Raw genomic sequence first — 55360 nt, forward strand, 5'->3', positions numbered from 1 at the left:
GGGTGCCCGTGCGGGAGCAATACCTCATCCTCGACATCAATGGTGAGGCGATGGAGACGGTGGGCGATGTCCAGCGCGCGGTGAAGAAGGGTGTGCAGACGATCACCGTCAGGAACACCCGCGGCCGCACCTCGACCTACCGCATCCGCTGATGTCGCTGTTCGAAGCAGCAGGCCTTTCCGAAGGCGTTGCGCGGCCCCTCGCGGAGAGGCTGCGCCCGCGTTCTCTCGACCGGGTTGTGGGTCAGCGCCAGTTGCTGGGCGAGGGCGGCAAGCTCCGTGTGCTTCTGAAGACTGAGGCCCTGCCCTCGATCATCCTCTACGGCCCACCGGGCACGGGGAAGACGACGATTGCGCGGCTTCTCGCCGAGGAGACCGGGCGGCACTTCGAGCAGCTCTCAGCGATCTTCTCCGGCGTGCCTGACCTCAAGAAAGCCTTCGCCGAAGCCGAGGCGCGGCGTGAGACCGGCAAACCTACGCTTCTGTTCGTCGATGAGCTTCACCGCTTCGACAAGCGCCAGCAGGATAGCTTCCTACCGCACATGGAGTCAGGGCTCATCACCCTCGTCGGCGCGACGACGGAGAACCCGAGCTTTGCCCTCAACCGCGCGTTGCTATCCCGCGCCGTAGCGCTGAAACTCGAACGTCTTGATACGGAGGATATGGCGGAGCTTCTTCGCCGTGCGGAGGAAGAGCTCGGCAAGCCATTGCCGCTCACTGACGAAGGCCGCGCTGCGCTCATTGCGATGGGTGATGGCGACGGCCGTGCGCTCCTCGGTCTTGCTGACCAGATCGCCGCGCAGGACCCCGCCGAGCCTATGGGCGCGGAGGACCTGCGCCGCTCGTTCCAAGGCAGAGCCGCCGCGGGGGACAAGGGCGGGGACGTGCACTACGACTTCGCCTCGGTGCTTCAGAAGTCGATCCGAGGCTCGGACGATGACGCGGCGCTCTACTGGACGGCGCGGATGCTGGAGGCAGGCGAGGACCCGCTCTTCATCTTCCGCAGGCTGACGGTGATTGCGTCCGAGGACATCGGCAATGCCGACCCCCGAGCGCTGCAGGTCGTCGTCGCCGCCCGCGACGCCTTTCGCCAGCTTGGCGAGCCGGAAGGCCATATCCCGCTCGGTCAGGCCGTCGCCTATCTCGCCACGGCGCCCAAATCCAACGCCAGCTATGCCGCTTTCAAAAAGGCCAAGGCGCTGGCCAAGAGCACCGGCTCTCTGCCGCCGCCCGACCATGCCCTCAACGCGCCGTCGGACTTGATGAAGAGCGAGGGCAGGGGGCAGGGCTATCGCTACGACCACGACGCGGAAAGCGGGCATGCGGGGCTCAGCTACCTGCCCAAGGGGATGGACCGGGAGCACCTCTACGAGCCCGTGGACCGGGGCTATGAGCGGATGATCGCTGAGAGGCTGGCTGCCTACCGGAGGAAACGGGGGGATTGAGGAGCGCGGTTGCGTGCTTCTTTTACTCGCTGACGCTCGTGATGGATCCTGGATCAGGTCCAGGATGACGGGTTGGAGAGGTGCATTCTCAGTTATCGCCTCCCTCTCCCTTTGGGAGAGGGATCGAGGGTGAGGGGCTTCGGCGCTCGGCGTAGAATGCCCTCACCCGAAATCTTAGATTTCAACCTCTCCCTCAGGGAGAGGTAGCCGGCGCGCAGGCTGAAAAGCACCCAACCCCACCTTTCCATACCGCAACGCACCCAACCTTTGCCCTTGGCGGCCAACTCCCCCATGCTCCCGCCCATGAAGTTCCTCGCCTTTCTCCTGACCCTCGTTGTGCTGACCGTGGCGCTCCTCTACGTTCTCGGTGACAGGCGGCAGCCCCAGACCAAGACGATCACCCAGGAGGTTGAGCTTCAGGCTCGATAAGCGCCATGAAACGCACACTTCTTGCGATTGCGCTCAGCGCCTTTGGGATCGCTTCGGCCCAGGTCGAGCGGGCCAATTTCGACACCAGCCCCTTCTCCCTCGGCACCCTGACCGAGCAGGATGGCGCGCTCCCACGCACGCTATGGGAGGGTTCGGAAGCCGCCTTCGTTCAGGAACAGCTCTTCGCTGTCCCGACGCGCTTCAACGACCCGATGAAGCGCCTTGTCCTGCGCCGGGTTCTGATGAGCCCCGGCAACGGTCCGCAGGGAGCCGATGCTCGTCTCGCAGGGATCAAGCTCCTGAAGGCTGCGGAAGCTGGCTACGTCATGGAAGCGGCTGCGCTCGCCGAGCTGACGCCGGGCCTGCCCATGCAGCCGGAGCTGACGCGGATCATCGCCATGCGCGATCTCTATCGCGGCCAGTTCGACCGGGCCTGCTCACGCGGCGCCAACCTGCGTGAGGGGCGCCAGACGCCGTTCTTCGTGAAGCTCCGCGCCTTTTGCTACATCAATGCGGGCGAGACCCCGGCCGCCGAGCTGACTATCAGCCTCGCGCGGGAAGAGGGTGTTCTGACCGCCGCTGATGAGCGGATGTACGCCGCGCTTTTCTCCGGCGAAGCACCGTCGCGCCTTCCTGAGAACGCTCTTGAGTATGCGACCTTCCGTAAGCTGATCGGCCTCTTCGATCCCGATGACATCGCGCTGGTGACGCCGCCGGTGGTTGCAGCAGTTGCCCTCGATGCAGGTCTCTCGACCGCAGCCCGTGAGGCGGCGCTGCTCCGCGCAGCACAGGACGATTTGCTCCCGGCGCGGGAGCTCGGCGATGCTGCCGCCAGCCTCGACGGCACTGTGCTTGCGAGCGCAGTCACCCGGGTCCGCAACTTGCCCGACGGCTCGCCAGAGCGGGCACAGGCTCTGGGTGAAATCCTCGTCAATTCACGGGACGAGCCCGAGAATTACCTCCTCCGCACCAAGATCTTTGGTCAGGAGCTTGCCTCTCTCCAACCGAGTGTCGCGACCGTTCCGTATGCAGCGGAGTTCGCGCTCTCCAACCTGCTCCTGCGCCGCTATCAGCGGGCCGAAGTTTGGATGCAGACCGTCGCCGCAGAGCAGACGATCGGGGCAGAACGGGCATTCCTGAACCTCGCGAAGCTCTACAGTTACCTCGCCCCGAACGCGGCGCAACGTCTTGCGGGCGCGATTGGCGAAGAGCTGCCCGAGCCGCCAGTTCCGGCCATCACGATCGGTGATGACGGCGCGGCCGATGCTGTCGAAGCAAGCCTTTCCGAGGTGACGCCCCGGGCCATTGTTGCTGCCCATTCGGGAAGCGAAGGTTCGATGCTACTCGCAGCGCTAGAGCTTTCCGCGGTGTCTGCGGATCCGCGCACGGATGAAGCGGCGAGGACTGCAGCCGAGGCGCTTCTTGATCTCTCGGGCGGTGCGGCGCTCGCCAGCGAAGCCGCGTTCCGCCAGCAGGCTCTCGCCTTCGCAGGCCGCCTGCGCGAGGAGACGATCAACAAGCAGGCCTTCATCCCGCGCCTCAAGCCAGAGCGCCCCGGCCGCCGGTGACGACGTCCGACACCCCGGCCATAGAGGCCTTCCTCGAGATGCTGCAGGTCGAGCGCGGCTCGTCCGCGCGCACCCTACGCAACTATGGGCGTGACCTTCTGAGGGTCAGCGGCTTCCTCAAGGGGAAGGGCACGAGCCTCACCTCGGCCTCTCGCGATGACCTCGCAGGCTACTTCGCGATGCTGGAAAGCGAGGGGAAATCCCGCGCTACGGCGGCGCTCTGCCTCTCCGCGATCCGCCAATTCTACGCCTACGCCTATGCCGAGGAGCTGCGCCCGGACAATCCGGCCCTTGCCCTCGAAGCGCCGAAGAAGGCCAAGCGCCTGCCCAAGGTCCTTTCGGTCGAAGAGGTCGGCGCGCTCCTCGACACCGTCGATGCCGAAGCCGCCAAGGAAGATGCCAAAGCCATGCGGATGCAGGCGCTCCTGCACGTCCTTTATGCCGGTGGGCTCAGGGTCTCCGAACTGGTCTCCCTCAAGGGTTCGAGCTTTTTCGGCGAGGAAGGGTCGATCCTGAGGGTCCGGGGCAAAGGCGACAAGGAACGCCTGGTTCCGCTGACGGAAGAGGCGGAGGGCGTCCTCAAGCGCTACATCGAGAAAGCACGCCCCAGCTTCATGGGAGGCCAGCAAAGCCCCTATCTCTTCCCCAGCCGCAGCAAGGATGGCCACCTCACGGCGGCCCGCTTCGCCCAGCTCCTGAAAGAACTCGCGGCGAGGGCCGGAATCGATCCCAAGAGGATCAGCCCCCACGTCCTGCGCCACGCCTTCGCCACACATCTGCTGGAGGGCGGCGCGGACTTAAGGTCGCTCCAACACCTTTTGGGGCATGCTGACATCACGACGACACAGGTCTACACGCATGTGCGTCAGGACAGGCTGCGCCAGGCGCTGGACGAGCATCACCCCCTGGCAGGGCCGAGGAAAGGAAACCATGCGGACGTATCTTGATTTTGAAAAGCCGGTTGCTGAACTCGAAGACAAGATCGACAGCCTGCGCAACATCGACGACGAGCGCTCTGCCGCCGAGGTGGAGCCAGAGCTGAAGCGCCTTGAGGAGAAGTCCGACAAGCTCCTGCGCGAGCTGTATGACGGTCTCTCCCGCTGGCAGAAAACGCAGGTGGCGCGGCATCCGAGCCGCCCGCACTTCCTTGATTATTCGACCGGTCTCGCGTCGGGCTTCACCGAGCTTTGCGGCGACCGCGCCTTTGGCGATGACCGCGCGATCATCGGCGGCGTCGGCCATATCGGCCACCATCGTTGCATCATCATGGGCCATGAAAAGGGCACCGACACGGAAAGCCGCCTGACCCACAATTTCGGCATGGCGCGCCCCGAGGGCTACCGGAAAGCCATTCGCCTCGTGGAGATGGCTGAGCGTTTCAACATCCCTGTCGTCACACTCGTCGACACCGCAGGCGCCTATCCGGGCCGCGGCGCGGAAGAGCGTGGGCAGGCAGAGGCTATTGCTTCCTCAACGGCCAAGTTCCTTGAAGCCAAGGTCCCCGTCGTGTCGGTGATCACTGGCGAAGGCGGCTCCGGCGGTGCGGTTGCGCTGGCGGCGGCCAACAAGGTCCTGATGCTCGAACATTCGGTCTATTCGGTGATCAGCCCCGAGGGCTGTGCCGCGATCCTCTGGAAGGACGCGATGGCCAAGGGCGAGAACAAGGCTCCCGACGCAGCGGACGCTATGAAGATTTCGGCTCAAGACCTCCTGCAGCTCGGCGTCATCGACGGCATCATCCCTGAGCCGGTTGGCGGTAGCCATCGCGCGCCAGACCTAGCTATGGCCGCAGTGCGCGACGCGATCTCGTCGGAACTTGATGAGCTCGTGAAGCTCGACGCTGGCGGCCTGGTCCAGCAGCGCCGTGAGAAGTTCCTGGAGCTCGGCCGCCAGGGCCTCGACGCCGCGGCCTAAGCGGCGTGGACTGGGGCGCAGCGGTCCAAGACTTCCGCGAGAAGGGCTACTACGTCCTCAAGGGCGCCATCAGCGAAAAGCTGCGCGAGGCCTTCTGGGGCGAAGTGCGCGGCGCTGTCGCTGGTGAGCCCGACCTGCGGCTCCTCGAAGGCAACCGCATCACGCGCAATGCCGACCGTGACCCGCCGTTCGGTCCCCTTCGTCAGGAGGGGAAGCCGACGTCGCGTATCACAGACATTGAGTTCTTCTCGGAGAAGGCGCTGGCCCTCGCTCTTCATCCCGATATCACGGCGTTCTTGGCTGAGTTTCAGGGCACGAAGCCGTCGCTGCTCCAGACCCTGACCTACGCCTATTCGAGCGAGCAGGGCGCCCATTCCGACCGGTATCTCGTGAACCCCCGCCAGAAGCCAGGCTATGACCGCGATACCCTCGCCGCGGCGTGGTTCGCCATCGAAGCGTCAAGCGATGAGAATGGTGCCCTGATCCTCTGGCCCGGCAGCCACAAGATCGAGAAGCCGCGCCTCGATCTCGACTTTGGCGATGACTACACCGCCTACACCGAAGCGCTGAGTGCCCTTCTGTCCCAAAACCAGATCAAGCCTGTCCGGTTTTATGCCGAAGCGGGAGATGTCCTGTTTTGGCACGGCGACCTCGTCCATGCCGGTGGGCCGATCCTCAAAGAGGGCACCTCGAGGCGGAGCTTCGTCTGCCATTATGGTGACCTTGGTGACCCGCCGAAGTCGGAATGGTGGCAGCGAAAAGCCGTCCCCTACGGAGACGGCTTCTTCTTCAGACGCATGAAGGCGAGCCCCCTGCGCAAGGCCCGAAACGCCGTCAGGCGGCGCCTCGGAGGCTGAGCTTACTTCTTAGCGCGACGGCGGAGCGCAAAGGCGACCGGAGCGAAGAGCAGAGCAGCTGCCGGGATCGGCACGGCTGCGACCGAGACGCTATCAACGTCAAAGCCATCGGTGCTTGGACCGTTCGGATAGTCACGCTTCGAAGCGTCGACCAGCGCGATGTAGCGGAAGACGTCATTCACGATGACCGAAGCGCCCGAGTTGGCGTCGCCATTGAACAGCGTACCGGCGAAGGTGAAGTCGCTGAGATCGCTGAAGTCATTGCTGCCGAACGCATAATCGGTGCCGTAATAGACGTCGACGCTCTCAGGATAGCTGCACGAGCCGTCCTGCTGCTGGCGGCAGTTGAAGGTCACTTCCCAGACGGTGGCCGGGCCGGTGACGACCGAAGCGCCGAAGCTAAACACGGCGAAGCCCGGGTTAGAGCCATCGGCATTGGTCAGGCCAAGCGCCAGGAAGCTGCCATCAGGTGCGCCGAGCGCATTCAGCGGGTTGTCGCGGTTGTTGCTGCTACCGACGGTGCCGTTGTTCTGCCAGTCGACGGCATCAGCGTAGATCGTGGTGGCCTGGGCTGCACTGCCCAGCGTGAAAGCTGCGAGCGCAGCGGCGATAAGGGTCTTCATAGCTTGGTCCTCGTCCCATTGTTCCTTGATGGGATGAGGAGCAATTGCCGTGCCAGCCCGGCAGTCTTCAGGCCTTGCGCCACGTCAGAGCGGTCAGGATCACGAGCACCGTCGCGGTGATCTCGATCATGACGATAAACCGGAAGAATAATGGCGAGCCGATGAGCGTCAGCGCTGCGATGATCAGATAGACCAGACCAACAACGATATTGAGCGGTCGGGCGATCATCGGTGGCAGCAGCACAGACAGAAAGATCATGCTTGCAGGCAAAGCCAGGATCGCTGCGATGAGCAGCATCTTGAGACCCGTCACGGCCCCGAAGGGCCCGAGCGAGCTCGACGCCATCATCTCGATCATGCCGGGCCAGTAGAGCATAAAGTAGTCGTTGTAGATGTAGAGGGCCATCAATGACGCCCACAGCAGTGCCAGTTTCACGGGGGGCCGCACGGCATCGGTCTTGGCTTCGGCGGGGTCCATCGCGTCCATTCGGGCTCTCCTTGGGAACGTAGTTCTCCGATCCTATCCCGTCTCAAGAGCATGAGAATTGCCAAGATTCGTCTCGCCTTCATTCAAATATGAATGATAAGCCGTCGCCATGACCTTTGACTGGAACAGGATGCGCGCCTTTCTCGCGACAGCGGAGGAGGGCTCTCTCTCTGCAGCGGCTCGGAAGCTTGGCAGCTCCCAGCCAACGCTCGGGCGTCAGGTCTCGGCGCTGGAAGACGAGCTGGGGATTGCTCTCTTTGAGCGAGAAGGGACCCGGCTCGTTCTTACCGAAGGAGGTTTAAGCCTCGTCGAGCACGCCCGGGCTATGAGAGACGCTGCCGAAAGCGCTGCGCTCGCTGCGTCCGGCCGGTCTGAGAGCATCGAAGGTTCTGTCTGCCTATCGGTTGGAGAGCTCTTCGCCGCGCATGCACTGCCATCAATCCTGCTCAAGCTGAGAAACGCTCACCCCAGGATCGACATTGATGTCGTGGCATCGAACAGCGCCAGCGACCTCAAGCGACGCGAGGCTGACATTGCCTTTCGCGCAGGGAGGCCAACGCAACCCGATCTCGTGGCTCGGAAGGTCGGAGATCTCTCGAGCGCGCTTTATGCCTCTCGTGAGTATCTCGATGAAAGACCGCGACCGGCTTCAAAGGAAGACCTGTCAGAGGCACGTTTCATCGGCTTTGATGATACGGGCTCCTACCGCGAGTTTCTCAATGGCGTTGGCTACGACTTGTCGGAAAAGAACTTCCCGGTCCGAGCCGAAAACCATCTGGTCCAGTGGGAGATGGCTCGGCGTGGTCTCGGTATCGTCACCGCGCTCGAGATTATAGGCGAGCCAGCCTCAGGGTTGGAGCGCGTGCTCAAGGAGCCATTGCTTACGCAGCCCATGTGGCTGGTCGCGCATCGGGAACTGAAGACCAGCCGCAGGATCAGGCTGGTCTTCGACTTTCTCTACGAGGAACTCCGGGCGCTATGCCTCAATCCTTTTTGAGGTTGGCGAGGACGGCGAAGGGGCTGTCTGGATCGGCCTCCTTCTTCTTTTTGGGTCCTGCGCTGAAGGTGCGAGGGCCTTTGTCCTTGGGAGGGCGCTTGCCGCCGCCTTTGCCCTTGGGCGGGCCGCCACGACGTTTGCCGTCGGCGCGCTGGTCCTGACCGCCGGGCTTGCCGCGGCGCTGCTGGCCACCACCGCGGTTCTGGCGCGGAGGCTGGTAGCGCCAAAGGGTGACGGTCTCCATCACCGGCTCGCTAGGCGCTTCAGCGGCAGGTGCCTCGGTTTCTGCTGGAGCAGGCTCAGCAGCTGCTTCCGTAACGCTGGGTTCGGTGGCAGCGGGCGCCTCGGCAGCTTCGACCGTTCCGCCGCCATTTCCGTCCTCGGGAGTTTGAGCCTCATGGGGCAGGCCGCCGTCATCGGCGGGTGCCCCGGCGATCTCGATCAGCGGAGCCTCGGCAGCTTCCTCGGGAAGCGCGCGCGCTGCAGTGGCGGCTGGGTCCTCGACAGTCTCTGCGACCGGATCAGCGACGACGGGCGCCTCTACCTTCACTTCGCGTTCGACCGTCTGCTTCTTGTAGCCGAGGTTCTTGAGGATGTCCTCGAAGGCCTCACCGGACACGCCGACGAGGCTCATCATGCGCTGGTTGGCTTCAAAGCCCTCACGGCCACCCTTCTCGCGGGCCTGACGGATCTCCTGAGCCAGCCGTTCGAGCATATCGATGCGAACGGCGCGGCTGCCGGACGGGCGATAGCCGACGGCGTACCAGAAGGCGTGAGGGATCTTCTCATCGGCTTCCACCGACGTCGCGCCAGCCTGCGGCATGGCGAAGGAGCCGGGCTCGGCCTCGCTCCACAGCGACCAGAGAAGGCCGAGGAACTGCGCGGGAGCGGGTTTCAAAAGGGCGGGCATGTGCAGCGTGTACTCGCCGAACCGCACGCCGAGCTTCCTGAGGCCAGCACGCTCGTCCTGGGTCAGCGCCTTCACCTCGTCAGCCACCGGGCGGCGAGAAATCGCGCCGAAGTTTTCGACCAGACGGAAAGCAACGCCGCGCGCGCCGGGCGACAGGGCCTCGGGGCTGTCCGAAGGACGGTTGAGGGCTGCCTGAAGCTGGACCAGCGGGCCTGCGAGGCCTTCGACGCGGTCAGCGATGAAGCCGCGGAGACGCTCCTCGATCGCGGAGACGGCGCTTGCGGGCATGTGCTCCATGGCGATGAACTTGAAATCGGGCCTGAGGGGCTGCGGGCCTTTGACCAGCTGGGCCACCGCGCCGTGGCGCCAGTGGATCATGCCCCCATCCTCGAGCCGGAACTCTTCAGGCTTCGCCGCCGCCAGCGCCGAGGCACGGGCCATCAGCTCAGGCTGGAGCGCCTTCAGCGCTGCGAAGCGCACCTGTTTCTCGTGCGGACCCTTGGCTTTCGGGTCGAGAATGAATTGGAAGCCCAAGAGCCGTCCGACGAATTCGCCTTCCACGACGACCTCTCCATTGTTGCGGACGCCCGCGAGGAGTGGGGCGTCATCCTTCAGCCGCTTCAAAAGCACTGACGTGCGACGGTCAACAAAGCGTTGCGTCAGTTTCTCATGGAGGACGTCGGAAAGACGGTCCTCAATGCGCCGCGCTTCCTTCTGGAACAGCGCCGCATGGTCAAGCCAGCCTGAGCGGTGGCTGAGATAGGTCCAGGTCCTGACGTGGGCGATCCGGTTGGAAAGGGCGTCCACATCACCATTGGGATTATCGAGGCGGCCAAGCTGCAACTCCGCCCATTCAGAGCGAATCGATCCGCGCTCGAGGAGCTGTTCGTAGAGCTCGCCAAGCATGATTGCGTGCTGATCCGGGGTGACCTTGCGGAAGTCGGGGACCTGGCAGACCTCCCAGAGGAGCTTCAGCGCCGCGCCGCCTTTTGCCATGTCACGAATATCGTGTCTGCGCGCGAGTCGCCTTAAAGCGTCTTCGTCGTCGTCCATGCGGGCCCTGACGAGGCCATCGATAGCAGGGCTTTCCTCGAGCGAGCGCAAAAGCGCCGGGAGCGATTGAAACCGAACGTTCGGGTTGCGCCACTGGAGGGCAGTGACGGGCTCGAACGTATGTTCGGTAACTTGCTCGATCAGATCTTCGTGGAAGGGCGGGCATTCGGCCGTTGAGCCCCAGGTGCCGTCCCTGACGTGCCGTCCAGCACGGCCAGCGATCTGACCCACCTCTGCAGGGTAGAGATTGCGCGCGTTCCGGCCATCGAACTTGCGGCCCTGTGCGAAGGCCACATGGTCGATGTCCATGTTGAGACCCATGCCGATGGCGTCGGTGGCGACCAGATAGTCAACTTCGCCCTCATTGTAGAGCGCAGCCTGCGCATTGCGCGTTCGGGGACTTAGGGCACCCATGACCACCGCAGCACCGCCGCGCTGGCGCCTGATCAGCTCCGCAATCGAATAGACGTTCTCGGCCGAGAAGGCGACGATCGCGGTCCGGCGAGGAAGGCGCGTGACCTTCTTGTGGCCGGTGTGGGTGAGCTCTGAAAACCGCTCTCTGCCTAGGAAACTGATGTCGGGGATCAGCCTCTTCAGGATCGGAGCCATCGTGTCCGAGCCGAGCATCAGGGTTTCGTTCCGGCCCCGAGCATGGAGTATGCGATCGGTAAAAATGCGCCCGCGTTCGGGATCTGCCGCCAGCTGGACCTCGTCTATGGCGAGGAAGCTGACCTCCCGTTCAAGAGGCATCGCCTCCACCGTGCAGACCCAGTAGCTTGGGTTCGGCGGGATGATCTTCTCTTCGCCCGTGATCATGGCCACCGCGCGCTCTCCGCGACGGGCCACCATCTTCTCGTAGACCTCTCGGGCAAGGAGCCTCAGCGGCAGGCCTATCATGCCCGTCGCATGGGCAGCCATTCGTTCCAGCGCGTAGAACGTCTTGCCCGTGTTGGTCGGGCCGAGAACGGCGGTGATCCCGCTCGGGCCCAGGGTGGGCGGAGCGGTCTGAGGGCGGGCCATGACCCCTCCGCTAGAGCAGGGTTGGACGAAGCCGTCAAAGCGGCGATAAGACCGAGAGAGATGTTGCCGTGCAGGGCAGCGGGCAAGGCCAAGAGAGGGGAAAAACCGTGAGAATCACCGCGCTGGGCATCTTTGCGCTCATGCTGGCAGCCTGCGGGAGCGAAAACGCGACCTTGGCGGAGCGTGAGACGTATGAAGCCATGGAAGAAGCTATGGCGCAGGAGGACCTCGGTCCCGACAATGGCCGCACGCCGGTCGAGATCAAGACCGCGACCTGTCTCCTCTGGCCATCAAACTTCAGGGGTGACTGTTCGTTCGAGCCGAGGGGCCGGGGCTCCTTCATGGTCAGGCTCGAAGACGGGCAGACCTTCTATGACGATGTCTTCGAGGTTTTCGTCTCCGTCTTCAAAGAAGGTCATGCCGACGTCCGCGTCATCAACAAGGACGGATCGAGCGAGATGCTGGGCGAAGCGAAGCGTTCGGAAACCTATCCCGCCTGCTGGATAGGGACGGGCTTCTCGGTCTGCGCCTACTGAGGTTTGAACCCTTCACGTCCTGAGCCGTTCGCCCGATGACGGCACTCCGAAACGGGCAAGAAACAAGGCGTTCAATGATCTTTCAGGGCGAAGTCGAGCATATCGCGATTGATGGCGAGCGCGGCCTTTCCTGCGCCCGCTATGGCGATCCGAAGGCCGAGCGGGTGATGGTCTTCGATCCCGGCAGCTTCGGTATCTACGCCGATGCTGATCACATCGCCGTCGATCTGGCGAGGCGGGGTTGGTATTGCATCCTCACCACGCGGGCAGGGATGTATGGCAGCGATCCTCTGCCAGAGGGCCAGGCTCCGCTGCCGCGCTTCCACGTTGAAGATATAGGCAGGCTCCTCGATCGGCTGGACCTCGGCCGAAAGGTCGTTTTGGCGGGCCATTCGATGAGCGGTGTCAGGCTGCACCTCGCAGGCTGCATGATGCCGGAGAGGCTGCATGGCCTTGCCTGCCTCGACGCTGTGTGCCCGTCGCTGATGCGAGGGATCAGGTGGTCTGGCTGGGTCGCCTGGGCACGGGGCATCGGTCAGGCTGGGGCGAAGGTGGCAGGAACCGCCGTCGGTGATCTCGTGGAGACGCTGCACCCAAACCTGTTGCAGCTCGAGGGGCCGCCTAGGGCGGACAAGCTCGCCTCGATCAACTCCCAGAAGCATCTGGAGACCGCGGCATGGGAAGTCGCGGTGACCGAGCGGCGGGCCCTCAAGGACCCCATCGAGCCAGCGCTCTCCCTGCCAGCCTTCTTCGCGACGGCAACGCCCGTCAGCCAGGGGACGACGTCGCTCCTCACCGAGTATGAGCAGGCGGGCACTTGGGCGCGCCGCATCCACCTCAAGAAGGATGGGCATATGTCCATGCTGACGCCGCCTTCAAGCGGGCTGATCGCTGACGGGGTCGAAGCCCTGTGGGTGCAGGCCTGAGCTGAGCGCAGAAAACGGGCTCTTCGTCGCAAGCCGGGTTCTCGCATCCTCCACTGTTCAGGATGTTCCTCCGGTGCTTAGCGAGGTGTCGGTCTTGGAGAATTGCGTTCGCTTCGGAGCAGTGGCTGCTCTTGCCATCCTCACAGGGTGCGCTGCCAAGATCGATGGCGGCCATTCCTGTCCTGCCTGCCCTGAGATGGTCCGCATTCCTGGCGGAATCTTCCAGATAGGATCGGACGCCGACTCTCCGGGGCACGTTGCAGATGAAGCTCCGCGTACGATGGTGGAGCTTGAACCTTTCGAGGCGGCGCGATTTGAAGTCACGGTCGGAGAGTTCCGCGCCTTCGTTGAGGTGACTGGGTTTGCCCAAGAGTTTCCCTGCTTCGTCATGACAGAAGGCGGCGGTTGGAACGTCGATTATGATGCCAGCTGGCGAGATCCCGGCTTTGAACAAAATGACGACCACCCCGTCGTCTGCGTGAACTGGGGAGCCGCAAATGCCTATGTGGCTTGGCTCAACGAAACTTCCGAAGGACCCGAATTTCGCCTCCTCAGTGAGAGCGAGTGGGAGTACGTCGCAAGAGCGGGAAGCCAAACCACCTTCTGGTGGGGAGAGCGTCAGGACGACTTCTGCCGCTATACCAACGGCGTCGATCGAAGCGCACGCGAAATCTATCCAACTTGGGTTCGCTCCGGCGAATGCGATGACGGCTACGTTTACACGGCTCCGGTAGGTGCCTTCGCAGCGCCCAACGCTTTCGGAGCTGAAGATCTCGTGGGGAACGTCTGGGAGTGGGTTGAGGACTGCTACGCACCCGGCTTTTCGGACTTACCGAGGGACGGGTCACCTCGGGGAGGTCAACCTTGCGAGAAGAGGGTGCTGCGCGGGGGCGCTTGGGGAGACTATGGCGCGTTCTACCTGCGGTCGGCCTATCGAGGAGCCTTTGATCCCGACTGGTCTTTTGCGATGCTCGGTTTCCGCGTGGCCAGAAACCTCGAGCCAAGGTGATAGTGACGGCGTCTGAGTTTCGTTGCATCACTCCCTGATGCCTCTTCCCCTCCGCCCATACGATCCACCGACCGATCCATGGATCGAGGTTGTCCATGCCGATGATACGCTCATTGTCCTGAGCAAGCAGGCAGGGCTTCTTTCGGTTCCCGGTCGGACGGAGCCTGATTGCCTGGAGGCCCGGGTGCGGGGGGATTTCCCCGATGCGCTGACGGTGCACAGGCTTGATATGGCGACCTCAGGGATCTTCGTGATGGCGAGGAGCAAGGAAGCGCTCGCTCACCTCGGGAAGCAGTTCGAAAAGCGCCAGACTGAGAAGCGCTACATCGCTGTGGTGGAGGGCTCGCCCGATGCTGACAGCGGCACGGTGGATGCGCCCCTGCGCTGTGATTGGCCGAACAGGCCGCTCCAGATGATCTGTGAGGAGCACGGGCGGCCTGCCGTGACCCACTGGGAAGTTCTCGAACGAGGGGAGGGGCAGGCGCGGCTGGCGCTGAGACCCGTCACGGGCAGGTCTCACCAGCTGAGGGTTCACCTCGCCTCGATCGGGCACCCAATCCTAGGCGACGAGTGGTACGGCGATGGAGCGAGCGCGCCGCGGCTCCTGCTGCACGCAGAGCGATTGGCCTTCAGGCATCCCAATGGCGGGGCGCATGTGGCGTTTGAGGTGCCAGCCCCCTTCTAGGGGAGCTGGCAGAGAGCAGCTTTCTTAGCGCTTCTTGAGTTTACGGCGCACTGCACCCGCGCCGAGGATCGATGCCATGAGGACACCTGCCGCGGGAACGGGGATGGGGTCAGGAGGTGTAACGTCCGCAGTGAACCCGAGGTTCTGGAAGTCGACCTGTCCGTTGGAACCCGTCAGGAATGCCGTGACGTAGCGAACCCCGAGCGGTGCAGGCAGGTCGATGTCTTGAGCCGTGATGCCTCCTGGGGATCCAAGATCGGGCATGATCGAAAGCTGGCCGACTTCGACGTTGTTGCCGTCATAGAAAGTGAAGTCGATGTTATCGACGTCAAAGCCTTCGCCATTGTAGTTCCAGAAATGGAGCGTCGAGATGTCGTATTCGATGAAGAAGTCGAACTCGAGCTCCAGACCGCCACCTGAGAACCAGATGTGCGTCGTCTGATTGTGAAACTCTTCAGCGTCCGCGGAAGGAGCGTCGATAACCTTGTCGATGGTCTGACCATTGTTGAACGTATTGTTCGACGTGGTTGCCGTCGTTCCTGCGCCAACCGACACTGAGATATTGTCGATGTTCAGGTAAGTTGCCGCTTGGGCAGACGGCGCAAGAGCGAGGCCTGCTGCGGTGATTGCCGCTGCTGCAAAGTACTTCATGTGGGATTCCCTCATTTTCCACCTTCGGTACAGTAAGCGGAGAAAGCCGAGAATTCAGTTCATTTTTGCAGTAACGTGTTTACCGACCTTGGCCGAGCCTTGCGGGGACATCGATCAGGAGGCGTCGCGCCAGGTATTCCGGGGCGGCGTCGATGAGGCCGTCGGCGATGAACGGCGCTTCTGAGAAATAGGCGAGCGCCATGCCGGCCTGGTAGCAGGCGGAGATCGCTGCACCCACGCGGCGCGAGGCATCGAACTTGGTGATGATGCAGCGCCTGACGCCGAGGTCGGCGAAGGCCGAGACCCAGTCGGCGTGCTCACCCACGTCACCTGACGCAGGGATCACGAGGATCATCTCTGCTCCAAGGCTCTCACGGAACGCACGCACAGCGGCGACGTCTGCGGAGGCGAAGGGGCTCACGCCCGGGGTGTCGAGGATGATGCCTTCGCCGGGGCGTTCCTGGCGCATGATCTGGGCGACCTGACGCGGCTCTTCGACAGCCCAGAAACGGGTGTCGAGGGCGTCGGCATAGGTCTGCATTTGCTCGACGGCGCCAGCACGGCCCACGTCGGCAGAGATGAACGCAAGGCTTCCGCCCTGAGCTGCGGCGCTAGCGGCGATCTTGGCAGCGGAGGAGGTCTTCCCGGCGCCGGTCTGGCCGATCAGCATGATCGGCACGTCGCGCATGATGTTCAGAGGAGCAAAGCGGAGGGTCTTGGAGAGGGCCCAGGCGAGCTGGTCGACCTCGTCGCCGCGGCCAGCATACTCATGACCTTCGTCGACGAGGGCGCGGATCAGGCGAGGCGTCAGGCCGTGACGGCCGAGCTTTTGCTCCCAGCGCTGCTGGAGCGGGTCACCGCCGCGACCACCGCGGTTCAGCTTGTCAGAGAAATCACCACGGAGAGCGCCCATCGCGTTCTCGCGGCCTTCAGGGACGATCTCAGGCTCAGCCTTGCGAGTGGGCTCTTCAGTGACACGCGGTTCACGGAGGCCGCCTAGAGAAGGGGCTGCGGCCTGCTCGCGGGGCTGCTTGCGGCCGAAGAGGCCACCGCCGCCAGAACCGCCTTCGCCCTTGAACAGGGGCTGGCCCTTCTGGACTGCACGGAGCTCCACACCGCCACCCGGCGCACGCTTCACCGACAGGACAACGCCCTCCGGACCCATGGCGCGGCGCATGGCGCGCTTGGCTTCGTCGACATTGGCACCGGTAAAGGTCTGGTAGCTCATGGGGTCAGGCGCGGCTTCCTGTTGGGCGCGGAGAGGGTGATCCTCCCGCTTGTATCGGTGCTCAGGACGCCTCTCGGAGAAGTGCCCTGCAGCGCTACCTAACGGTTCATAGCCAAGCCTTAAAGTGCTGTGCATCGATTACCCTGCGTCTCGAAAGGACGCCCCCGTCCCTTAACACAGGTTATCTTGCACAGCGCGTGCCGCGGCGGAACAGAATGGTGCACCGCGGAACGCTAAAAGTTCAGTCGAATTATCGGTACTGCTGGACCCGTGTCGCGCGCAGTCCCTGCATGCCATGCTTATCGATGGCTTTTTCCCAGGAGAGGAATTCCTCTTCGGTGATGCGGTAGCGTTCGCACGCCGCATCAAAGCTCAAAAGGCCACCACGGACGGCCGAGACAACTTCGGCCTTCCTGCGGATCACCCAGCGCTTTGTATTCGGAGAGGGAAGGTCAGCGAGCGTCAGCGGTGTTCCATCAGGACCGATGACATAAGGCTCGCGCTGCTGCCTCCGTTGCATCATTGCTTCCATTTTCTTTCCCCACGAAAGACCACCCCCACGGCGGACAATTTTGGTCAGGATCGAGGGTGAGAATACATAACGCCTTCTAAGAATGGCCTAAGGGCCGAGGTGAAGATGCGTGGAAACCCGCAGAAAATATGGCTTTTTCGGACTGCTGCCTGTTCCGGGAAGGAACAGTCGGTCCAATTCTGTCCCGTCACGGCGCAGGCATGAGCAAAGCCTGAACGCGCGGCGTTAAGGGATGAGTCAAATCCGTGAAGAGACTGAAAGAGCCTCTTCCATGAGAAAAGGGGCCTCCGAAGAGACCCCCTCCCACACACCATCGGTTATGCGTGAGACTTCAGCCCCTCCGCCTGCGCAGGAATGCGAGAACAGGAAGGAACAGAAGACCAGCGGCTGGGATCGGGATCGGATTGTCCATCCCGAGGTCAGTAAAGCGCAGCGTGTCGAGACCGATATTGCTGTCCGGGAAGGACGCATTGTTGTCGAAGTCGTCGATCACGACCCGGGCGATGTTGGTCATCGGGTTGTCGGACAGGAAGCCTGCGAAGCGAGAGCCGCCAGCGCTCATGGGCTCAAAACCGATGGGTGTGATCCGCCCGACCTCAGCCCCGGTGCTGTCATACGCCGTGGCGCGCGAGAAGAGAGCGCCATCGACCGACTGGTAGAGGATGTCGAACGACACGGCGCTCACCGCGGTCGAGAACAGGAGCTCGATGGTATCGATCTGCCGGGGGTCAGGACCCGGGACGAGGGCCGAGCCCCCCGGGGACAGGATCTGGGTGCCTGATGTGGCTGGCATGGAGTTCAGGCCACCGGGCATCTGCGGCGGGGTAAAGGTGCTCGAACCCAAAACGACGTCGAGCGAGTTGCCACTGGGGCTGACGATCAGGACACCGCCAAGATCATCGCCGGTCACATCGGTTCCCACGGCGAGGTTATCGAAGTCGACGGTCGTGAGCATGATGGCGGCTGCGTCGGCATCGAACGTCGCCTGGTCGGTGTATGTGGTCACCGCAGCCGAGGCGACGGCATTCACAAGGAACGCGGCAGCAGCTGCGCAGAGTTTACGTTTCATTGGATCCCCCTTCTTGGACCAAGGAGGCACAGCGCCCCTCTACTCACAGAAGCGTGAGGTTTGAGGAAATCCGGTCAGACTTTCTTCACCATCTGCAGCGGCAAGGGCTCAGTCGAGGTTGCTCACCACCCAGTCGCGGAACACCGGGCACTCGGTGCATTGGTAGTAGCGCGGCGCGTCTCCGCCGGTGAGGATGAGGAAGCCCGAGGGGAAATTAGGAATAGCCGAGGCGCTGCCCGTCCAACTCGACCCCGCCCACGAAGACGCAGGGCGTCCTCATCATCATGAGCTGCCACGTCGTGGAAGGAAGCTCCTCAGAGGCAGCGACGATGCGGGCGATGTCTCCTTCTTCGAGCCTGAGGGCCATGCACTCGCGGAAAAAGGGCTCGCTCTCGGCGTCCGGCGCGCTCGGCACCGGGGCAGGCTGCGCCAGGGCGCTGGTCAGGAGGAGGATGAAGCTCGCTAACATGGAAAAATCCTAGGGGAGCACGCGCGTCTCCGTCCAGCGCTTGACGCTCCCGCGCGGTCCCTTCATTGCGGGCCTTTCCAGGATTTCTCATCAGGACGACAGACATGCATCCCTATAGGTCCCACCACTGCGGCGCGTTGCGCGCATCCGATGTCGGCTCGGAAGTCCGGCTGGCCGGATGGGTTCACCGGAAGCGCGACCATGGCGGCATCCTTTTCATCGACCTCCGCGACCATTACGGCCTGACGCAGATCCTCTGCGAGCCGGAGTTCGGCCAGTTCGCAGAGGTCGACGCCGTACGCGCCGAGAGCTGCATCCAGATCGACGGCGTGGTCGTGGCGCGGGCCGAGGACCAAGTGAACAACGACCTCGCCACCGGCGAGATCGAAGTGCGGATCACCGACTTCAAGGTCCTGTCCGCCGCTGGCGATCTGCCTCTTCCCGTCTTCCAGGAGCCGGACTACCCCGAAGACATTCGGATGAAGCACCGCTATCTCGACCTGCGCCGGGAGACGATGCACAAGAACATCGTCCTACGCTCCGACGTCGTTAAGGCGCTCCGCCGCGGCATGGAAGATGCGGGGTTCACGGAGTATCAGACGCCGATCCTGACCGCTTCCTCGCCCGAAGGCGCGCGCGACTTCCTCGTTCCGTCGCGCCTCCACCCGGGCAAGTTCTTCGCGCTGCCCCAGGCGCCGCAGATCTTCAAGCAGCTGATCATGGTCTCGGGTTTTGACCGCTACTTCCAGATCGCGCCTTGCTTCCGTGACGAAGATGCGCGTGCTGACCGTTCGGCGGGTGAGTTCTACCAGCTCGACATCGAAATGAGCTTCGTCGAGCAGCACGAGGTCTGGGACACGACCGGCCCCGTGGTCGAGAACGCTTTCAACCTCTTCGCGGGCGACAGGAAAGTTGACGCCTACGCGGACTGGCCGAAAATTCCGTACGCGGACTCGATGCTGAAGTATGGCTCGGACAAGCCTGACCTCCGCATCCCGCTGGAGATGCAGGTCGTCACCGAGCACTTCGTCGATTCAGGCTTCAAGATCTTCGCGCAGATCGCCGCCGATCCGGAGAAGCAGATCCGCGCCATCCCCGCTCCGCAAGGCGGAAGCCGTGCATTCTGTGACCGGATGAATTCGTGGGCCCAGAAGGCTGGCCTGCCGGGCATGGGCTACATCATGTTCGACGATGGCGACGGCAAGGGCCCGCTCGCCAAGAACATCGGTCCTGAGCGCACCCACGCAATCCGCGACCAGCTCGGCCTTCAGGCTGGTGACGCGGCCTTCTTCCTCGCCGGCAAGGTCGAAGAGTTCGAGAAGATCGCCGGCGCTGCCCGGGTCGAGGTCGCCAAGCAGCTGCACGAGCAGGGCAAGACCATGCATGACGGCTCGCCGCTCTTTGAAGAGGACCGGTTCGCCTTCTGCTGGATCGTCGACTTCCCGATGTATGAGTGGGACGAGGAGCGGAAGAAGGTCGACTTCGGCCACAACCCGTTCTCGATGCCGCAGGGCGAGCTCGCCGCTCTCGAGAAAGCCGAAACGGCCGAGCAGATCCTCGCTCTCAAGGCGAACCAGTACGACCTCGTCTGCAACGGCTACGAGTTCGCATCGGGTGCGATCCGGAACCATAAGCCGGAGATCATGTACAAGGCCTTCGAAAAAGCAGGCTACGGCGCCGACGTCGTCGAGAAGGAGTTCGGTGGCATGCTGAACGCCTTCAAGTTCGGCGCACCGCCCCACGGCGGCATCGCCTACGGCGTCGACCGGATCGTGATGCTGCTGGCTGATCAGGAGAACATCCGCGAAGTGACGATGTTCCCGCTGACCCAGAATGCCGAAGACCTGCTCCTCGGTGCGCCTTCCGAGCCTTCGGATGAGCAGCTCAAGGACGTCCACATCCGTGTGGTGAAGCCGATCGTGGAAGCGAAGGGCGAGTAAGCTCTCGCTGCTTTTTGGGATGGATGGAGCCAGCCTTCGGGCTGGCTCTTTTTTGTTCGATGGATCCTGGATCAAGTCCAGGATGACGACGATGGAGAGGCGGACTGAAGCGCCCGACCTCTAGCGAACCGAATGGCTTTCGCTTTTCTGCATGCAGCCCCGTGAAACCGTCAGACCATTGAGACCAACCTGAACGCCGGCATCGCACGGAACCGTCGGCTCCCCGAGCTTTGCGGAAGCGAGTGTAATGCCGGCACTGACGGACTGCCTGAAGGGGTCCTCCGTGCGCGGAACGATGCCATGCACCCAGATGACATTCGTCTTCCACTCGTCGCGCTTGATCACGTGAACCTCGACATCGAGCTGACCTTTGGTTGAGCGCGCCGAGGCACGACAGGCGAGGACGAAGACCATTCGCGGGCCTTCCTGCAGTTGCTGCCACGCAGGACACTCAAACGTATCGACGGTCTCGATGGTGCCGAAGGCCTGGGTGAACGCGACGGCGATGCTCTCGAAGTCAGCGTTCTGCATGGCCAGCTCGCGGCCCGCCTCAGCCCTGATGAAACCGGGGTCCCAGCTTTCGCCATAGGTCTCGAGAACATAGCGAGCGTACTTCGCGCCTTCCTCTTCCTGATTGACCGCCGTGAAAGCGAACAAACCAATCTTCAGCGCCGTGACAACGAAGAAGCCAATCGCGAACGTACCGATGAATGCCAGAACCCTGACCATGACCCACACCCTAATCTGCCCAGTGGAAAGGTGAGCATAAGCCCCTGTCTGTGTGAAGTGATTTCGGGGCTGCTGACCTAGGTTCGTGGAGAAAGGAACCGTGCTAGGCTCCGCATCATGCTCAGCCTTCTCGCCGCGATCGCAATGACCACTGCCGCACCTGAAGACGAAGTCCTCGACCGGATCGATGACTTCTTCATCGCGCTCTACCAGGCCGATACCGAGGCGCTTGGGGCGATGATGGATGACGAGCTGCAGCTCTACACCCTGCGCAAGCGGCCGGGGCGGGCGAAGTTCGAGGAGGTGCGCGGCACCCGGGAGGGTTTCCTCGCTGGCCTTGAGGGCCAGGAGAAGAAGATCAACGAGGTCTATTGGGACGCCAAGGTGCAGATCTCGCCCGCTGGCCTCGCGACGGTCTGGGTGCCTTACTACCTCGAGTATGAGGGCGCGCCGCTCCACTGCGGGATCGATGCCTTCACGCTGGTGAAGGGCGAGGCCGGGTGGCGGATCACGAACATCCACGACACCCGCGATCCTGAGGGCTGCGAGCGCCTCGGCAAGGACGAAGCCAAGGGTCGGATGCGGCCTGCGAAGCTGGTGAAGCTTCTCAAGAACTGATCAGTTGATCGTCCGCGCTTCGTCGCAGAGCGTCGGCTCGAGGCCTTCCTGGCAGAGGAAGCGCTGGGCCTGGCGCTGCATCTCGGGATCGTTGGCGTAGACCGCTCCGAGGAGGCTCGTGGGATCGTTGATAAGGACGCAGAGTTCTTCGAGTTCTTCGCGCATGGTGTCTCTCCCGTGGGTGCGATGTCCTCTCTTTCGGAGGGCCCACGGGATCGGTTTCGTGCGCTTGGCGCAAAGCTCCGTTTCAGGCTGATGCGAGGCGCTGGAGGTTCGCGAAGGCGGGCATCACGGAGGACTGCACCCGCATCAGGATCTCGGCGCGCTCCGGCGCTTTGTTGTCCCCGCCGGCGATGAGGGACGAGCCCATGTCGAGGCGCGAGGCCGTGAGGTAGGCGTCAAGCTCGGGGAACTGCCGCCACTGCCCCTGGTTGATGAGGCCCACGAGGAGCGTCGTCATATAGTCCTCCACCGTATCGGGGAGGGGACAGGGGGAGGCGAACCGGTTCTTCTCCGCCGTGCTTCCGCCGTGGACTTCCAGCCAGCCAAGGATTGCCGCTGACAGGCTGATCGAAGGGAAGCGCAGGATCTGGCAGGTAATCAGGTCATCTTCGAAGATCGGCCGGGTCGGCTTCTTGTCGATAGCTGAGGCCGTGCAGTCGATGAAGAGCGAGTGCTCGGGCACCTGGGCCTCACCGCCGTCGAGCTTGATCTTGCCCGGCGTGATCTCGCGGACGCGTCCCATGCGGACGATATTCGTCACCTCACGCAGGATACGCCGCTCCTCACGGGAGCAGGTGGCTGCGTGGAACATGGACGGCGTGACGTCGTCATAGACGCGGAACCAGATGCCCTTCTCCTCCATCATCAAGGCGAAGTCTTGAGGGGTTTTCGCCGCCGCCGCCGCTTCGAGCTGTCCTGCGAAGCCGCCCATGGTCTTCCCGAAGAAGGCCTGGTTGTTTTGGGTCGTCTCTCGATCCCAGAGCCAGCTGTCACGGGGCATGATCCATGTGATCTGCGCAGGCTTCGCGCCCATGCGGAGGAGGTAGAGGACCGCGTCGATGCCGGTCTTGCCTGCGCCGATGACCGTGAACTGCCGATGTTCTGGCGCGCGCGCTGGAAGCTCGTTTGGCGGTATGCAGACGAGTTCGGGCGCTACGCTATAGGCCCTGCGGTGCGTTCTCGGCACGGAGTTCTGGTGATAGGCGGCGTTGACCGTCTTGCGCCGCACGTCGACCTCACGCTCCTCGCCGCTCAGAAGGCTGCGGATGCGCCCTTCTTCGGTGACTTCGTGGAGGGGCAGGAACGTCACGCGGCCAGAGGTGAGGAATTCCTCCGCCATGTGGCGCTCGAAATGGTGGAGGATCTCTGTCCCCGTGGCGAGGGTTTCGAGCCCCTTGTTGGCGCCCGTGGTGGCGAACTTCCCATCGCCAAGCTTCCGGGTCGGTAGTCCGTAAAAGGATGAAGGCTGATGAAGTTCGACGAAAGGATAGGCGTCGACCCAGTGCCCGCCAGGCTGGGCTCGCCTGTCGACGATCGTGACGGTGGCTTCGGGGTTCTGGCGGAGCAGTTCGTCCGTGAAGCAGAGACCTGTCGTCCCTGCACCGATCACGAGATAGTCGGTTTCCATGCCCTCAGCCTTCCCTCAGCGGGCGGCTGCCGGTGCCGCCTCTTCCTTTTCGAGCCTTGCGATCAGCGGAGCGAAGTCGCGCCGCCAATCCTTCTCGGTTATTGGTCCCTGGTAACGGAAGCGAATGACACCGTTCTTGTCGAGGACGAAAGTCTCTGGCGCACCGGTGACGCCGAACTCGGCGATGGCAAAGCCGCGCTGGTCGGCTCCCACCATGGTGTAAGGGTTGCCGTGACGCTCCAGCCATTGGGCTGACGCTTCCGGCGGCTCGTTCCACGCAATCCCGAGGATCGTCAGACCCTGCTCCTTCTTCTGAAGCAGGAGCGGGTGCTCGTAGAGGCAAAAGACGCACCAGCTGCCGAAGACATTGACGAGCGTCACTTCACCCATTGGCACGCCCGTATCGAACGGCCCTGCGAAGCGCGGGATCGGCTCAAGCTCGATCGACGGAGCCGGTAGGTTCATCAGCGCCGAAGGCGCAGGCTGACCGCTCTTGTCGAGAGCTCTGAAGGCAAAGACCGCGACCACGGCAAACATGATCGCGGGCAGGATGAGGATCTGCTTTTTCATGAGAGCGATATGCCCCTTCCGCGAGGGAAGCGGAAGGGGCGAGCCGCCTCAGCCTCGCTTCCTGCTCGCCGCAAAGCCGGCGAGAAGGAGTGGGACCGCGAGACCGAAGGCGGGCAGGGGCACTTGCTCAGCTGCAGCGAGGGTGAACTGCGCGTCGAAGGTCGTGGTGAAGAGGTCAAAGCTGCGCACCTGGAGGTCTGTGAGCGCGAGGACGACGCCAAAAGGGAAGCGCGCCGTTTCAAGCCCTGTGAGGTCGTTGAAGAGTACGGTCTCGCCATCGACTGCTGTCACCGTCGAGGAGGCGAGGAGCGTCAAGCCGGCGGGATTGAGAAGCTCAAAGCTCGCGAACGAGACGGTCCCAGCAGCGTCGGAAGTCACGAGGCTTTCGAAGAAGCTGCCGTTCAGGGCGACTTCCATAGAGATGCCCGGTGCATCAGAAGTCCCGTTGACCGTGCGCGGGAAACCGTTGGTCGAAACGAAGGTGGCGTCGCTGAAGAAGACGGTCGGACCGGTGGTAGCGATCGCGGCGAAGGCGCCTGAAGCCAGGCAAAGGGCCAGCATGGCACCCAGCGCCGCAAGGGCGCGTGAGGCGAGAGAAGCAGTCATTTGAGGGGCATCCTTCCAAAGGTTGTGCTGAATGCGATCGCACAACTCACGTATCCGTGATCGGAGGTTGTGGCTAGCCTTATCTGCAACTTTCAGCAGAAGGTGGCCGTCCAGCGAAAAAACATCGCCCGGAAGCAGCGGACGCCCTTGTAAACACAACCCTTCGTTCTTTTATCGAATAACGTGATGCTTACAGCATTGTTAGCCAAGGAGGAGGGCGAACAAGATGGAAGAACTGGACACCGTAGGCGCAATGGAAACCGAACGCAGGGGCGGAGGCGGCCTCTGGAAGGCGCTGCTTTTCCTGATGATCCTTGCCGTGGTCGGCGGGACCTTCGCAGTCTACCACTTCGGTGCCGACGCCAACATCATGATCAACGGCGAAACAATCGATGACCTCCAGCCTTGGGAAGTCGTTGGCGGCGTCATTCTCGGTATTCTCGGGCTTATCGTCGGACTGATCGGCGGTGTTGTTGGGATCCTGATCGGTTTAGGCGCAGCTCTTCTTGCGATTGCTCTCGCTTTCATTGGCGTTGCGGGCAGCCTCTTTATCGTCACCGGCATTGTGCTTGGCCCATTCCTTCTGATTGCTCTCGTCATTCTCATGATCCGGCGCAGCCAGCGGCCGGAAGTTATCTAACGCACACGGAAGAGGGGAGGCAGCCATGTCTCTTGGGAACATCATGCTGGGGGCAGTGCTGGTCGCTGCCGCCCTCTATGTCGGAGTTCTGGTCACGGGGATGATCGCGCTCTGGCCCTACGGAGCCATCGGGCTCGGCATCTTCGCCTTCATCGGGATCATTCTGGGCGCCACGGTCGTGCAGCGCCTGAATGACAAGGAAGGCGAGCACTACAGCCGCAATGTGAAGGAGTAAGGGGCATGCTGATTGCGACGGCGGAGTTCAATATTGGCCGCGAGGTCACGCAGGTGCTGGGCGTTGCGAGAGGCAATGTCATCCGTGCACGCCACGTCGGCAACGACATCGTGGCAGGCTTCAGGAACCTGATCGGCGGTGAGGTCAATGAGTACACGAAACTCATGGCCGAAGCCCGTGAGCAGGCCATGGACCGGATGATCAAGAACGCTGAGTCCATGGGCGCCGACGGCATCATCGGCATGCAGATCACCACGTCGATGATCACCCAGGGTGCGGCGGAGATCCTTTGCTACGGCACCGCGGTGAAGCTTGGTGAGAGCTATCGCGACATGGACGCACGTGCTGGTGCCCGTATGTCGGACGACGACATGGTGCGGCGGCGGTAGCAGGCCGGGCTGGAGCAGGGGGCGCACGATGCGCAGCGTTCTGACAGTCCTCTGCCTCGGCCTCGCCCTCCTCGCGGTGACAGCGCTCGTCATGACGCTCGGGGTGCTTGTGCCCGTGGTGCAGGAGAGCGGGGTGTCGCTGCAGGCGGTGATGGCCAGTGCGAAGTTCAAGACATTGAAAGTGGGCGGGCTACTGACCCTAGCCAGCGGCGCAGGCGCACTGATCCTCTGGCGCATCCTGAGAAGCTAGCGTCATCTTGGACTCGATTCAGGACCCATCGGTCGCACCAGCGACCGGCAGATACGAGCGCCTTCGGCGCGCGAATTCTCTCGATGGATCCTGGATCAAGACCAGGAAGACGGGAGCTGCCCCTCAGCTCACAGACCAACCGGAAAAACCCCGCGCGTCCGCGGGGTAGTCTGTTGTGGGCTTACTTGCAAATCGCCTTGGTGATGTCCGCTTGAGCGATCTCGAAGTCGCAGGAAGAAACCATCTCTCCTGCAGCCTCATTGGTGCATGTGTAGGCGTAGTTGCAGTTCGCTGGATCCTCGGTCTCGTTGAGAAGAGCGATGTTGCAGGTACACTCGTCCGGCTCTTGCACCGTGGCGAGTATGGCGTCGATCGTAGCCAATCTGTCAGCACTCTGCATAGACAGAGAGCCGGAAACGGCTGCGATCATCAGGGTCGTGAGTGTCATAGTGACCTCCATGTGCCGCCCCAAAGGGTGGGGCGACGCCCTAGACGAACCCGGGTGTCAGGTTCGCGGCTGTCGTTACGCCTCTGTTCCGCACACGGTAAGTTGCAAGCCTGTAAGCCTAAGCCGCTGATCGAGAACAATCAATCTTTAGGAGAAGGCCATGCACGTCTAGCTTGTGGGGTTTTACCGGCAAGCCCCGCCAAGCCTTAGGCTTAGCAAGCTCCGTTTACCGATGAACTATCACCCGGAGGTTGCAGTTCATGAAGCGATGGTCACGCAGACAGCCACGGATCATCGTCGAACTCGTGATCCATAAAGGTAGCTTTCTCCTCGAAAAACGCCACAGCGCTTTTCTCGCCTTCTGCATAGGCTTCGACAAAACTCATGGGTCTCCAAGGGTTGTCCCAGAGCTCGTCCCACTCCCGGATCGCCATTGAAAACCGAGCGCAATGCCGCGCCAGCGTCCTTGTGTCGAAGCCGTGACTGACATCATGTCGGATAGTCCAGAGGCTCGACGGCCGCGGGTCGATGATCTCTGCAAAAAAGCCCGGCAGAGGGCGCACCGCCAGACGCAACGCTTCCCGCACCCAAAACCGCAGATGTCCGTTCAAGGACCACAAGGCATAGACTGTCAATTCAGTTCCGATTGCACATCGGCCAGGGTAGGTCTCGGCATGGTCTTTGGCGCCCCAGCCGTAGAGGCCGCCGACGTCATGAAGGGACAAACCTCGCGGAAGGTCGTCTCGGATCACTCTGATTTTCACGGAAGGATTGCCGACTTCGAGGACGGCTTCTGCGTACGAAGATCGTAGCCGATTGGCTGTAGAATGCCAATCGGCCTAGAAGCTTTAAAGTTCCTGATTAAACGCGCCAACCTCGGGCTCGGTTGCCAGGACTTCCTTCAGCTCACCGAACATCTTGTTCCGTGCTTCTTCCGTCGCAGGGCTCTCCACCACGACCACCAGCTCTGGCTTGTTCGAGGAGGCGCGGATGAGGCCCCAGGTGCCGTCCTCGACCGTGATGCGGACGCCGTTGACTGTGTTCACGTCGACGACTTTCTGTCCGATCATCTCGGTCTTGTCTTTCAGCTTGCTGACGATCCGATCGATGACGTTGTACTTCTCTTCGTCCGAGCATTTCGGCGACATGGTCGGCGATTGGTAGGTCTTGGGCAGCGCTTCCTTGAGGTCGGAGAGTTGCTTCTCCGGGTTGCGCTCCATCATCTTGAGGATGGCGATGGCGGCGACGAGGCCGTCATCGTAGCCGCGACCGTAGGGCTCACGGAAGAAGAAGTGGCCCGACTTCTCAAAGCCCGCCACGGCATCGAGCTCAGTCGTCTTGCGCTTGATGTAGGAGTGGCCGGTCTTCCAGTAGACGGTTTCCGCCCCTTGCTCATTCAGAACCGGGTCGGTCTTGAAGAGGCCGGTGGATTTCACGTCGACCACGAATTTCGCGTTCGGGATCTGGGCCGAGAGGTCGCGGGCCAGCATCACGCCGATCTTGTCCGCGAAAATCTCGTCGCCGGTATTGTCGACGACGCCGCAGCGGTCGCCATCGCCATCAAAGCCGAGAGCGAAGTCCGCGCCGTGCTCTTTCACGGCTGCCTGCATGGCATGGAGCATCTCCATGTCTTCAGGGTTCGGATTGTATTTCGGGAAGGTGTGGTCGAGCTCGGCATCCATCGGGATGACCTCGACGCCGAGGCGCTTGAGCGCTTCTGGAGCATAGGCACCCGCCGTGCCGTTGCCGCAGGCCGCGATGACCTTCATCGGACGCTTGATCTCGACCCCGTCGGTCAGGTCCCTGATGTAGCGCTCGCGCAGGTCGGTGTGGAACTGATAGCCGCCGCCGTCACGGTTCTTGCCTTCACCGTTCAGCACGATCTCCTTCAGGCGTCCCATCTCGTCAGGGCCGAAGGTGAGGGGGGCTTCGACGCCCATCTTCACGCCGGTCCAGCCGTTTTCGTTGTGGCTGGCGGTGACCATCGCCACGCAGGGCACGTCGAGCTCGAACTGAGCGAAATAGGCGACCGGGGAGAGGGCGAGGCCGATGTCATGGACCTTGATGCCCGCTGACATAAGCCCGACCGTCAGGGCCTGCTTGATGCCTGCCGAATAGCCCCGGAAGTCGTGGCCGACGACGATTTCGGGCCGCTTGCCCAGCTCATGGATCAGTGTGCCAAGGCCAAGGCCCAGTGCCTGAATGCCGAGGACGTTGATCTCCTCGCCGAAGACCCAGCGCGCATCGTACTCACGGAAGCCGGTGGGCTTCACCTTCGGCTGGACCTCGTACTCGAGCGTGTTCTCTTTGAGGTCGGCACTGGGCTTCGGAAGCATGGTTGAAATTCCCCATCAGGTTTCGCGCGGACAGTAGTGAACCCATTTTCCTTGCCAAGCCTTACTGTCGGGAAAGTTCAGCTCTCTACGGTTTGTGAGAGGTCGCGCCCTTGATCGTGCTGTGGTAACGGCATGGGAAGTGTGGGCGGACGTGCGATTCGTTGGGACTGATGAACGCTAAGAACAACAACAGCGACAGCTTTCGCTTCGGCGATGAGAACCATCCCTTGAGGGGTGATCACTGGGACGACGAGCCCCGCAAGAAAAAGCGCGGCGGTGCCCTTGGCGGCCTGGTGCTCTTCGGCCGGATCGTCATGGGCCTCGGCATTGTCGGCTTTGTCGGCATGGTCATCGCCGTGGTCGGCGCGTTCATCTACATGCGCAGCCTCGAGCCCGAGCTGCCCGATTACACGACGCTTGAGAGCTACCAGCCCAAGGTCACGACCCGCATCCACGCTGGCGATGGCACGCTGGTGGCCGAGTTTGCGCGGGAGCGCCGTCTCTTCGTGCCCGCGGAATCGATCCCCGACACGGTGAAGCAGGCCTTCATCTCCGCCGAAGACAAGACCTTCTACGAGCACTCCGGCATCTACTGGATGGGCATCCCCCGCGCGGCCTGGAACAGCTTCAAGGCCATGCGCGAAGGCGCGCCGCTGCAGGGCGCCTCGACCATCACGCAGCAGGTGGCGAAGAACTTCCTCCTGACCTCGGACCAGCGGATCGAACGGAAGGTGAAGGAAGCCATCATTGCCCGGCGGATGGAGAAGGCCTTCACGAAAGACCACATCCTCGAGCTCTACCTGAACGAGATCTATCTCGGGAACCGCAGCTACGGCGTGGCCGCCGCAGCGCTTGCCTATTTCGACAAGCCGCTCAGCGAGATCGAACCCCATGAAGCGGCCTATCTGGCGACCCTTGCCAAGGCGCCTGCGAACTACCATCCGGTTTACAATGAGAGCCGAGCGGTCGAACGCAGGAACTGGATCCTGGGCCAGATGTGGGAGAACGGGTACCTCACGGACGAGGACCTCGAGTACTTCCGGGCCCAGCCTCTCGGCGCTGAACTGCTGCCGCCTCTCGGCGCTAGGTCGGCCGCTCTTGAGTATTTCGCTGAGGAAGTCCGCCGGGACATCTCCGGCCGTTACGGTTCGGACGCGCTTTATGATGGTGGCCTTTCGGTTCGCACAACTATCGACCCGGTGATGCAGGAGAAGGCCCAGCGAGCGTTCCGCGAAGGCCTGACCGAGTACGACATGCGCCACGGCTGGCGCGGTCCGCTCACGACCCTTGCGCTGCCCGATGACCTGACGGCGCGGACCGAGGTCGAGCGCGAAGGTGAGGAGTCGCAGTTCCTCTGGACCCTCAGCCTTGAGCAGGCCCAGAAGGCGCTGCTTGCTGACCGCTCCGTTGCGCGCGACCTGACGCCTTGGCGGCTCGCCGTGGTGCTGGAGACGACCGCCGCCGTGGCGGAGATCGGCTTCCTCGATGGCACCCGCGGCTCGATCACTCTCCCGAACCTCAGCTGGGCGAAGCAGTTCATCCAGATGAACGAACTCGGCCCGGACGTTGAAAGCGTCACGGACGTCCTTGCGATCGGTGATGTGATCCTCGCCGAGCCCATCGAGGGCGACACGTCCTATGCGCTGCGTCAGATCCCGGCAGCCAATGGCGGCATGCTGGCCATGGATCCGCACACAGGCCGTATCCTCGCGATGGTCGGCGGGTTCAGCTTCGGCATGTCCGAGTTCAACCGCGCGACCCAGGCGTGGCGCCAGCCGGGCTCGACCTTCAAGCCCTTCATCTACGCCGCCGCCCTCGACAGCGGCTACACGCCGAGCTCGATCGTCCTCGACGCACCGTTCGTGGCGCCGGGCCTCGATGGCACTTGGTACAAGCCGGGCAACTATGTGCAGGATCGCTTCTACGGCGACTCCACGCTCCGCCTCGGTATCGAGAAATCGCGGAACACGATGACCGCCCGCCTTGCGCAGGACCTCGGGATCGGCCGGATCATCGAGTATGCCGAGCGCATGGGCGTCTCGGACAAGCTGCCTCGTAACCTCTCCATTTCGCTTGGTGCGGGTGAGACCACGCTGGTCCGCCTGACCGCTGCCTACGCCCAGTTCGTGAACGGCGGTAAGCAGATCAAGCCGACGATCATTGACCGGATCCAGGACCGTCAGGGCGAGACGATCTACGCCATCGACGACCGCGCCTGCTTCGGCTGCAACGTCGAGGGCTGGGACGAGCAGCCTGAGCCTGACCTGCCCGATGACCGTTCCCAGGTGATCGACCCCCGAACGGCGTTCCAGATGGTTTCGATCATGGAGGGCGTCATCGAGCGCGGGACGGGTACGAAGATCCGCGAGCTCTATCTCGATGAGCCGCTGCCGCCGATCGCTGGCAAGACGGGCACGACCAACGACTATCGCGACGCATGGTTCGTCGGCTTCTCGCCTGACCTCGCTGTCGGGGTGTTCGTCGGCTATGACCTTCCTGCGACGCTGGGCAATGGCGAAGGCGGCGGTAACGTGGCCGCACCTATTTTCGGCCGGTTCATGAAAGACGCTCTCGTCACCGAAGACGTGGTGCCGTTCCGTGCACCGTCAGGCATCCGCCTCGTCAGGGTCAACGCGCGCACTGGCCGCCCGGCCACGGCAGGTGATCCGAACACCATCCTTGAGGCGTTCAAGGCCGAAGACGACATCTATGGTCGCTCGAACCGCTTCCGCGGCGACGGCAACCAGCAGTCGCCGGACACGGACGAAGAAATCGACTCCGACCTCGGCGTGATCTACTGATCGGCTCTGGAACACGGGACAAAGAAAAGGCGGCTCCGAGAGGGCGGCCTTTTTCGTTGGAGGGGTAGGGCGCCTAAGCGGCCTTCTTCGCGAAGCTGCCGATGAAGCCATCCATGGCGGAGAGGTCGAACCCCGCGCCCTTGGCTTTTGCGATCGCTTCCTCCAGCGGCATCCCCGCACGAACGTCCGCTGCTGTGCTGATCATCGCGCAGCGCGTTCCGGTGGCACACATGGCGAGCACCTTCCGCGCCGGAGCAACGGCTGTCGCATAGGTCTCGACATCGGCCACGCTCATCTTCGATCCTTTGAAGGGGATATGGACGAAGCGCATCCCGGCTGCTTCGATCACGCCGCGCATACGTTCTGCCGTCGGCTGCTTCTCCGCCTCGCCATCGGGGCGGTTGCTGACGATCAGGTCAAAGCCCTCAGCCTTCAGGATATCCACGTCCTTGCGAACCAGAGGCCCCGCGAGCACGATCTTCTCGTCATAGACAAAAGGCCCGAACAGCATGGCCCGCTCTCCTCACGCTTTCCGGAGGAGTGTGAAGGGAAGGAGCAAGGGAACCGTTGCCCTGGTCGGCAGCTTTTTAGCCGATTGCGGGTGGTGGGTGAGGGGATCTTGGATAAGGTCGATTTTTCAGGGGTAAGGGGTCAGTGATGAAGGCTTTGGCGATACTGTTTTTGATCGTATTTCTGGCCTGCCTTGCCTTCGTGGGCAGCCTGCTTTTCCTGACGCGAGGCGCTCATCAGACGACACTCGATGTCCGACTGTTGGGCTTTGGAGAAACCCCGCTCCAGTGCGTCGACCGTGTTCGGAAGAACTTCGAGGCGATCCGGCCGGAAATGAACGAAGTCGCGGAGATCTTTGAGGACAATCCTTCCCTCGTTTCAGCGGGGATCTTCGGAGGAGGGGAGACCGAAGAAGATGTTTTCGTCGATCAGAACGCACCCGAAGATAGCTCGAATACTCAGCTGAAAGCGAAATTTCTCCGCCCCTTGCTAGCGCTCGAGAGATCTGGCGTGGCGATCCGGCCATTCAGCTTCAACCGACGATCCGATGGGGGTGAGTTAACTGGCGTTACGATGGCCACGTGCGGTCTGACATCTCTGCAGTGGTGGGACTTCGTGTTGTCTCTGCTCTATGGCGGGCGAGCCGCTCGTCCTCTCGGTTCCGTGCAGCCAACTGCGACTACTCTCTTCGAGCGTGGCAACCTTGGCAGCGATGACCCTCGTGAGCGCTGTGGTGAGGCCCCGCCCACTCTCAACGAAGAATTCTTCGGGACCTGCGTCTCTGACCTCGGCGGAGGATGGATCGTACGTCAAGAGTGGGCTGATTGGTGCAGCCGGATGAACCTGGGTGGCTGGGAACGGCACTTGCGAGAAACCTACCTCGACCCTGAAACCCGGCGAGAGTGGGAGCAAGCGCGCGACGAGGGGCGAACGCCGTGCGGGGTCATTCCGTTCTGATCCCATGGCCGCAAGGAGGGCAAAGCCCTTCCTCATCGCTCGCCTTTTGAAGCGTGCGCGCGACGGGGAAGCATCGGATGATCTCAGGTTATGAGCCGTTTGAGCGTGCTAGGTCAGCGGGCTTCGGATAAGCTCGATACTAGCCGGGAAAGGGGGACGATGATGAAGGCGTTGACGACAGTAGCAGCAGTGCTGCTGATGCTGCTTGGGGCGGCCATCGGGGCAATCTTTCTTACGACGCCCGGCTTCCACAACACATCGCTCGATGTTCGTCTCCTCGGCGATGGCAAGACACCTCAGCAATGCATCGCGCGTTTCGAGAAGAACTTCAGTGCGATCGAACCTCACATGACTGCCGTCGCGAAGGTCATCCAACGCGAGGAGCAGCTGCCCGGCGTCAGCGGGTATGTCGATCGTAAAGGAGAGTTTCAGCTCGATTTGGGATGGGTCCAGCCCGAAGATAGCGATGAAGAGCCCGTAAGGGTTCGAAGTCTCCTGTCCGACAGCACGCTTGAGACCCTCGACCGGGAGATGGAGGCCATCACTCTCTCCCGAAACGCCTACCGACCATGGGAAATCAGCCACGATCCCAGAGACGGCGCGATTGTCGCGAGCCTCTACGCCATGTGCGGTCAGAGCATACCCGAGTGGTGGCGGTATCTCGCAGGTCGAAGCCGCCGCGCAACTGAGCCCGGCACTCCAATCGCGAGTGTGTTCCTAGTCAGAGCTTCTCTCGACCCCAACGACGAAGCGGAGCGTTGCCTCGAGGACGGCGTTAAAGTCGGACCCCAAGGTTTTGGCGTGTGCGTCCACGATACCGGGCAGGGCTGGGTGGCGCGACAGGAATGGAGCGACATGTGCGCCTGGCTGAACCATCGCGGGTGGGACGGGTTTTTCGAGGACATGACCCTGAACGACGAAAGCCGCGCGGGGTTCGAGTATCTTCGTGATCAGGGTCAGACTCCCTGTCAGGTATTGAACCGCTAGGCCCCATGACACCTTGGAAGGGCGAGGCCGCTCCTCTTGCTGCGGTGCACAAAATCCTATAGGCGCGGCGCTCTTGCACGTTTGTACGCCCGGGGCCCGTCATGACTTCCAACACCACTGCCACCCTCTTTTCCGAGGGTTTTTCGGCTGTTCGCAGCTTTGCGAAGACCACGGCTGATGACATTGGCGCGCTGACGCCTACGGTCCTGAAGACGGAGACGCTGGCTGGTTTGACCGTGGCGCTGGCGCTGGTGCCCGAGGCTGTGGCGTTTGCGTTTGTGGCGGGGGTGCACCCGCTCGTCGGCCTTTATGCAGCATTCATCGTGGGCCTCATCACGGCGCTGATTGGTGGCCGTCCGGGCATGATCTCCGGCGCGACGGGCGCGCTGGCCGTGGTCATGGTCGAGCTCGTCCATACCCATGGCGTCGAGTATCTCTTCGCGACGGTCGTCCTGATGGGGCTGATTCAGCTGACGGCAGGCGCGCTGCGGTGGGGCAAGTTCATCCGTATGGTGCCTTATCCGGTGATGCTGGGCTTCGTGAACGGCCTCGCCATCGTCATCGGTCTTGCCCAGCTCGAACAGTTCCGTGTGCCGACCGAAGATGGCGGCCATGCGTGGATGCAGGGGACGCAGCTCGTCTGGACCCTCGGCCTCGTGGCGCTCACCATGCTGATCATCTGGGGCATGCCTAAGGTCACAAAGATCATTCCGGCGCCGCTCGCGGGCATCGGTATCGTCGCCGCCATCGTGATCGGCTTCGGCATTGACGTGCCGCGGGTGGGCGACCTCGCCTCGATCGAGGGCGGCCTGCCGATGTTCCACATCCCTCAGGTGCCGTTCGGCCTTGAGACCCTCGGCATCATCCTTCCCTATGCGGTCATTCTCGCGGCCATTGGCCTGATCGAGAGCCTCCTGACCCTGAACCTCGTCGGCGAGATCAAGGGCGAGAAGGGCGGCGCTTCGCAGGAATGCGCGGCGCAAGGGGCGGCGAACCTCGTTACCGGCTTCTTCGGCGGAATGGGCGGCTGCGCCATGATCGGCCAGTCGATGATCAACGTGAAGTCCGGCGGCCGCACACGCCTCTCCGGCACGATGGCGGCGTTGTTCCTCCTCGTCTTCATCGTCTTCGCGTCAGGCCCGATCGAGGCAATCCCGCTGGCGGCGCTGGTCGGCGTGATGTTCATGGTGGTGCTCGGCACCTTCGCGTGGAAATCGCTGCAGATCCTCGCCCGGGTGCCTAAGTCGGACGCGCTGGTGATCCTGATCGTCACGGTCGTGACGGTGCTGGAAGACCTTGCCGTCGCAGTTCTCGTCGGCGTCATCGTCTCAGCGCTGGTCTTTGCATGGAAACAGGCGACCAAGATGTCCGTGGCCAACGTTACCGAGGACGAGAACGGCAAGACCTATGAGGTCGAAGGCCCGCTCTTCTTCGGCTCGACGACCAGCTTCTCGGACCTCTTTGACCCTAAGGGCGACCCCAAGAACGTCACCATCGACTTCGCCCGCGCAAGGGTGGCTGACCACTCAGGCCTCGCAGCGATCGACGCCCTCGCGTTCAAGTACAATGCCGAGGGCAAGGACCTGAAGCTCAGGCACCTCTCCCCTGACTGCCAGCGCCTCCTGACCACCGCAGGCCAGCTCATCGAACCCGCCGAGGACGACCCCCAATACGGCATCGCCACCGACTACGGCATCCGCATTGGTCGGACCGACACAGGGCACTAGGATAATGATCGAGGCAGGACTTAAGGTCTTGCCTTAATCTAAAGGCTTTGCAACCCTTACCGAAGTCTGAGGGCTTTGGGAGGGCAGAAGGGCTGATGGGGAGCGAAACGCATACGGCTCCGGGCGGAGCTTCGACGTTCGCGCGGCTTGCGGTCGGCCCTCTCGCGCTGCTTCTCGTTTCGCTGATCGATGCGTTCGGTCTCGATACAGCTTCCAGCCAGGTATCACTCGCCGTGGTGCAGAGACTTTTTGCGCCGCTCTATCCCGATGATGCGCAGGACCAGGTCCTTGTCGTGGAAATTACCGACCAGGACCTGCCGCTGTCACCGGACAGCCCGCCCGGCGGTTGGCCGGCGAAGTTCGATGACTACGCGACCCTCATCGAGGTGATTGGCGGGCAGGAGGGCCAGCGGCCACGGGCCGTCTTCTTCGACATCTTCCTCGATCGCGCGCCAACGATTGATGATCCCGTCGACCACCTGTGCGAGGTGATCGCCAACCTTGAGCAGCAGGGCGTTCCGCTGTTCTTCGCAAGCCTGATCGAAAGCCGTCAGCGCGGCTTGCCGCGGTCGCTCGCCGCCTGTCCCAACCCCGTCCGCACAGCCTCGGCAGACTGGACGGGGAGCGCCGAGAACATGACGTTTCTCGGCGTGCCCGGCGAGGGCGTGACGGATGAGCCTGTGGCAGCTCAAGCGCTCTTTCAGGCGGCAGCGACAGAAACCGTCTCGCTTGCCATGGAGCGCGCGATAGCTGCCCACCCGGAGATGACCATCATGTGGGGCTCGGCGCCGCCGGTCTCGAACCCTGACTGTGCAGACTACGATACCGAAACGCTCGCGGGCCGACTCGGCCGGAGCGCTGAACTCGTCGCCAAGAGTATCGTTCTCGATCGCGGGGCAAGAGAGACGGTTCAGGCTCAGCAGCCATGCGCCTACCACGCGCGCCTTTCGCCAGGAAACGTCCTTAGTGATAACAGCCGTATACGGTCGTTTCTCCAGCGGCAGTATTTCACGGATCGTTACGTCCTCGTGGGGGCGAGCATATCGGGCATTCCCGACGACATTCGCTCTCCCGTGCACGGAACGCTCCCAGGGGTCTATCTGCACGCCATGGCGCTGGACAATCTGCTTGTTTGGCAGGACAGGTTCGTGAGGCCCGCGCCCGACCTGCAGCTCCCCCTTGTTGATGACTGGGCAGTCTCCCTCGACACGCTCTTCGAAGCAGGCGTTCTCGCGCTCATTGCGTGGCAAATGTTCGTTGCGACCCGTCCCGCGGATCAGTCCAGAGGTTTGGCTGCCAGCATATTCCTGCGTGTACGGATGACATTGAGCCTCATCTTCATTCTGGCGGCGACCGTCGGGCTCACCTTTGTCGTCATGCGATGGACGCCCTACAACTGGGGAGGCGTCTTCGTTGCGGGCCTCGCGATGATATGGCCCTGGTCTTACCAATTGGAGGATAAATCGTGATGCGAATCTTGAAACTCATCGCCTCTGTAATCGCGGTAGCGTTTCTTTCGTCAGCAGGCGGAGAAGCTAGCAGTGATGGTGAACCCATCGGTGTGAAGAGCTTCAAGGAGAAGACGATCCTTCTCTATCACAAGCCTACGGAGAAAAGGCCGGGAAGTCGCGTAAAGGACCTTGACGGCGTCAAGGTCAGAAGCCTCGGGGAGACAGACGAGATGTTCCTCGTTTCGTTTTTTCCAGAGAATGGGCTGATCGGGATCATGACAGCGAAAGCCGGGGTTGTGATCGTCGAGCGTGATGAGGTCATCTCCACGGACGAGGAAGCGCTCGATGAGAAGATGGGCATCGAGGTTCCTCCGGGTGGCTGCATTGACGCGCTCTCAGTGGCTCGATCGAGGAACAACGGAACGAGCGGCACCACGCGCGGCATGGGTGCCTGTTAGGTTTAGGGAAGAGGACGAACGTATGCTGAAGAAACTTGCACTTGCAACCGCCACCGCCGCTCTACTAGCGTCATGCGCCAGCGTTGGGGAGCTTCCGGAAGAGCGTCGTCTCGTGGCGCTCCAATCGGATGAGCCCGATTATGAAGTCTTTAAGAAGCGACAGTCGAGAGACGAGCAGACGGCACGCTCCGTCGGCGTTGGACCCGATGGTTATCAGTATGCGCTGACGATGTTCAGCAAAGGCTGGACGCCTCTCAACGACCCGAAGCTCGAGGCGGCGGTGCTGAGCAGGTATGCAGACCTTCTCCCGGAGCTTCAGGGCGACGTTCCGCAAGGACCCATTAAATTCTCGTCCGGTGACAAGAGCCTCGACGCGCAGGCTCTCAATACGGGGATGATCATCTTCCAGAGCGGGGTCACGAAGATTCCGCGCTACTATGACGAAGTGAACTTCGTGATTGCTCACGAGATGTCGCACGTCCTCATGGATCACTACCGAAGCGACGAACTCAAAAACAGGATCTCGACGGGTCTGGCGGCGACCATGATCACCCAGGGCCGCAACCCGGGAGATCAGCAGGCCTATATTCCGATTACGGAAAATGGTCGGATTGACAAGCTGCAGCTTGCGGTGATCGGCGTCGCAGCCGTGACCAATCTCGTCTATGAGCGCCGCCGCCGCGCCCAGGAGATTGAGGCTGACCAGCTTGCGCTTGAGCTCATGCTGAACTCCGATCTCTACAATTCACCACAGGGTGCGATGAATTACATCGATCTGATGATTGAATCGACGGAGCAGGGGCTCAAAGACGCGAACAAGGCCTATGAGAGGGACTTCGAACTCTACACCGCGGAATGTGGTGAGCGGAAGAATATCGGCTCGCTGTTGCTGGGTGACGCCCTTGCCGCAGTGAAGGGCGAGCTCGAGGAACGCTCTCCGGAATGCGAGGCCTTTCATACGGGCGTTCTGCCAAGCAAGAAGGACATCAATTTCCTCGAAACGTCCCTCAAACGGGTCACCGAACGCCGGGAGCTCGTCGAACAGTACTACGATGAAAAGCTGCGCGATGTCCCCGACACACCTCCCATGACGCCCATCCTTGATGACAGGGATAGGCCGATTTCCTTCGCGGCTTCGATCTCACCGGATGGCGAGGTCGTCCGGGTTGCGGAGGCCGAGGAGGTTGAAGCTCTGGTGGACAGAAACCAGTGCAACGCTGCCCAGAGGCTCGCGGCCCGCTACGTGAGGGGCGACAATGACGGCTTCGCACCGCTTCGCTATCAGTATTTCCGTGCCGATCGGGCATGCGATACCGAGAACGCTGCGCGCCACATTCTGATTTCGGGCCGACAGACAAAGGCGTCGCTGATTCAGCTGGTGGAGGCCTTCGAATACTACAAGTTTCGCAGTGACTGGGAGAACGCCCTTGAAGCTGCTCAGCTCCAGGAGGGGGTGAACCCGCAGCCGGAGACTTTGCTACCCTCGCTCATCCTCGCAAACTTCAAGCTCGGCAACGAAGAAGCGGTTGAGACGCGGCTGGCGGAATGCCGGACCATCGAAGACCGCAAACTCCGTAATAGCCTCATTGCAGCCTGCGAGGCAGCCGCTGTGGAACCTCCGAAAGAAGAGACCAAGGTTCAGGTCGACGAAACCGACGGCGCTTCTTACGAGAACCGCAAGCAGCTTGTTGCATCGCTGTCCTTCAACGTCGTTCAAACCGCGCTGGGCAGGCCAGAATTCCGTGATCTCCTTCCGGACGGTCAGGATTATACCTTCTACATTCCGACGGACGCGGCACTGAGCCGATTCACCGGAACAGATGCCGATGACCTGCTCCGCCCCGAGAATGCAGAGCTCCTTAAACGGATCATTAGGAGCCACATCGTCCTGCCTGAGGTGGAGGAAGTCTCGCTCGCCGAGAAGAGGTTCAATCGCAACCCTCGAGGCGGCGTCCCCTTCCGCATCGAAGACTATGCGCCGATCGAGCTTTCGATCGACGCGAACGATGCTGCGGCCATACCGCTCTCACTGCCTTCGACGGATGGGCAGGCTTTCCTGACGGACGAAGTGATCGCGCTGTCGAACTAAGACCTTCACGCGCGCAAAAGAGGATCGGGCGAGGCTCAGGCCTTGCCCGATCGCGTTGGTCAGCGAGCTCTTCGGGAATGTCTCCGCTCGCGACGTCATTGTGCGGCGCAATGTGTTGAGGCCGCTGGCCAAACTGTTGCGGTGACGCTTTGTTCCCTGGTCTGAAAAGAGGGGACACCATGAAAAAGACGATCTTCCGCCTCGGCGTTGCTGCCGGGGCGATGGCTGTCGTGTCGCTTGGCGCGGCACTGGCTCAAGGGAACAATGGCTACGAGGTCTGGGCTTCGGACCAGTCCAACTCCGTCTCAGGGGTCTCGGGGAATGGGCTTTCGGGGAGCTATCTCTGGATCTGGGATTCGAATGATATCGAGGCGCAGCTCGCCGGCGGCGCTGATGCCACGCCTGTAGGCTGCGGCCCGAACAATGGCGGCAAGGCGCGGTCGAACGTCGGCCCTTGCGACCTGCTGGACGTCTTCCCGCAGGACCTTCGCGAGTTCGATGGTTCCGGCAAGCCGACCGGCAACCGGCTTTCCGACCTCAACGGCTTCGGCAGGCTCCACGGGATGCTGCCTGACCCGCAGAACCGCTACGTCACCGCGAACATCTTCGCGCCGGGCGGCGGGTATGTCGGGATTATCGACACCGAGACCAAGGAGGCTGTCGGCCTGTTCCGCGTGACCGGCACCAATGTCGGCGGCGGCACCGATGTGCGGTCCGTCCACATGTCCTTCTGGGACTCCACCGGCTCGGCCGTGATTATCGCCAATCTCAACGGCAAGGTGCTCGAGCGCATCGATGTGCGCCGTAACGGCTCCGGCAAGATCAAGGGCCTGACCTTCAACAAGGCGGCAAGCCTTGGCGTTGGCAAGGGGATGGCCGTCACGGCAGAAGCCACGGTCTTCCGCGGAAAGAACGCCCACGGACGGAAGATGATGGGAAGCGTCGCCGGCAATTATGATGAAGCTGCCTTCGCAGACCTCACGCCCAATGGTTTTTGCAAGGAGAATGGCTGCGCTGACGGCCCTGACGCGCCGTTTGGCGGTCGTCCGAACAATGTCATCATCTGCCCGATCCCGTCGGAGAACCGGAAAGCTTATGTCACCATGGGCGGCGGCGGCCTGCTCGTGGCGGATACAGATGCAACGCCGATGGCCATTGTCGGTGAGTACGACAATCAGGTGATCAACGGTGCAGGCTGCGGCGGTGGTCAGGCTGGCGACGGCATGTGGCTCAACGCTGGCGTCTCGGCGTCGGGGGCAGGGGCAACCTGGTCGACCTTCACCATGTACCGCCTCGACGACACTGCGTTCTCGCTCGAGCCGAACCCAATCAACTCACCTGAGCCTGAGGTCATCTTTCGTGACTCAGGCAACACGGCGACGGGCGGCGCGCTCGCCGGAGCGGGGCCGAACGGCTCCGGCCAGCTTCCCGGCATCTCCACGAGGCGCGATGCCCACGGCGTCGCGGTGACGGTTGATGGCGCGTATATCCACAATGTCGACCGTATCCAGAACAATGTCGAAGTCTTCGACACGGTTACGGGTGCAAGGACGAGCTATGACCTGACCTCGGCCAACGGGCAGGGCAGCGGCTTTGGCGCCTGCTTCGACAAGTCGGTGAGCGACGATGCAGGGCTTCCGGCCAATGATCCGGCCCCGGACCTTCTGGAGCGCACGCCGGACGGGAAGTATCTGATGATCGCGCTGCGCGGACCGGCTCCTGTGTCCGTCAAGCACTCCGCGCAAGGCTCCTGCCCGGGTGTCGGTATCGTGGAGCTCCTCGAAGGCGGGGCATCTGGCCGGCTCGTGGGGGTTCTCCGGTCGGTCAACACCGTGGATGACAGCCCGGTCTCCGCGCCGGGTGGCCATGCCTATACGGGCGCCGAGCGCAGCGACGTTCACGGTGCGACCGTGGTCATGAAAGGTCGCTCGAACGGCAAGAAGCGCGGCGATATTCGCGGCGCTGGCAAGAAGAAGGACAAGGGCCGCAGGTAAGCCCTGGCTCTGACGAATATGAGGACGGCCGGGCGCACTGCCCGGCCGTTTTCGATGCTATCGCGTGCGGTCGTAGGTGAAGTTCATCGTCTGGACGCCAGCGCTGGTCTTCATCTTAAGGTCCATCAGTAGGCGGTCATCTCCTTCAAAGGTGATCGTCAGTCCGCCGAAGATCAGGGTGTCTTCGCGGGCTTCTTTGAGCTTGAAGGTGACGAATTCGTCCTTCTCTTCCCAGCCCTTGAGGTCACCGTGGAAGTGCTTGAGCCGCATTTCCGGCCCTTCGCCGAAGTCGTCGATGATGAGGATCTCGGAGAAGTTCTGCTCGCCGTTGGTCACGAGCTGAAACATGCCGGTGACGCGACCATCTGGCCCCGGCATCCAACACTCCGCGACCTCGCCGCCGAGGCCTTCGCCCTCCCAGCAGCCGAGGAGCCTCTGGGCAGGTTCGCGCCAGGGGATCTCCTCGCCAGCGGAAGAGGCGAGAAGCGCGGCGGTTAGGGCGTAGGCTGCAATCATGGATTGATCTCCTTTAACGTTGCGGGCTGGGCGCCCTCAACTCCTAGACGTGCGGGGCCCGCGGTGATCGACACCACGCCCTCAAACAAGGCATCAACCCGGCCGGGTGGCCCTGACGGTGCCTGAAGTCGCTGGTCTGCGAATGCGGACGGAGTGGAGCGCGTCGTCGAAGTGATTGCCTAGCCCTGTGGCGTTCTTGATGTCGCGGATCACAGCGCCTGCGCTGCCCGCATCGACGACAAAGCTGTCGCCGCGCATGTCGGGGTCATTGAAGAACGTCACCCGCCAGTTGGGCGGTACGCAGAGCGAACTGACCCTGTCACCAAGGGAGAACTCGCCGTCGCCGATGTCTCGGTCGGAGGCTGTGTAGACGGCTCTCCGTCCACGGAGGTTGTCGTGCTCATACATCATCACCATGCCGTCCGCTTCGCTGCGGCAGGCATCGGGGACGGGGTTGGCATCGACGCTGAGAGCCCTGATGGAATGGGTGGAGTTCGAAGCGATCCTGTTTTCGCGAGAGAAAAGGTGCCGGCCAGGCCCTAGGCGCAGGCTGCCGCCCCTATAGTCAGGATCCTCGTAGAGGATGACGATCCAGCCGTTCGGCACGCAGATGGAGCCCCCGTCATCGCCCCAGCCGAACATGCCGAGATCGCGATAGTCCCCATCGATGGACAGCGTCCGTCCGCGATAGGCACCCGACCACATGACGGGAGTCGTTGCGCAATCGACTGGCGGATAGGCGCGCTTCAGCCCTTCCTTGTCCCGATCGCTGAGCGCAGTGCGGGTTCCGAAGGTCGACGAGGCGCAGATTGTTTCATCGCGAGACGAGATGACGGGCCCGGTTTCACCGGGCTTGAGAAACGCGTTCGCACCATAGTGCATGATCGACGCGCAATCATAAGGCATCAGTGTACGGACATCAGTAACATGCCGGTCAAAGTTGTGACCACGGCCGTCCTGGATCTTGTCGCGATCGATCGTGATGAACCTGTCCCGATCCGCTCTTGCTTGTTCATGATAGAAGCCGAGCGAATGGAGGATCTCGTGGGCAATCAGTCCCGCGCCGACATTGCCGTTGAGCCTGATACGGTTCTGGCCATCACCGAAGATACCTGCCTGGCGACCGACAGGTGACGACCCTCCGCTGAAGCCCAGGCCCGGATCAGCAGCAAATGTGATCCTCGCGCTATGGATATCCTCATCATAAGGAACAAATGTCAGGTGGCTGTCTGCTTCGAGCATCGCGATGGCCGCCGCGATGCGCGTCGCCGCAACCGAGCTGGCGGCAATGGTGGAGTCCAGTTCCCAAGGAACTCTGTTGGCAGGCCAGAGCGATCCCTGGTCAGTCTTCACCAGCAATGGCGCCTGGGTGAAGCTGACGTCCCGGCCGTCGCGGTTGACGGTTATCGCTGAGGAGGTCGGCTTGAACGCTTCGACCTCATTCGTCAGGTCGATGTCGCCTTCCCAGAGGGGAAAGCCCGCCGATGTGTCGTAGGTCACCTCCCAAGGGCTGTTCCGCCAGGGGAGCATGATCATCTTGGTCTCAAGCTTGAGTTTGGGCTGGATCTTCTGGCTGGGGATCAGTGGAGGGAAGGTTTTCTTTCGTGTCAGCGGTTTGGTTGTTCGCTGAAGCTCCTGCTTCTTTTCAGTTTTCTTTTGCGCAAGCGCCGCCTCGGCAGAGAAGCCGAAGACCAGCAGGGCTGTGAGCGCGCCTTTTCCTAGCCTGTTCCTCATGATGACTGTCCTCCCTCGCCCAAGAGGGTCCGAAACAAATGCGGCGTCGTCAATTGCCGCTGGCAGGTGGATGAGGCTCGCCTTGCCCCCACGTGCGCTGCGTCCTAGACCCCGCGTTCAGACTTCAGGATCACTCCATGCGCGCAGAAATTTCCCATGCTTCTGATCAGGTTGAGCAATCGCTCGCTTTGCTGCGGCGCTCGCTCGACTGGGACGTGGCGAATGCGCGGCTGAAGGAGCTGAATGACAAGGCCGAGGATCCGACCCTGTGGGATGACCCGCAGGAAGCGCAGAAGCTGATGCAGGAGCGTACGCGTCTCGAAAACGCGATCAGTGCCCTGACCGACATCAGTCAGGAGCGCGAGGATCTGCTTGAACTCGCCGAGATGGCAGAGGCGGAGGATGACACAGGCTCCGTCGATGAGGTCGAGGCTTCCATGAAGGAGCTTGCCAAGCGCGCCCAGACGGCTGAGCTGGAGGCGCTCCTGTCGGGTGAGGCTGACGGCAATGATGCCTTCATCGAGGTCCATGCTGGCGCAGGCGGCACCGAGTCCAACGACTGGGCCGGCATGCTCTACCGCATGTACACCCGCTGGGCTCAGCAGCACGGCTACAAGGTCGAGATCATGGAGGAGCAGTCCGGCGAAGAGGCTGGCATCAAGTCCGCGACCCTCCAGGTGAAGGGCATGAACGCCTATGGCTGGCTCAAGACCGAAAGCGGCGTACACAGACTGGTTCGTATCAGCCCCTTCGATTCAGCCGCCAAGCGGCACACGTCCTTCGCTTCCGTGTGGGTCTATCCGGTCATCGACGACAAGATCGAGATCGAGATCAACGAGAGCGACTGCCGCGTTGATACCTTCCGCGCATCGGGCGCAGGCGGCCAGCACGTCAACACGACGGACTCCGCCGTCCGCATCACCCACGAACCCACCGGCATCGTGGTGCAGTGCCAGTCTCAGCGCTCCCAGCACAAGAACCGTGCCGCCGCATGGGATATGCTCCGTGCACGCCTTTACGAGCAGGAGCTCCAGAAGCGCGAGGAAGAAGCCAACGCTGAAGCCGCGTCGAAGACCGACATCGGCTGGGGCCACCAGATCCGCTCCTACGTCCTCCAGCCATACCAGATGGTGAAGGACCTCAGGACCCAAGTGGAGAGCCCGTCGCCCGACGCAGTCCTCGACGGCGATCTCGACAAGTTCATGGCTGCCGCGCTGGCGCAGAGGGTTGCGGGCGACGAAGAGTAAGACGAGGGTTTCTCTGGCGGTCACGGCCTGATGGGCCTAGGGGCAGGTGATGAGCCTTCCCCGTTTCCCAATTTTTCTCTCGACCGCCCCTGGCCTCGAGCCTGTTCTTCTCGAAGAGGCGAAGAGCCTTGGCTGGACCGCTGCGAAGGAGACGCCGGGCGGGGTGGAGATTTCTGGGTCATGGCCGGACATCTGGCGGGCCAACCTTCTCCTGAGGACGGCCAACCGCGTTCTCGTCAGGCTTGGTACGTTCAGGGCGCAGCAGCTCAACATCCTTCACGGCAAGGCGGCGGAGCTTCCGTGGACGGAGTTCTTGAAGCCTGAGCAGCCCTTCACCGTCGAAGCGACGAGCCGCAAGTCCAAGATCTACCACACTGGCGCGGCCGAAGAGCGCGTGGCCAAGGCCGCCGCGACGGTCTCTGGTGCGGACCCTGCTGAAGAGGGCCTCAAGGTCTTCGTCCGCATTGAGAGCAATCTCGTCACCGTCAGTATCGACAGCTCCGGCGCGCTTCTCCATCAGCGCGGGTTCAAGGCCGACGTGGCAGGCGCACCGATCCGCGAGACGCTGGTGGCGGCGTTTCTCCGCCAGTGCGGCTATACCGGCGAGGAGCCTGTGGTCGATCCCTTCTGCGGCTCGGGCACCATCCTCCTCGAAGCGGCAGACATGGCCGCAGGCCTTGCGCCGGGCAGGGCGCGGACCTTTGCATTTGAAGACTTCGCGAGCTTCAACCCGCAGGCCTTCGATCGGGCACGGACCAAGGCGCTTGGCAAGCCGAAGGACACCGCTGTCCGCTTCCACGGCTCGGACCGCGCTATCGGTGCGGTTGAGGCCTCGCGCGCAAATTCTAAGCGCGCTGGTCTCGATGAGCTCTGCACATTCACTCAGGTCACGATCAGTGAGCTGACGGCCCCCGAGGGACCTACGGGTCTCGTCCTGACCAACCCTCCCTATGGATCGCGCCTTGGCGACAAGTCCGACCTCAAGGGCCTCTACAAGGCGTTCGGCGCGACCATGCGCGAGCGGTTTGCGGGCTGGAGGATCGGCCTCGTCACCGCCGATGAAGCTCTGGCGAAAGCGACGGGCCTGAAGCTCGCGCCAGGTCCGGTGATCCCCCACGGAGGGTTGAAAATCAGGCTGTGGCAGGGCGAAGCCTGAAGCCTGCCATCCCCACTGGCCAATCCTGATAAAACGGGAGAAGGTTCCCCAAAATGATCAGGGGAGGGCACCCATGCTCCGTATCAGTCTCGCCGCCGCCGCGCTGGCACTCGCGTCCTGTCAGCAGGCTCCAAGCGCCTCCGAACCCGCTGCCACGCCCGCCTTTGACTCGGCGCTGGTCGATGCTGCTCTTCAGGACTTGATCGATCAGGAAGCCCTTGCAGGCGGCGGCATCCTTGTGTTCCGCGGTGGCGAAGAGATCTATTTTGGAGCGGCTGGCCACGCTGACCGGGGCGAAGAGAAGCCTTGGGAGCGGGATACGCTCGCGGCCATTTACTCCATGACCAAGCCTGTCACCGGCGTCGTCCTTTTGAAGCTCTACGAAGACGGCTTGTTCGAGCTTGATGATCCGGTGGCGGACTATCTTCCCGAGTACAGCGATGTGAAAGTGTACGCGGGCATGGACCCGGACGGCGAGATGATCCTGGAAGACCCTGTCCGGCCCCTCCAGATCATCGACCTCATGCGGCACACAAGCTGCCACGGCTATGGCTGGGGCAGTGGCCCGGTCGATGAGCTGGCGCGCGCCACTGAAGCTCTCGACCCGCGGAAAAGCCTTCAGGAGATGAGCGAGGACATCGCCACCATCCCTCTCGAGTGCCATCCGGGTACGGAATTCGTCTATGGCGTCGCCGTCGATATTCAGGCCCGCCTCGCCGAAGTGCTCGCGGGGAAGCCCTATGAAGAGCTCCTGATTGAGAGGATCATCGAGCCCCTCGGCATGACAGACACCGGGTATTTCGTCCCTGCTGAGGACAAGCCTCGCGTCGCCTCCGTCTATACGCCTGCGGAGGAAGGCGGCCTCAAGCGCGGCGACAATTCCGGTGTCTACAGCCATTGGCCCCAGAAGCCGGTGCAGACGAATGGCGGCCACGGCCTCATCTCGACGGTTGACGATTTCATGCGCTTCGCCCTCATGCTCCAGAATGATGGCAGCCTCGATGGCGTCGAGATCCTGAAGCCCGAGACCGTGGCGATGATGACCTCGGACCAGCTCCCCCACGACACGATGGAGGACTACGGCGTCATCGGAGAGAAGGACGGTTACACGTTCGGCCTCAACGTCTCTGTCAGGACCACGACAGTCACCGCGCCTGAGGGCCGCTATGGCGTGGAGGGCGAATACACCTGGGACGGCGCTGCCAGCACGACATGGTGGGTGGACCCTGAAAACGACATCACCGCCGTCTTCCTTCAGCAGACCATGCCGTGGAATTCTGTGGGTCAGGACGCGATGATGCGCGCTGTCTATCAGGCGGCGGGGATCGCTGAGTAGGCGAGAGGCGAAACCTTACCTCTCCTTTCGTTGACCATGATCTCAACCGGTCCTTAACCTTGGGGAAGGGTAGGGAAGACCCCGTAGACCTTCGGGGCGAGACATATGCGCAACTGGAAGACCATCGGCCTGGCCATTCTCACCGCGAGCGTGCTCGCGGCCTGTTCGACGTCAGGGAAGAAGGCCTGGCAGCCTGATCCCAATCCGCACGAGAAGGTCGGCAAGCCTTATCAGGTGAATGGTGTCTGGTACGTGCCGAAGGCTGAGCCGCGCTATGACCGCATCGGCTTTGCCAGCTGGTATGGCCCGGGCTTTCACGGCCGCCTGACAGCCAATGGCGAGGTCTTCGACGAGGACCGCCTAACCGCAGCGCACCCGACGCTGCCGCTGCCGTCGATCGTGGAGGTGACGAACCCCCAGAACGGCAAGCGCCTGAAGCTCCGCGTCAATGACCGCGGGCCTTTCGCCAACAACCGCATCCTTGACCTCTCCAAGGAAGCCGCCAAGCGTCTCGGCACCAAGGAGAAGGGCGTCGCGACCGTCCGCGTCCGCTACATCGGCCCTGCACGCATCGAGGACGCCATCATCCGCGTTGGTGAGCGTGAGAAGGGGCAGAGCCTCTATGCCTCGGTGGCACCGCCGCCGAGCCTGAACCCGCGGCCTGAGATCAACCTTCCTGATGAGACCGACATGATCCTCGCGGATCTCGACGTCAGCATCCTCGACCAGATGCCCGTCCGCGCGACGCAGGCCTCGGTTGGCCAGATCTTCGTTCAAGTCGGCGCTTATGGCTCCACCGTGAATGCCACCAACGCCGTCGGGCGTATTCCGCCGACGAACCCGGTGGCTCTGCATAAATCCCGTCGCGGAGGCCAGGAGCTGACCCTTGTGCGCCTTGGCCCATTCAGCCATCCTTTCGCGGCGCAAAAGGCGCTTGAAGAGGCGTGGTCCCTAGGCTTCGCCGATGCCCACATCGTCGAAGAGGTTACGCGTTGAGCCCAACCCGGCTTGTTCTAGCTCTTATCCTGTCCGTCCTGCCCGGGGTCGCCCTCGCGCAGGCGGACAATCTCGTGCGCACCAAGGCCACCAATGCGGTGATCATGGACGTGCCCACGGGGCAGTTCCTCTATGGCAAGAAGGCCGACATCCCGGTCCCGCCAGCTTCCATGTCCAAGCTGATGACCGTCGCGGTGGTCTTCGACCTGATCGAGCAGGGCAAGCTTTCGCTCGACACCCCGTTCTATGTCTCTGAGAAGGCGTGGCGCACCGGCGGTTCGAAGATGTTCGTGCTGGTCGACACCGAGATCACTGTTGAGAACCTCCTCAAGGGGATCATCGTCCAGTCGGGCAATGATGCCTGCATCGTCGTCGCTGAGAACATCGCAGGTAGCGAGGCGGCCTTCGCCGAGCTGATGAATGCGCGCGCGAGGGCGTGGGGTTTGGAGGACAGCTCCTTCGCGAACCCAACGGGCCTGCCGCATCCGAACCAGCGCATGTCCATGCGCGACCTGGCGAAGCTCGCCCGGCACCTGTGGTTCGAATATCCTCAGCACAGGCACTTTTTCTCCATTCCGGAGTTCACCTGGTCTGACATCACCCAAGCGAACCGCAACCCGCTGATTGGCGCCATGGAAGGCGCCCGCGGGATGAAGACGGGGCATACGGATGAAGCAGGCTACGGCGTCGTCGGCCTTGCCGAGCGCGAGGGGATCGCGCGCGTCGTCGTGGTCACTGGCTTGGGTAGCGAGCGCGAGCGCCGCGCGGCCGCCATCGACCTGATGGATGAGGCGTTTCAGAGCTTCGAGACCCGCACTTTCTTTGCGGCTGGCGACCTTGTCGGCTTCGCGGAAGTCTTCGCAGGCAAGGAGGAGACCGTCCCCCTGCGCATCGACCAGGGGCTGACCTTCACCCTGCACCGGAAGATCCTGAACGGCGCCTCGGCCCAGATCGTCTATGACGGCCCCCTCCGCGCACCCATCAGGGCAGGGGAGCAGGTGGCCGTGCTTCGGTTTTCACTGCCCGACCAGAAGGTCCGCGAGTATCCTCTCTACACGGCAGAACGTGTGAAGGGCCTCGGCGTCTTCGAGAAGATCAACCTCGGCCTGCAGGCCCTCTTCACGCCGCCCGAGGGTGAGGGGGCGTGAGCTTCATCACCTTCGAAGGCCCCGAAGGCGCAGGCAAATCGACCCAGATCAAACGCCTTGCGGCGAAGCTCGAGAACGCTGGCCGCGACGTGGTCCTGACCCGCGAGCCCGGCGGCGCGCCCGAAGCTGAAGCCCTCCGGGCGCTGCTCCTCGACAAGGACCGCAGCTGGTCCCCGACCGCCGAAGCGCTCCTGATGAACGCAGCGCGGGACGCCCATGTCCGGGCACGGATCACCCCCGCGCTGGATGCGGGAAAGACCGTCCTCTGCGACCGCTTCTCCGACTCCACCATCGCCTATCAGGTCGGCGTTGACGAAGCGTTCCTCAGGGCGCTGCAGACAGCTGTCGTGCCAAGAATGCCGGACCTCACTCTCCTCTTCGACCTCCCCGTCGAGGTCGGCCTCGCACGTGCCGAAGCCCGTGGCGCGGCCGACCGCTTCGAAGCCAAGGGCGAGGCCTATCACCGCACCGTCCGCGAGCGCTTCATCGCCATCGCCGCGGAAGAGCCTGAGCGCGTGGTTATTATCGACGCCGAAGCGTCCATGGATACGGTGGAGAAAGCAGTCACGGAGGCGGTTAACGCGCGCCTGCCGGGTCTGCTAGGGGAGCCTCATGGACACCCTCCCGCCCCCTGAAGAGGCCAGCGATTTCCTCGCTTCGCCGCGCACCCTGTTGCAGGTCGAGCAGTTCCTCGGCCGCGGCGCGATGGAGGGCGGCTTCGTCCTCGCAGGCGCCGACGGGGCAGGGAAGGCGACCCTCGCCTTCCTCCTCGCTGCTACGGTTCTGTCAGGTGGGAAGAAGCTGGGCGATGTCGACCCAAAGGTGCGCAGCATGATCGCCGCCGGCGCCCACCCGGACCTCACCGTAATGCGCCGTCAGGAAAACGAGAAGACCGGCAAGCTGCGCCAAGAGATCGACGTCGATCAGGCCCGGAAGGTAATCAGCAAGCTCCACCAGACCTCCGCCAGTGGTCGCTCCGTCGTCATCGTCGACCTTGCTGATGAGCTGAACCGCAACGCTGCGAACAGCCTTCTCAAGGTCCTCGAAGAACCTCCCAAGGGCGCGGTGCTCTTCCTCCTCAGCCGTTCGCCGTCACGCCTCCTCCCCACACTGACGAGCCGCTGCCGCAAGATTGCCCTTGGCGCCGTCGAAGAAGATGCGCTCGCGAACTGGCTCGCCCAGCGCACCGGGTCATCCGTAGACGACGCCCGAACGCTGGCACGAGACGCCGAAGGCGCGCCGGGCAGGGCGCTCCGCCTCGCCCTCGGCGAAGGTCAGGAGGCGGCCTCGGTCGCGGACAGCTTCCTCCGCGCCGTCGAGGGCAAGCAGGACCTCCTCGCCGCCTCGCGCAAGTTCGCGGGCAAGGGGCAAGAGCTCATCGCGGAAGAAGCCCGCGGGATCGTCCTCGCAAGGCTCCGCCGCCGCCTGACCGAGGACGGAATCGAAAATTCAGAGCGCGGACGAAGGATCGAAGCCTACGATCAGGCGCGCGCGCTTTTCTCCTATATCGGTACCGCAGACCCCGCTCAGACAGCCCTCGTAGCAGGCCTCAGGATCCGCGACGTGATGGCAGGGAAAACGACACATGTACGTTGACAGCCACGTCAATCTTCACGGCGAGCGCTACGAGGAGGACCTGCCGGAGGTCCTTCAGCGTGCGGAGGAGGCAGGCATCGGCGCGATGCTCCTCATCTCCGACCGCCTCGACAGCATTCCCGAGATCACCGAAATCGCGGAGACAAACCCGGCCTTCAGCCGCTCCGTGGGCGTCCATCCGCACCACGCCAAGGACTATGCGGACCTGACAGCGGAAACGCTGATCGAGCTTGCGCAGCCCGAGAAGGTCGTTGGTATCGGCGAATGCGGCCTCGACTACCACTACGAATATTCTCCGCGCGCGGATCAGGAAAAGGTCTTCGCCGCACACATCACCGCCAGTCAGAAGACCCAGCTCCCGCTCATCGTCCACACCCGCGAGGCTGATGACGACATGCAGCGGATGCTCGAAGAGGCGTATGCGGAGCGAAACTTCCCGCTGCTCCTTCACTGCTACACGTCTGGGCGGAAGCTCATGGAAGCGGGCCTCGCGATGGGCGGCTACGTGGCGTTCTCCGGCATCGTGACCTTCAAGCGCGCCGACGAGGTGAGGGCGCTTGCCAAGGACGTGCCGCTGGACCGCCTCCTCATCGAAACCGACTGCCCCTTCCTTGCGCCAGTGCCCCATAGGGGCCGCCGCAACGAGCCGGCCTATCTTCCTCAGGTGGCCGAGATGCTGGCCGAGGTTAGGGGTGAGGACGTGAAGACGATCGAGGAAGCGACGACCGAGAACTATTTCCGTCTCTTCGAGCGGGCGCATCGTCCGTGAAACTCCGCGCGATCATTCTGGGTTGCGGCAGCTCCGGCGGCGTGCCGCGCATTGGCGGCGAGGATGGCCGCGGCAATTGGGGCGCCTGCGATCCGAACGAGCCGAAGAACCGCCGCTCGCGCTGCTCCATCGTCGTGCAGCGGGCACAGGAAGACGGCTCCTTCAGCGGGCGGATGACCACCCTCCTCGTCGACTGCGCGCCGGAACTCCGCCTGCAGATGATCGAGAACGGTATCCCTCATGTCGACGCCGTGGCGATCACCCATGACCACGCTGACCAGACCCACGGCCTTGACGACCTCCGCGCGATAGCCATCAACCAGATGGCCCGCGTTCCGGTTTACGTCTCAGACAAGACCTCGCCGGTCCTGAAGCAGCGCTTCGCCTATCTCTTCGAACAGATCCCCGGCAGCTCTTATCCGCCCATCGTGGACACGCTGGAGATGCCGGAGGAGGGCGCCACAGCCGAGATCGATGGCCCCACGGGCCCTATCCCGATGACGCCGTTCCTCCAGACCCACGGCCGGGTCATGTCTCACGGCTTCCGCTTCGGCCCGCTGGCCTATTCGTCAGACCTCGACGGCCTGGTCGATGAGAGCTGGCCGATGCTCGAAAGTCTCGACTGCTGGATCATCGACGCCCTCCAGATGAAGCCCCACGGCAGCCATCTCCACCTCGCCAAAGCTCTCGAATACCTCGAACAGGTCCGCGCCAAGCGAGGCGTGCTGACGAACCTCCACGTGACGATGGACTACAAGACCGTGCAGGATCAGGTGCCGGAGAACGTCACCGTTGCCCATGATGGGTTGGTGGTTGAGGTTGTGGCATGATTTGCGACAATCTAAATTGTGCGCACCACGGGTGGGTCGCCCGCTCAGTCCGTTCATCTGCTCGCTGACGCTCGCGAAGGATCTTGGATCAAGTCCAAGATGACGATCATTGCGCGGTGGTCTCTCCACCTGTCGTCCCGGACTTGATCCGCGACAACAAGCAGAGAACCGTGAACCTGCCCTCAGCGCGGACGGCGGCGCAGTGCGCCGAGGCCCAATCCTGCCAGCATGAGAACAGCAGCGCCTGGAAGCGGAATCTCTTCACCGCTTACACGGATGTCGTCGATGCCGAACCCACTGTCGTTATCCGAGTTGATGACAAAGGACGTCAGCGGGCTCAGCTCGGCCAGGCCGAAGAAGAGCACCTCATCATTAGAGCCCGCGGCAAGGGCGTAGGTCTCGCCGCCAGCAGTGAGCGTGAATGTGCCGCCAGACTGATCGAGGTCGGAATAATTGAAACCGAACTCGGTGACCGGGACGTCGAACGTGAAGGTGTACTGAGCACCAACGAAGGCGATGTCGGTATCCAGATACAGGTACTGGCTGCCTCCCGGAGTTGAGTTGACTGCTCCAAACAGCGGTTGGTTCACCACCTTCACGGCGTTTTCGGTCGCGGTGACGGTGAACCCGTCAAAGGAAGCCACTGACACACCGCCCGAACCAGCCGTGCCGATGAGAGCTTCGTCCTCGAACGTCTCGATCGTGAACGACCCTGCAGCGGCGTCGTAGGCAGCGGCGTCCGTGAAGACTGCCGCCGAGGCGGGAACCATAACCAACGAAGCGGCCGCGGCCGCACTCAGAACAAGCTTCATTCTACTCTCCGATTCGAGAAACCCTCGTCGGAAACGGTACCCTCAGCCGCGGAGGAACAACAGCTGAATTCCCAGACCGACACTACCGCAGGAGTTGCACTCCGTGAGCGCTCTAGGGAGGCGCTAAGCCACCGGCCGGGCGCCGCCGAAGTCGATGCCGAACAGGTGTTCGAGGCTTGTCCGCGGCAGGCCTTCCTTCACCTGGTCATGCACCGTCAGGTTCACCGCCTTGAGGATCACGCGGACCGCGCGGACGCTGTCTCCCTCAGGCACCACGTCGAAGTCGAGGACGTTGATCCCGCAAAGGTCCTGCTCAAAATGCGTGAGCGCGGCGAGGCCTCCGCCGGTCAGGTGGGCCAGCAGGATACGGTTCACGCCCTCATGGGCGACAAGGACCGCCTGCCGCCAGCGGTGCTGCGCGAGCAGGTCATCGAGGCTCGCGACGATCCGGGCTTCGGCGTCGGCGAAGAGCTCTCCTCCGGGAAGAAAGCTCGCGCCCTCCTCATCGGCGCCGTCAAAACTAAACGCCAGACGGGCGGCGAGCTCTTCAGGCGTTTCCACCACAACCTGACCGCCGCGGAGCTCGGCGAACCCGTCGATGGAGGTCCGGGGAGGTTCCGACCCCCCTTCCCCGAGCACGATGCTGAGCGTCTCGCGGGTCCTCGGTAGCCCCGAATCAAAGGCTGCGTCGAACCTGATCCCGGCAAGAGCACGGCCGGCAGCCTGCGCCTGCTCGCGCCCTTCATCGGTCAGAGGAACTTGCGTGAAGTCTTCGATATCAGGCGCAAAATAGTTCACGTGGCCATGCCGGAGCAGGTACAGCCTGCGTCGGCCAGTGAGCGGCAAATCGGAATTGTCGGGCATGGGCCTCGTCTGGGGTCAGTTTGGCGGTAGTGGGCGATTGCTCGCTAGCCAGCTTGTCTTTACGTTGATCACTTCAAGGGGTGCGCGCAAGGCCGTGATCGGCGATGATGTGCCGCGCTTCTGGGGCTTCTTGGGGAGAATGGCGCGCGTGCCGGGTCGTCACATCTTAGCTGCGAGCCTTGTGGCTCTCATCGCCGGATACGCCGTGTGGTTCGCGAGCGTCACCCGCCTTGATGCCGAAGCGGCGTGGAGCCGGTTCGAAGCGCTCGGCGCTGCCGGCCATGATGGCCGCGCTGTTCGTCACGGCGACCGGGCCCTCTCTCTTTTTGAAGACGAAGGCCTCGAGACGGTCGCCCTCCACCGCAAGCTCCTCCGCGTAGCCGACGCGCATTACCGCGACGGTGATCCCGGACTGGCCGTTTCGGCCTATGAGACGGCGCTCAACGGTCCCCTCGGCAACGCTCTCGCTGACGAGCGCCGCATCGAGATCAACCGACGCATCGCAAGCTTGGAGCTGGGCGAGGGCCACCCTGCCCGCCCTTCGGTCATCGCGTCGCGCTTCCTCGACCGAGCGGGCGATGCCG

At 62.6% G+C, this 55360-nt stretch carries 57 protein-coding genes (2 of these 57 running past the window's edge); 36 read left to right on the forward strand and 21 right to left on the reverse strand.

Going from position 1 to position 55360, the window contains the following annotated elements:
- The 7 genes from HK107_RS00815 to HK107_RS00845 all read left to right on the forward strand — a co-directional run.
- Positions 1 to 152 carry the 3' portion of a Do family serine endopeptidase gene (locus HK107_RS00815; protein WP_173195860.1) on the forward strand. The gene continues 1225 nt to the left of window position 1, outside the view, so only the last 152 of its 1377 coding nucleotides appear in the window; its start codon lies beyond the left edge, outside the window; it ends in the stop codon at positions 150 to 152.
- On the forward strand, positions 152 to 1444 hold the full coding sequence (locus HK107_RS00820; RefSeq protein WP_198912253.1) for a replication-associated recombination protein A: 1293 nt from the start codon (positions 152 to 154) through the stop codon (positions 1442 to 1444). Before HK107_RS00815 ends, HK107_RS00820 begins: the two co-directional genes overlap by 1 nt.
- A 291-nt stretch (positions 1445 to 1735) precedes the next feature.
- A complete protein-coding gene (locus HK107_RS00825; RefSeq protein ID WP_173195862.1) occupies positions 1736 to 1873 on the forward strand; it encodes a hypothetical protein in 138 nt (45 codons plus the stop codon).
- 5 nt (positions 1874 to 1878) lie between these two features.
- Complete coding sequence (locus tag HK107_RS00830; protein ID WP_173195864.1) at positions 1879 to 3441, forward strand: hypothetical protein; 1563 nt, start codon at positions 1879 to 1881, stop codon at positions 3439 to 3441.
- On the forward strand, positions 3438 to 4388 hold the full coding sequence (locus HK107_RS00835) for a site-specific tyrosine recombinase XerD (RefSeq protein WP_198912254.1): 951 nt from the start codon (positions 3438 to 3440) through the stop codon (positions 4386 to 4388). The genes HK107_RS00830 and HK107_RS00835 overlap by 4 nt, the downstream gene beginning before the upstream one ends.
- Positions 4372 to 5355 carry an acetyl-CoA carboxylase carboxyltransferase subunit alpha gene (locus HK107_RS00840; protein ID WP_173195866.1) on the forward strand — a complete coding sequence of 328 codons (984 nt, stop codon included), beginning with the start codon at positions 4372 to 4374 and terminating at the stop codon, positions 5353 to 5355. Before HK107_RS00835 ends, HK107_RS00840 begins: the two co-directional genes overlap by 17 nt.
- Positions 5356 to 5360: 5 nt before the next feature.
- Positions 5361 to 6212 carry a phytanoyl-CoA dioxygenase family protein gene (locus HK107_RS00845; RefSeq protein WP_173195868.1) on the forward strand — a complete coding sequence of 284 codons (852 nt, stop codon included), beginning with the start codon at positions 5361 to 5363 and terminating at the stop codon, positions 6210 to 6212.
- A gap of 2 nt (positions 6213 to 6214) precedes the next feature.
- Here HK107_RS00845 and HK107_RS00850 read toward each other — a convergent pair whose 3' ends face one another.
- Positions 6215 to 6835: a hypothetical protein gene (locus HK107_RS00850; protein ID WP_173195870.1), complete on the reverse strand. Its 621-nt coding sequence runs from the start codon at positions 6833 to 6835 to the stop codon at positions 6215 to 6217.
- Positions 6836 to 6902: 67 nt separating this feature from the next.
- Positions 6903 to 7322 (reverse strand): DUF6326 family protein, encoded by a 420-nt coding sequence (locus HK107_RS00855; RefSeq protein ID WP_173195872.1) that lies wholly within the window; start codon positions 7320 to 7322, stop codon positions 6903 to 6905.
- Between the two features lie 109 nt (positions 7323 to 7431).
- Here HK107_RS00855 and HK107_RS00860 point away from each other — a divergent pair, with 109 nt between their 5' ends.
- The gene (locus HK107_RS00860) at positions 7432 to 8319 is read left to right on the forward strand and encodes a LysR family transcriptional regulator (RefSeq protein WP_173195874.1); all 888 of its coding nucleotides are present in this window, start codon (positions 7432 to 7434) and stop codon (positions 8317 to 8319) included.
- On the opposite strand, the gene HK107_RS00865 is transcribed toward HK107_RS00860, so the two are convergent.
- Positions 8306 to 11302 (reverse strand): helicase-related protein, encoded by a 2997-nt coding sequence (locus HK107_RS00865; RefSeq protein WP_173195877.1) that lies wholly within the window; start codon positions 11300 to 11302, stop codon positions 8306 to 8308. The two genes, HK107_RS00860 and HK107_RS00865, sit on opposite strands and share 14 nt — an antisense overlap.
- 107 nt (positions 11303 to 11409) lie before the next feature.
- Between HK107_RS00865 and HK107_RS00870 the strand changes: the two genes are divergently transcribed.
- The 4 genes from HK107_RS00870 (at position 11410) to HK107_RS00885 (ending at position 14458) form a co-directional block, all read left to right on the forward strand.
- Complete coding sequence (locus HK107_RS00870; RefSeq protein ID WP_173195879.1) at positions 11410 to 11838, forward strand: hypothetical protein; 429 nt, start codon at positions 11410 to 11412, stop codon at positions 11836 to 11838.
- 74 nt (positions 11839 to 11912) lie between these two features.
- Positions 11913 to 12764, forward strand: coding sequence for an alpha/beta hydrolase (locus tag HK107_RS00875; protein ID WP_173195881.1), 852 nt, complete (start codon positions 11913 to 11915; stop codon positions 12762 to 12764).
- 94 nt (positions 12765 to 12858) lie between these two features.
- Complete coding sequence (locus HK107_RS00880) at positions 12859 to 13773, forward strand: formylglycine-generating enzyme family protein (protein ID WP_173195883.1); 915 nt, start codon at positions 12859 to 12861, stop codon at positions 13771 to 13773.
- 37 nt (positions 13774 to 13810) lie between these two features.
- The gene (locus tag HK107_RS00885; RefSeq protein ID WP_173195885.1) at positions 13811 to 14458 is read left to right on the forward strand and encodes an RluA family pseudouridine synthase; all 648 of its coding nucleotides are present in this window, start codon (positions 13811 to 13813) and stop codon (positions 14456 to 14458) included.
- Between the two features lie 24 nt (positions 14459 to 14482).
- Here the strand turns inward: HK107_RS00885 and HK107_RS00890 are convergent, their stop codons facing one another.
- From HK107_RS00890 to HK107_RS00910, 5 genes are all read right to left on the reverse strand, one after another.
- On the reverse strand, positions 14483 to 15109 hold the full coding sequence (locus tag HK107_RS00890; RefSeq protein WP_173195887.1) for a PEP-CTERM sorting domain-containing protein: 627 nt from the start codon (positions 15107 to 15109) through the stop codon (positions 14483 to 14485).
- A gap of 79 nt (positions 15110 to 15188) precedes the next feature.
- Positions 15189 to 16337: a flagellar biosynthesis protein FlhF gene (locus HK107_RS00895; protein ID WP_173195889.1), complete on the reverse strand. Its 1149-nt coding sequence runs from the start codon at positions 16335 to 16337 to the stop codon at positions 15189 to 15191.
- A gap of 250 nt (positions 16338 to 16587) precedes the next feature.
- Positions 16588 to 16857: a CtrA inhibitor SciP gene (gene sciP / locus HK107_RS00900; protein WP_408636653.1), complete on the reverse strand. Its 270-nt coding sequence runs from the start codon at positions 16855 to 16857 to the stop codon at positions 16588 to 16590.
- Positions 16858 to 17200: 343 nt separating this feature from the next.
- On the reverse strand, positions 17201 to 17938 hold the full coding sequence (locus HK107_RS00905; RefSeq protein WP_173195893.1) for a hypothetical protein: 738 nt from the start codon (positions 17936 to 17938) through the stop codon (positions 17201 to 17203).
- A gap of 214 nt (positions 17939 to 18152) precedes the next feature.
- Complete coding sequence (locus HK107_RS00910; RefSeq protein WP_173195895.1) at positions 18153 to 18407, reverse strand: hypothetical protein; 255 nt, start codon at positions 18405 to 18407, stop codon at positions 18153 to 18155.
- A gap of 104 nt (positions 18408 to 18511) precedes the next feature.
- On the opposite strand from HK107_RS00910, the gene aspS reads away from it, so the two are divergent.
- Complete coding sequence (aspS, locus tag HK107_RS00915; protein WP_173195897.1) at positions 18512 to 20347, forward strand: aspartate--tRNA ligase; 1836 nt, start codon at positions 18512 to 18514, stop codon at positions 20345 to 20347.
- Positions 20348 to 20467: 120 nt separating this feature from the next.
- Here the strand turns inward: aspS and HK107_RS00920 are convergent, their stop codons facing one another.
- Positions 20468 to 21076: a hypothetical protein gene (locus tag HK107_RS00920; RefSeq protein ID WP_173195899.1), complete on the reverse strand. Its 609-nt coding sequence runs from the start codon at positions 21074 to 21076 to the stop codon at positions 20468 to 20470.
- 117 nt (positions 21077 to 21193) lie between these two features.
- Here HK107_RS00920 and HK107_RS00925 point away from each other — a divergent pair, with 117 nt between their 5' ends.
- The gene (locus HK107_RS00925; RefSeq protein WP_173195901.1) at positions 21194 to 21694 is read left to right on the forward strand and encodes a hypothetical protein; all 501 of its coding nucleotides are present in this window, start codon (positions 21194 to 21196) and stop codon (positions 21692 to 21694) included.
- Here HK107_RS00925 and HK107_RS00930 read toward each other — a convergent pair whose 3' ends face one another.
- From HK107_RS00930 to HK107_RS00945, 4 genes are all read right to left on the reverse strand, one after another.
- On the reverse strand, positions 21695 to 21859 hold the full coding sequence (locus HK107_RS00930) for a hypothetical protein (protein WP_173195903.1): 165 nt from the start codon (positions 21857 to 21859) through the stop codon (positions 21695 to 21697).
- A gap of 82 nt (positions 21860 to 21941) precedes the next feature.
- On the reverse strand, positions 21942 to 23324 hold the full coding sequence (locus HK107_RS00935; RefSeq protein ID WP_173195905.1) for an NAD(P)-binding protein: 1383 nt from the start codon (positions 23322 to 23324) through the stop codon (positions 21942 to 21944).
- A gap of 15 nt (positions 23325 to 23339) precedes the next feature.
- Positions 23340 to 23894, reverse strand: coding sequence for a DsbE family thiol:disulfide interchange protein (locus HK107_RS00940; RefSeq protein ID WP_173195907.1), 555 nt, complete (start codon positions 23892 to 23894; stop codon positions 23340 to 23342).
- 48 nt (positions 23895 to 23942) lie between these two features.
- Positions 23943 to 24500, reverse strand: a complete 558-nt coding sequence (locus HK107_RS00945; RefSeq protein WP_173195909.1) for a hypothetical protein — start codon at positions 24498 to 24500, stop codon at positions 23943 to 23945.
- Positions 24501 to 24726: 226 nt separating this feature from the next.
- Here HK107_RS00945 and HK107_RS00950 point away from each other — a divergent pair, with 226 nt between their 5' ends.
- The 4 genes from HK107_RS00950 to HK107_RS00965 are packed head-to-tail and all read left to right on the forward strand — an operon-like array spanning position 24727 to position 26014.
- Positions 24727 to 25140 (forward strand): hypothetical protein, encoded by a 414-nt coding sequence (locus HK107_RS00950; RefSeq protein WP_173195911.1) that lies wholly within the window; start codon positions 24727 to 24729, stop codon positions 25138 to 25140.
- 25 nt (positions 25141 to 25165) lie between these two features.
- Positions 25166 to 25375: a hypothetical protein gene (locus tag HK107_RS00955; protein WP_173195913.1), complete on the forward strand. Its 210-nt coding sequence runs from the start codon at positions 25166 to 25168 to the stop codon at positions 25373 to 25375.
- Positions 25376 to 25380: 5 nt separating this feature from the next.
- Entirely contained in the window at positions 25381 to 25764 is a 384-nt protein-coding gene (locus HK107_RS00960; RefSeq protein WP_173195915.1) for a YbjQ family protein, read from the forward strand.
- A 28-nt stretch (positions 25765 to 25792) separates the two neighbouring features.
- Positions 25793 to 26014, forward strand: coding sequence for a hypothetical protein (locus HK107_RS00965; protein ID WP_173195917.1), 222 nt, complete (start codon positions 25793 to 25795; stop codon positions 26012 to 26014).
- Between the two features lie 181 nt (positions 26015 to 26195).
- Here HK107_RS00965 and HK107_RS00970 read toward each other — a convergent pair whose 3' ends face one another.
- The 3 genes from HK107_RS00970 to HK107_RS00980 all read right to left on the reverse strand — a co-directional run bounded on the left by HK107_RS00970 (position 26196) and on the right by HK107_RS00980 (position 28798).
- Positions 26196 to 26462 (reverse strand): hypothetical protein, encoded by a 267-nt coding sequence (locus HK107_RS00970; protein ID WP_173195919.1) that lies wholly within the window; start codon positions 26460 to 26462, stop codon positions 26196 to 26198.
- 272 nt (positions 26463 to 26734) lie between these two features.
- A complete protein-coding gene (locus tag HK107_RS00975) occupies positions 26735 to 27097 on the reverse strand; it encodes a hypothetical protein (protein ID WP_173195921.1) in 363 nt (120 codons plus the stop codon).
- A 213-nt stretch (positions 27098 to 27310) separates the two neighbouring features.
- Entirely contained in the window at positions 27311 to 28798 is a 1488-nt protein-coding gene (locus tag HK107_RS00980; RefSeq protein ID WP_173195923.1) for a phosphomannomutase/phosphoglucomutase, read from the reverse strand.
- Between the two features lie 314 nt (positions 28799 to 29112).
- On the opposite strand from HK107_RS00980, the gene HK107_RS00985 reads away from it, so the two are divergent.
- The gene (locus HK107_RS00985; protein ID WP_408636654.1) at positions 29113 to 31599 is read left to right on the forward strand and encodes a penicillin-binding protein 1A; all 2487 of its coding nucleotides are present in this window, start codon (positions 29113 to 29115) and stop codon (positions 31597 to 31599) included.
- 73 nt (positions 31600 to 31672) lie between these two features.
- On the opposite strand, the gene HK107_RS00990 is transcribed toward HK107_RS00985, so the two are convergent.
- Positions 31673 to 32110, reverse strand: coding sequence for a TIGR01244 family sulfur transferase (locus HK107_RS00990; RefSeq protein WP_173195927.1), 438 nt, complete (start codon positions 32108 to 32110; stop codon positions 31673 to 31675).
- A gap of 146 nt (positions 32111 to 32256) precedes the next feature.
- Here HK107_RS00990 and HK107_RS00995 point away from each other — a divergent pair, with 146 nt between their 5' ends.
- From HK107_RS00995 to HK107_RS01025, 7 genes are all read left to right on the forward strand, one after another.
- Complete coding sequence (locus HK107_RS00995) at positions 32257 to 33066, forward strand: hypothetical protein (protein ID WP_173195929.1); 810 nt, start codon at positions 32257 to 32259, stop codon at positions 33064 to 33066.
- 162 nt (positions 33067 to 33228) lie between these two features.
- Positions 33229 to 34053 carry a hypothetical protein gene (locus HK107_RS01000; RefSeq protein ID WP_173195931.1) on the forward strand — a complete coding sequence of 275 codons (825 nt, stop codon included), beginning with the start codon at positions 33229 to 33231 and terminating at the stop codon, positions 34051 to 34053.
- A gap of 101 nt (positions 34054 to 34154) precedes the next feature.
- Positions 34155 to 35780, forward strand: a complete 1626-nt coding sequence (locus tag HK107_RS01005) for a SulP family inorganic anion transporter (RefSeq protein ID WP_173195933.1) — start codon at positions 34155 to 34157, stop codon at positions 35778 to 35780.
- A 95-nt stretch (positions 35781 to 35875) separates the two neighbouring features.
- Positions 35876 to 37249: a CHASE2 domain-containing protein gene (locus HK107_RS01010; RefSeq protein WP_173195935.1), complete on the forward strand. Its 1374-nt coding sequence runs from the start codon at positions 35876 to 35878 to the stop codon at positions 37247 to 37249.
- Positions 37249 to 37689 (forward strand): hypothetical protein, encoded by a 441-nt coding sequence (locus HK107_RS01015; RefSeq protein ID WP_173195937.1) that lies wholly within the window; start codon positions 37249 to 37251, stop codon positions 37687 to 37689. Before HK107_RS01010 ends, HK107_RS01015 begins: the two co-directional genes overlap by 1 nt.
- Positions 37690 to 37711: 22 nt before the next feature.
- Positions 37712 to 39778, forward strand: a complete 2067-nt coding sequence (locus HK107_RS01020; RefSeq protein ID WP_173195939.1) for a M48 family metalloprotease — start codon at positions 37712 to 37714, stop codon at positions 39776 to 39778.
- A gap of 179 nt (positions 39779 to 39957) precedes the next feature.
- Positions 39958 to 41772: a hypothetical protein gene (locus HK107_RS01025; RefSeq protein WP_173195941.1), complete on the forward strand. Its 1815-nt coding sequence runs from the start codon at positions 39958 to 39960 to the stop codon at positions 41770 to 41772.
- Positions 41773 to 41829: 57 nt separating this feature from the next.
- Here the strand turns inward: HK107_RS01025 and HK107_RS01030 are convergent, their stop codons facing one another.
- Positions 41830 to 42288 carry a DUF6265 family protein gene (locus tag HK107_RS01030; RefSeq protein ID WP_173195943.1) on the reverse strand — a complete coding sequence of 153 codons (459 nt, stop codon included), beginning with the start codon at positions 42286 to 42288 and terminating at the stop codon, positions 41830 to 41832.
- A 93-nt stretch (positions 42289 to 42381) separates the two neighbouring features.
- On the reverse strand, positions 42382 to 44022 hold the full coding sequence (locus HK107_RS01035) for a M12 family metallopeptidase (protein ID WP_173195945.1): 1641 nt from the start codon (positions 44020 to 44022) through the stop codon (positions 42382 to 42384).
- A gap of 137 nt (positions 44023 to 44159) precedes the next feature.
- Between HK107_RS01035 and prfB the strand changes: the two genes are divergently transcribed.
- The 9 genes from prfB (at position 44160) to HK107_RS01080 (ending at position 53100) form a co-directional block, all read left to right on the forward strand.
- The gene (gene prfB / locus HK107_RS01040; RefSeq protein WP_173195947.1) at positions 44160 to 45269 is read left to right on the forward strand and encodes a peptide chain release factor 2; all 1110 of its coding nucleotides are present in this window, start codon (positions 44160 to 44162) and stop codon (positions 45267 to 45269) included.
- 49 nt (positions 45270 to 45318) lie between these two features.
- Positions 45319 to 46425 (forward strand): THUMP domain-containing class I SAM-dependent RNA methyltransferase, encoded by a 1107-nt coding sequence (locus tag HK107_RS01045; protein ID WP_173195948.1) that lies wholly within the window; start codon positions 45319 to 45321, stop codon positions 46423 to 46425.
- A 73-nt stretch (positions 46426 to 46498) separates the two neighbouring features.
- The gene (locus HK107_RS01050) at positions 46499 to 47761 is read left to right on the forward strand and encodes a serine hydrolase domain-containing protein (RefSeq protein WP_173195949.1); all 1263 of its coding nucleotides are present in this window, start codon (positions 46499 to 46501) and stop codon (positions 47759 to 47761) included.
- A gap of 105 nt (positions 47762 to 47866) precedes the next feature.
- Positions 47867 to 48757 carry a septal ring lytic transglycosylase RlpA family protein gene (locus HK107_RS15785; protein WP_173195951.1) on the forward strand — a complete coding sequence of 297 codons (891 nt, stop codon included), beginning with the start codon at positions 47867 to 47869 and terminating at the stop codon, positions 48755 to 48757.
- The gene (locus tag HK107_RS01060; RefSeq protein WP_173195953.1) at positions 48754 to 49905 is read left to right on the forward strand and encodes a D-alanyl-D-alanine carboxypeptidase family protein; all 1152 of its coding nucleotides are present in this window, start codon (positions 48754 to 48756) and stop codon (positions 49903 to 49905) included. Before HK107_RS15785 ends, HK107_RS01060 begins: the two co-directional genes overlap by 4 nt.
- Positions 49902 to 50540: a dTMP kinase gene (gene tmk, locus HK107_RS01065; protein WP_173195955.1), complete on the forward strand. Its 639-nt coding sequence runs from the start codon at positions 49902 to 49904 to the stop codon at positions 50538 to 50540. Before HK107_RS01060 ends, tmk begins: the two co-directional genes overlap by 4 nt.
- The gene (locus HK107_RS01070) at positions 50518 to 51501 is read left to right on the forward strand and encodes a DNA polymerase III subunit delta' (RefSeq protein WP_173195956.1); all 984 of its coding nucleotides are present in this window, start codon (positions 50518 to 50520) and stop codon (positions 51499 to 51501) included. The genes tmk and HK107_RS01070 overlap by 23 nt, the downstream gene beginning before the upstream one ends.
- Positions 51491 to 52270, forward strand: a complete 780-nt coding sequence (locus tag HK107_RS01075) for a TatD family hydrolase (RefSeq protein WP_173195958.1) — start codon at positions 51491 to 51493, stop codon at positions 52268 to 52270. The genes HK107_RS01070 and HK107_RS01075 overlap by 11 nt, the downstream gene beginning before the upstream one ends.
- Entirely contained in the window at positions 52267 to 53100 is an 834-nt protein-coding gene (locus tag HK107_RS01080) for an MBL fold metallo-hydrolase (RefSeq protein WP_173195960.1), read from the forward strand. Before HK107_RS01075 ends, HK107_RS01080 begins: the two co-directional genes overlap by 4 nt.
- A 182-nt stretch (positions 53101 to 53282) precedes the next feature.
- Here HK107_RS01080 and HK107_RS01085 read toward each other — a convergent pair whose 3' ends face one another.
- Positions 53283 to 53912: a VPLPA-CTERM sorting domain-containing protein gene (locus HK107_RS01085; RefSeq protein WP_173195962.1), complete on the reverse strand. Its 630-nt coding sequence runs from the start codon at positions 53910 to 53912 to the stop codon at positions 53283 to 53285.
- A 123-nt stretch (positions 53913 to 54035) separates the two neighbouring features.
- On the reverse strand, positions 54036 to 54776 hold the full coding sequence (locus HK107_RS01090; RefSeq protein WP_173195964.1) for a histidine phosphatase family protein: 741 nt from the start codon (positions 54774 to 54776) through the stop codon (positions 54036 to 54038).
- On the opposite strand from HK107_RS01090, the gene HK107_RS15915 reads away from it, so the two are divergent.
- A protein-coding gene (locus tag HK107_RS15915) for a D-alanyl-D-alanine carboxypeptidase family protein (protein ID WP_173195966.1) crosses the window boundary here: on the forward strand, positions 54748 to 55360 show its start. The gene runs 1220 nt beyond the window's last position; only the first 613 of its 1833 coding nucleotides appear in the window; it begins with the start codon at positions 54748 to 54750; the stop codon falls past the right edge of the window. The two genes, HK107_RS01090 and HK107_RS15915, sit on opposite strands and share 29 nt — an antisense overlap.

The sequence above is a fragment of the Parvularcula mediterranea genome, from assembly GCF_013085255.1.
GTDB classification, from domain to species: Bacteria; Pseudomonadota; Alphaproteobacteria; order Caulobacterales; family Parvularculaceae; genus Parvularcula; species Parvularcula mediterranea.

What these genes read in the sequence shown, in the direction of transcription:
- HK107_RS00820 (WP_198912253.1), top strand. Translation starts at nt 152, where the DNA reads ATGTCGCTGTTCGAAGCAGCAGGCCTTTCCGAAGGCGTTGCGCGGCCC.
- HK107_RS00825 (WP_173195862.1), top strand. Translation starts at nt 1,736, where the DNA reads ATGCTCCCGCCCATGAAGTTCCTCGCCTTTCTCCTGACCCTCGTTGTG.
- HK107_RS00830 (WP_173195864.1), top strand. Translation starts at nt 1,879, where the DNA reads ATGAAACGCACACTTCTTGCGATTGCGCTCAGCGCCTTTGGGATCGCT.
- HK107_RS00840 (WP_173195866.1), top strand. Translation starts at nt 4,372, where the DNA reads ATGCGGACGTATCTTGATTTTGAAAAGCCGGTTGCTGAACTCGAAGAC.
- HK107_RS00850 (WP_173195870.1), bottom strand. Translation starts at nt 6,835, where the DNA reads ATGAAGACCCTTATCGCCGCTGCGCTCGCAGCTTTCACGCTGGGCAGT.
- HK107_RS00855 (WP_173195872.1), bottom strand. Translation starts at nt 7,322, where the DNA reads ATGGACGCGATGGACCCCGCCGAAGCCAAGACCGATGCCGTGCGGCCC.
- HK107_RS00860 (WP_173195874.1), top strand. Translation starts at nt 7,432, where the DNA reads ATGACCTTTGACTGGAACAGGATGCGCGCCTTTCTCGCGACAGCGGAG.
- HK107_RS00865 (WP_173195877.1), bottom strand. Translation starts at nt 11,302, where the DNA reads ATGGCCCGCCCTCAGACCGCTCCGCCCACCCTGGGCCCGAGCGGGATC.
- HK107_RS00875 (WP_173195881.1), top strand. Translation starts at nt 11,913, where the DNA reads ATGATCTTTCAGGGCGAAGTCGAGCATATCGCGATTGATGGCGAGCGC.
- HK107_RS00885 (WP_173195885.1), top strand. Translation starts at nt 13,811, where the DNA reads ATGCCTCTTCCCCTCCGCCCATACGATCCACCGACCGATCCATGGATC.
- HK107_RS00890 (WP_173195887.1), bottom strand. Translation starts at nt 15,109, where the DNA reads ATGAAGTACTTTGCAGCAGCGGCAATCACCGCAGCAGGCCTCGCTCTT.
- HK107_RS00895 (WP_173195889.1), bottom strand. Translation starts at nt 16,337, where the DNA reads ATGAGCTACCAGACCTTTACCGGTGCCAATGTCGACGAAGCCAAGCGC.
- sciP (WP_408636653.1), bottom strand. Translation starts at nt 16,857, where the DNA reads ATGCAACGGAGGCAGCAGCGCGAGCCTTATGTCATCGGTCCTGATGGA.
- HK107_RS00905 (WP_173195893.1), bottom strand. Translation starts at nt 17,938, where the DNA reads ATGAAACGTAAACTCTGCGCAGCTGCTGCCGCGTTCCTTGTGAATGCC.
- HK107_RS00910 (WP_173195895.1), bottom strand. Translation starts at nt 18,407, where the DNA reads ATGTTAGCGAGCTTCATCCTCCTCCTGACCAGCGCCCTGGCGCAGCCT.
- aspS (WP_173195897.1), top strand. Translation starts at nt 18,512, where the DNA reads ATGCATCCCTATAGGTCCCACCACTGCGGCGCGTTGCGCGCATCCGAT.
- HK107_RS00920 (WP_173195899.1), bottom strand. Translation starts at nt 21,076, where the DNA reads ATGGTCAGGGTTCTGGCATTCATCGGTACGTTCGCGATTGGCTTCTTC.
- HK107_RS00925 (WP_173195901.1), top strand. Translation starts at nt 21,194, where the DNA reads ATGCTCAGCCTTCTCGCCGCGATCGCAATGACCACTGCCGCACCTGAA.
- HK107_RS00930 (WP_173195903.1), bottom strand. Translation starts at nt 21,859, where the DNA reads ATGCGCGAAGAACTCGAAGAACTCTGCGTCCTTATCAACGATCCCACG.
- HK107_RS00935 (WP_173195905.1), bottom strand. Translation starts at nt 23,324, where the DNA reads ATGGAAACCGACTATCTCGTGATCGGTGCAGGGACGACAGGTCTCTGC.
- HK107_RS00940 (WP_173195907.1), bottom strand. Translation starts at nt 23,894, where the DNA reads ATGAAAAAGCAGATCCTCATCCTGCCCGCGATCATGTTTGCCGTGGTC.
- HK107_RS00945 (WP_173195909.1), bottom strand. Translation starts at nt 24,500, where the DNA reads ATGACTGCTTCTCTCGCCTCACGCGCCCTTGCGGCGCTGGGTGCCATG.
- HK107_RS00950 (WP_173195911.1), top strand. Translation starts at nt 24,727, where the DNA reads ATGGAAGAACTGGACACCGTAGGCGCAATGGAAACCGAACGCAGGGGC.
- HK107_RS00955 (WP_173195913.1), top strand. Translation starts at nt 25,166, where the DNA reads ATGTCTCTTGGGAACATCATGCTGGGGGCAGTGCTGGTCGCTGCCGCC.
- HK107_RS00960 (WP_173195915.1), top strand. Translation starts at nt 25,381, where the DNA reads ATGCTGATTGCGACGGCGGAGTTCAATATTGGCCGCGAGGTCACGCAG.
- HK107_RS00965 (WP_173195917.1), top strand. Translation starts at nt 25,793, where the DNA reads ATGCGCAGCGTTCTGACAGTCCTCTGCCTCGGCCTCGCCCTCCTCGCG.
- HK107_RS00970 (WP_173195919.1), bottom strand. Translation starts at nt 26,462, where the DNA reads ATGACACTCACGACCCTGATGATCGCAGCCGTTTCCGGCTCTCTGTCT.
- HK107_RS00980 (WP_173195923.1), bottom strand. Translation starts at nt 28,798, where the DNA reads ATGCTTCCGAAGCCCAGTGCCGACCTCAAAGAGAACACGCTCGAGTAC.
- HK107_RS00985 (WP_408636654.1), top strand. Translation starts at nt 29,113, where the DNA reads ATGGGCCTCGGCATTGTCGGCTTTGTCGGCATGGTCATCGCCGTGGTC.
- HK107_RS00990 (WP_173195927.1), bottom strand. Translation starts at nt 32,110, where the DNA reads ATGCTGTTCGGGCCTTTTGTCTATGACGAGAAGATCGTGCTCGCGGGG.
- HK107_RS00995 (WP_173195929.1), top strand. Translation starts at nt 32,257, where the DNA reads ATGAAGGCTTTGGCGATACTGTTTTTGATCGTATTTCTGGCCTGCCTT.
- HK107_RS01000 (WP_173195931.1), top strand. Translation starts at nt 33,229, where the DNA reads ATGAAGGCGTTGACGACAGTAGCAGCAGTGCTGCTGATGCTGCTTGGG.
- HK107_RS01005 (WP_173195933.1), top strand. Translation starts at nt 34,155, where the DNA reads ATGACTTCCAACACCACTGCCACCCTCTTTTCCGAGGGTTTTTCGGCT.
- HK107_RS01010 (WP_173195935.1), top strand. Translation starts at nt 35,876, where the DNA reads ATGGGGAGCGAAACGCATACGGCTCCGGGCGGAGCTTCGACGTTCGCG.
- HK107_RS01015 (WP_173195937.1), top strand. Translation starts at nt 37,249, where the DNA reads ATGCGAATCTTGAAACTCATCGCCTCTGTAATCGCGGTAGCGTTTCTT.
- HK107_RS01020 (WP_173195939.1), top strand. Translation starts at nt 37,712, where the DNA reads ATGCTGAAGAAACTTGCACTTGCAACCGCCACCGCCGCTCTACTAGCG.
- HK107_RS01025 (WP_173195941.1), top strand. Translation starts at nt 39,958, where the DNA reads ATGAAAAAGACGATCTTCCGCCTCGGCGTTGCTGCCGGGGCGATGGCT.
- HK107_RS01030 (WP_173195943.1), bottom strand. Translation starts at nt 42,288, where the DNA reads ATGATTGCAGCCTACGCCCTAACCGCCGCGCTTCTCGCCTCTTCCGCT.
- HK107_RS01035 (WP_173195945.1), bottom strand. Translation starts at nt 44,022, where the DNA reads ATGAGGAACAGGCTAGGAAAAGGCGCGCTCACAGCCCTGCTGGTCTTC.
- prfB (WP_173195947.1), top strand. Translation starts at nt 44,160, where the DNA reads ATGCGCGCAGAAATTTCCCATGCTTCTGATCAGGTTGAGCAATCGCTC.
- HK107_RS01045 (WP_173195948.1), top strand. Translation starts at nt 45,319, where the DNA reads ATGAGCCTTCCCCGTTTCCCAATTTTTCTCTCGACCGCCCCTGGCCTC.
- HK107_RS01050 (WP_173195949.1), top strand. Translation starts at nt 46,499, where the DNA reads ATGCTCCGTATCAGTCTCGCCGCCGCCGCGCTGGCACTCGCGTCCTGT.
- HK107_RS15785 (WP_173195951.1), top strand. Translation starts at nt 47,867, where the DNA reads ATGCGCAACTGGAAGACCATCGGCCTGGCCATTCTCACCGCGAGCGTG.
- HK107_RS01070 (WP_173195956.1), top strand. Translation starts at nt 50,518, where the DNA reads ATGGACACCCTCCCGCCCCCTGAAGAGGCCAGCGATTTCCTCGCTTCG.
- HK107_RS01075 (WP_173195958.1), top strand. Translation starts at nt 51,491, where the DNA reads ATGTACGTTGACAGCCACGTCAATCTTCACGGCGAGCGCTACGAGGAG.
- HK107_RS01085 (WP_173195962.1), bottom strand. Translation starts at nt 53,912, where the DNA reads ATGAAGCTTGTTCTGAGTGCGGCCGCGGCCGCTTCGTTGGTTATGGTT.
- HK107_RS01090 (WP_173195964.1), bottom strand. Translation starts at nt 54,776, where the DNA reads ATGCCCGACAATTCCGATTTGCCGCTCACTGGCCGACGCAGGCTGTAC.